This is a genomic window from Neobacillus sp. KR4-4 (genome assembly GCF_042136325.1).
Classification (GTDB): domain Bacteria; phylum Bacillota; class Bacilli; order Bacillales; family Cytobacillaceae; genus Neobacillus.
This window is the reverse complement of the sequence record NZ_JBHHJU010000030.1, coordinates 1-57671: the sequence shown is the minus strand read 5'-3', so window position 1 is coordinate 57671 and position 57671 is coordinate 1. Positions and strand designations below refer to the sequence as shown.

Sequence of the window (57671 nt, the reverse complement as noted above, 5' to 3'; positions counted from 1 at the left end):
TAAACTTCTATGGCTTGGCTGAAGTAATCTTTTTTAGCTATATTTCTTGTTGCGCTTCCCTCAACTTCTCTATAATGATACCCGGCATAATCTATAAATCTTACTGCCTTCGCAAAACTGAAACACTGCATATTAAATAGTCCATCTTCGCCTAACGCTAAATTCTGTGGAAAGAAGGCATGCGCATGTGTTATTAGATCTCTTTTATAAATCTTTGTGCAAACTGTATTCAAATCATCTTTTTTAAGAAAATAAGGAATAAGAGTTTGTTGAACATATTCAGCATTCAAATTAATATTTTTTGGAAAATGATAATTGCTAATGACATGATGTCCTTCCATCTTACTTTGAAAATTGGATATAACTATGTCGCAATTTCCTTGTATCGCCAAATCATACAATACTTTATACATTTCATTTTCAACAAAATCGTCAGCATCTACAAAACCAATATAATCTCCGACAGCTGCATTAAGTCCCGCATTTCTCGCAGCACTTACCCCTTGATTTTCTTGATTAAATAACTTGATCCGATTATCTGATTTTTTATATTCGTTTATAATAGCTACACTGTTATCAGAAGAACCATCGTTTATAAATATAAACTCACATGCCTCTAGTTTCTGGTTTATGAGTGATTCGATACAATGAGCAATATATTTCTCTGCATTATAAACTGGAACGATAATACTTACATTAATACCCATTACCAAATCACTCCTTTCTTAACCCACAATTTTGTAAAGCTTTTCTAATTCATAATTATTGCTAAAATCTCTTTCTTTAATATTACGAATGAATGAGTTTCTTAGCTCTTCGCTATGGTAAAATCCTTCTATTCCATTTACTATTCCATCTACACTCAAATCACAAATAATACCTTCTACACTATTTTCAATTTGACTACTTGCTGTTGGATAGCTGGTAATAAGAATGGGTTTTCCAAGTATCTTAGCTTCTGAAACGGTTACTGCCTTTCCTTCATACCTGGATGGCTGCACATATAAGTCACAATCTTTTATATATGGATATGGATTTGTCTGTTTTCCTAAAAGAATAAAGCTATCTTCTAAGTTATTTTTTGCAATTAATTCTTTCAAATCAGTTTCAAAGCCTCCATGCCCAATCACATGCCATTTAATATTCGTTAGACCTTTATCATGTAACATTCTCAGAGCACTAATTGCTAAATCAAAACCCTTTACATAGGATAATCTCCCAACAGAAACAATGTTAAAGGATTGATCCTTATTATTATTAAAAATTTTTATTTCTTCTGCCATTTTCTTAATAAAGCTTGGTGATGTTAAATTTTCTATAACTATCACTTTTTCTTCTAAAGAAGGATAGGTTGATAGGAATGATGCCGCACATGCATCAGAAACAGATGCAATAGCGTCAAATTTATTCCATACATTTAGGTCTAATCTATTATCAATTTCTAATTTACTATAGTCTGTATGAATCCATGCAATCTTTTTTTTAGCATTAACTTTGTTGGCTATAATGTCATGCGGCCAGGCATAACTTATAGCTACATCGTATTTTTTATCTATTTTAGGTATAAAATAAGAAGAATATTTTAATGAAAGCTGCATTTGAATATAGCCTGCGCCTTCTGTTAAATTCCTAGCTTTTGATTTTATGGCCGCAACATATTTAGCTATTATTCTCATAAGGGCTAAAGAGTAATGTCCCTCTTTCAAACATTGGATAACAGGTTTTCGGAATACGGTAAATTTTTTAACTTCAGGTAAAATATTTACTCTTTTCGGTATTAATTTCATAAAGTCACCAACATGATGGAAGATTAATAAATCTACATTGTATTTCTCATAATCGAAACTTTCTAACATGTTAATTAGGCTTCTTTCAATTCCACCTATTTCCATATTATAAACTGAAATTAAAATATTTTTTTTCATATCTTCCTCACATTAAGCTTTCATATTTTCTAAGTTTTTAATTTTAACTACTTTATTTGTTCGATTTAATGAAAGAGAAATGTTCTCTCTTTTGCTAAAAAATAATGTGTTTGCCGGTACAGTTCCTTTTACAACACTCCCAGCTCCAATTACTACATTATCCCCTATGTGTGTATCTCTTAAGATAACTACATTGGAACCGATCCATACATTGTCACCAATGGAAACCTCTCCTCTTAACAGATGGTCACCACCACTTTTTTTATAATTATGATCATGGTCATTAATACATACATTCGGAGCAATTTTTGTATTTTTTCCAATTGATATTCGTTTGACACAGTTTATATTACAATTATCATTTATGAATACATTCTCACCAATATTTAGTTCTCCATTAAAATCAATTCGGATGCTTGCGTTTTTTCTAATAAACACAAATTTTCCGATATTTATGATAGAACTTTTATTAAAAATCTCTATTCTGCTGTTTGCTTGTAATGAGAAAATGGATGATTTTATATTTCTGAAATAAATAATCTTATAAAAAAATCCCCTTAATACTCCTATTAAATGGGATAAATTCATAATAAATGTTAAATAAATTCCTCGGTTTTTACATTCAGAAACAAGGGCAGTAATTATCTTCTTAAGTACCATGGGAAATTCTCCTTAAGGAATAAATTTCAGCGATTAATTTTCCTTAACCTCGCAATATTATTTCCGCCAATTATTTTAGACAGATATAATTTTATTTGACCCTTTATTTTTGCCCTCAGTGGCAGCCAGCTTTTATAAAAGTGGTGCATCGCATAAGTATTCTCCGAGATAAAATTCCTGCAATTAATATAATCATATGGAGAAAAAAAGGTTTGAGGATAAAAGACACCAAGTCCTTTAATCTCTTGGTATTGACCATTTGGTTCCAAACCAACACTTTTTAAAATCTTTGTAATAACTGCTACATTGGTTAAATCATTATGAGTACCATCTGCTAGTATATATTCCTTATTTTTATATGATTCTAAAAATAACCTTATCAAGTTATTTCCTTTTGCAGCCCCAATTGTGCTAGTAGCTATAAAATTCTCTTGTTCAAACCCCCAAAATGAATCATGATGCAATAGATTGTCAAATGGTTTAAAAACTTCGACATCAGTATCTAAGTAAATTCCCCCAAAGTTATACAAAACAAATACTCTTACATAATCGCTTACGAAAGCAAACTTTCCAGATTTATATGCCTCTTTCACATAGGTATTTGAATTTATATCAAAGTTGGTTTCATTCCATTCTAAAATTTCATAATCTATTAAATTATTTTTCCAGCTTTCAATACATTTTCTGACTAATTCCGGTTTTTCTTTTCCTCCAAACCAACAGAAATGAATGATTTTAGGTATTTTATACATATAATTACCTCAATTTTTTTTAGAAACTTCATTTATTTTGTTTCCAAATTTTGATTCTGCCACTTGATAAACTCTATCAATGTTTTATATTCTTGTTTTTCAATTCCTGATTTTTTTAATTCATTTATAATTTCAATCCATTCTTTATCTTGTTGCTGTTGACCTTCATCAGTTGCTTCTGTTTTAAGTAGTAACTTCAGATCAACATTTAAAACATGGGCAATTTTTTTAACAACCTGGATTGAGGGATTTTGGTTTAGATTTCGCTCAATATTACTTAGGTAGGACTTTGAGATACTGGCACGTTCTGCAAGCTCTGATAATGTAAGACCTTTTTTCATACGGATTTCATATATATTTCTTCCTATCATTAGCAACTACCCCGTTTTATCTTCTAAGATTTTCTTCTGTATTAATACGTATCTTCATTTCATTTCGGATAGACAACATATTATTAATAGAATTAATAATTCTATTTTGGTCTTCTTCAGTCAAATTTGATCCAGAAGGTAGACATAGCCCATTATAAAAAAGACTCTCAGCGATATTCTCATTCTCACTGTGAGGATAATATTTAACACCTTTGAAAACCGGCTGGAGATGAAGTGGCTTCCATACTGGGCGAGCTTCAATATTCTCTTCTGCAAGGTTTTTTATCAAGTCTCCAACTGAAACACCTGCTTCTTCCTCGTTTACTGTAATAGCTGTCAGCCAACGATTAGAAAAAGTATTCTCTAATTCGGGCATGAAGTGAATTCCTTGAAGATGGGCTAATTCATGATAATATCGTTTAAAAACATTTCTTCTTGCTTCCACTCGTTCAGGTAATACCTCTAATTGAGCTCTTCCGACACCTGCTAAGATGTTACTCATTCGATAATTAAATCCGATATAGCTGTGCTGGTAATGAGGTGCAGGATCTCGGGCTTGAGTAGCCAAAAAGCGAGCTTTTTTTAATGCCGCATCGTCGTTTGAAACTAACATGCCTCCCCCTGAAGTAGTGATAATTTTGTTGCCATTAAAAGAATAGATTCCAAATTCCCCATATGTTCCACTTGCCTTACCTTTATATGTCGAACCAAGAGACTCTGCTGCATCTTCAATGATAGGAACATCGTAATGATTACATATAGAAACAATTTCATCCATTTTTGCACTTTGCCCATATAAGTTCACAACAATGACTGCTTTTGGGAGTTTTCCTTCATATGAAGCATCTATAAATGCCTTTTCTAAAGCAAGAGGAGACATATTCCATGTTTCTGGTTCCGAGTCAATAAAAACTGGTTCTGCACCTTGATAAATAATTGGGTTAGCACTAGCAACAAACGTTAAGCTTGAACAAAATACTTTGTCACCTTTTTGTACGTCCAATAAAGAAAGAGCCAAATGAATTGCTGCAGTTCCTGAACTAACGGCAACAGCTTCATTGGCTCCAACATATTCGGCTATTTCTTTTTCAAAGGCATCAACATTTGGTCCAAGTGGCGCAATCCAGTTAGTATCAAATGCTTCCTTTATATACTTAAACTCATTCCCACTCATATGGGGTGATGAAAGGTAAATTCTCTTTTTAAGTGTTGTATTTAACAATTAGTTCACCTCCGCACTCATTTGATTAACTTTTTTAACCCTTGCAGGTATACCAACAGCTGTAGAATAAGATGGAATATCCGTAATAACGGTTGCACCTGCACCGATAATACTCCAATTTCCAATCATCATATTGGGGATAATCGTTGATCCGGCACCAACATGTACTCCTTCAGCTATATGTACATTTCCGGTTAAGATGACACCTGGAGAAATGTGTGCAAAATCTCCAACAATACTATCATGCTCGATAATGGAACTTGTATTTATAATAGTATGATTGCCAATTATAGTATCGGAATTAAGTACTGAGTTAGGCATGATAACGGTCCCATGACCTATCTTTGCACTAGGACTGACCACAGCAGAACGGTGAATCAAGGTAGGAAAATATTCATCGGAAAGATTTAGTCTCTTAGCAATGGATTGGCGAATCTTATTATCTCCGATCGCTATAACGAACCTAACATCAATAAAGTAATCAAGTAATCTTTTAGCTGATGAAATAGGACCACAATAAGTATTGTCTATAAGACTTACATTGTCGTATTTGTCATCTAAGTATCCCACTATTTTATTTCCTTGATTAGATAAAATTGTATCGGATACCACATTACTGTGACCTCCACGGCCAACCACTACAATTTTCATCCATGTCCCCTTCCTATTGTCGAATTTGATCCTTTAAAACTTTCCATCGTGACTTGGCCCGGTTGGTTTATTCCTTCGGAAACAGCTACCTTATAGACTGTTAAAAATAATATTTTCATATCAAGTAGGAAGGATCGATTATTTACATACCAGACATCTAATTCAAATTTTTCTTCCCAAGTTATTGCATTGCGTCCATTTATTTGTGCCCATCCGGTAATACCAGGTTTTACTTGATGACGCTTAGATTGTTCCTTTGTATATAGGGGAAGATACTCCATTAATAAAGGTCTGGGACCTACTAAACTTATGTCACCTTTTATTACATTCAATAGTTGTGGATATTCATCCAAACTATATTTTCTAAGGAATTTCCCAAATGGAGTAATCCTTAGATAATCTGGAAGTACTTTTCCATTACTATCTCTTTGATTTGTCATTGAACGAAGTTTGTAAAGGTAAAAGGGCTTTGCATTCAATCCGGGACGCAGCTGTTTAAATATGATTGGAGATCCTAGCTTTAATTTAACCAAGAATGCAAACATCAGGAATACTGGGAAAAGACAAATAAATATAACCAATGAAACTATTAAATCAAATGATCGCTTCATAACTAGCCATCCCCTGCTATTTTTCTCTAATAAATAATTTATCTTTTTTCTGACACTACTTGCTGTTTTATTTCTTCGATTAATTCTATAAGATTAATATTTTCGGATGTTTGACCCTTTAAGTAGATATTTATTAGTAATTCCTGAAATTTCTGTTGTGTTAACGTTTCCGATATTTTCACTGTTCAAACCTCACTTAAAGATAAAAATCCTCTTAAATAATAAAGGCCCCTATAAATTTATATAATTACTTTTATAAATGATATTAAGTGATAATACATTCTCATAATAAAAGTAAATTAAGTAACAACCTAAAAGCCCATAATAAATTAATTTCCTATCACTTTTAGAAAATAATTTAATAATCCATGAGGTTAATATAAGGTTATAAAGGCCAAAGTATATATTAAATCTTGCAAATATCCAGTTTTGTGAAGAGATGACCATAAATACTAATCCTAGCGTAGTCAAATTAACAATATAATCACTTTTAGGCCATAATTCTCTTAGTCTCTCTTTTCCAAAATAGGAAATAATCAAAGGGGCACCAGTTACAGCTACTCGCATTGAACTCGCTCCACCTTCGGAAAAATTACTATAGTGACCGTACTGGGTATCTTCAAGTGCACTAAATAACAGTGTTGAGAACTGATTAAACCCCGCTGCAATTAAAACAGCTAAACCTAAAAGGGTAAAAGTTACCTTTGTCCATGCCTCCCTTCTTACAACGAAATAAATTGGAATAAAAATTAATGCTGTTTGGTGTATTGTTGATCCTAATAAAACAACAATCATAAACATCTTCCAATTACCATTTAGGATAAATCTTGTTGCGGCAAAAACAATGGCTGCAGCTAAGAATTGTCTAATTCCATTCATTGAAACTGTATACATCCCAGCTGCTATATAAGCAAATAAACTTAATTCAATCATTCTAGAGTATTTAAATAATACTTGTACTATCAATACATTTGTAAATAATGCTACAGTAAAAATTAATAATTGAGGATCATGAGAAATTTTTTGCAAAAGGGCTTGCAAAATATTAAATCCAAAATCACCTTTATAATTTATATTTTGTAGAGTGTAATCATTAATTTTGTAACTATACATATAAAAAAATGTGTCACCAATATTATTTCTAAGACCTGAAACGAGGACCAAAGAGATAATTGAGATAAAGATAAGTAGTTTATTTGGCTTAATGTATGGAGCATTAATGGCTAAAGGACTGGAAAAATATCTTGCAAAAAAAGAAGAAAAATATACGACAATAAGATTAATCCATAAGATCTCCATAGGCTTAATCCTTTCGTTAAAAATAATTCATTACTCTAACTACTTTTTAGAACCGTGGTTTTTCCAGTTTTTAATATATAAAAATATAAAGCAATTCCAAATGGTGTCGCGAGAAGTGTGGTAAATTTATTCGGTGACTCAAACAAAAATTTTGCATTTCTTAACATCAAATTAGTTGATACGTAATGGATGGATTCTCTAAATCTTTCTCTGAATGAAGGAGCATACCTCATTGCTACTTTTCTAAAAAAGGAAAAACTTTTTGGATTTTTTTTATACTGATTGATGATATTCATACTTGATCCATCTGGTAAATATTCCACAAAACAAAGGATTTCATTCAAAATAAGCAATGAATATTCTTGATCAATAAGAATGTATTTATAGCTTAGAGGACAGTATTTCTCACCTGGAAAGATAGGATATGGCGGTGTCTTTCGTGTTACTTCAGACCGGTAGACTAGCTTTTTATCACCCTTTACTTGTTGCTTGGCATATAAATTTGATAAAGTTGATTTGTTTAAATTCTCCGGCATTTTTGTGCCAATTACGCTACCATCAGGACTGGCATCTAGGCCAACTATTCCTGCACACCTTTCACTTCCAAATCTCTTCCAAAAATCAGTGATTTTTTCAACTGCATCATCAGGCATATAATCATCGGAGTCAATACATACATTAAGCTCTGTATCAACGAGTTCATATGCTGTATTATGTGCACCATGCATACCAAGGTTTTCTTGATAATGGTAACGGATTGGAACAATATTCTCTGTAATCCATCTTTTAACTAATTCTTTAGTATTGTCTGTAGAACCGTCGTCAATAATCAACCATATAAAATCTTTACTTGTTTGCCTTTTTAGACTTTCATAACATAAATGAAGCGTGTATGCTCGATTAAAGGTAGGAGTAAATACTGTAAGTATCGGTGTCATTTGATTCACCTCCATATATCTCTAATTATCTTGCTTCAAATGAATAATAATCCGTATAATAATTTGATAGCCATTTAGCCATCGTTATAGAATCATAACCACTTTCCTTCAACTTTTCTGAAGTATTAGCATGTTCGTATGTAGAGCTTAGAATTTGTTTTGTCCAATATTCCGGGGACTTATCTAGACTGATGTATTCTACTCTTCCTGTAACATCACTTTCAAAAGTAATTGCATCTGATACAACACATTTTAGGCCTGCAGCCTGTGCTTCAATTAAGACTACTGGTAACCCTTCAAATAAAGAAGGAAAAAGAAATAAATCCATTGCTTGCATTAATTTTGAAATATCGCTTCTAACTCCTAACAATTTAACACGGGAGGATAAACCTAGGTTCAAAATCTTCTTTTCAATTGTTGGTCTTAAATGCCCATCCCCAACCAAAAGCAATATAACATCCTGGCGTTGTTGAAGAATAGCTTTAAAAATTTCTATAAGAAATTCGTGGTTTTTTTGTTTATTGAATCTTCCAATATGACCAATTACCAATTCATTCCCAACACCAAGTTCTTTTCTAATATTGTTTCTAGTCGTTTCGTTATATTTAAACTCACTGACATTTACTGCATTGTTAAGAACCTTCATTTTTTTTGAATTCGCAATATCATTTCCAAAGAGCCATTGCCCTGCCTTTTTCGAACAAGCAAAGTAATTGGTTGGGTTATTCTTCATAGTTAACCTAGCATATAAACGGAATGGGAGTTTTATATCAATTTCCAAATCACTTAAATGAGAATGGGCGATTCGACAAGGAATTCTTACCTTCTTAGCTGCTCTTAAAACGAAGCTGCTATTTTCGTTAATATGAGAATGAACCACTTTATATTCCATATGTTCTTTAAAGAACTCATCAAGAAGCCTAAAATACAAGCGATAATTACCTGGTTTAATTTGCGGCATTCGGTAGATCTTACCGCCTAGCTCCAATATCTCTTTATCGTAGTGACCTTCTTCAGCGCGATGTACCATAAAATCAAATTGGACTTTTTTTCTATCCATTTGTCGATAGTAATTCATTAACATTGTTTCAAGACCTCCACGATTCATAATCGTGACCACCTGAAGAATTCTAATAGGTTTCAAGCATCTTACCCCTATCTAATGATTTTTCTAAGAAATTCAATACAAACCAATATAAAATAAAACCCTGCAGCAAAGCGAACTTTTGCAAAAAAATAAAACACTCTCCAAACAAACGAAAATTTAGATAAATCTAATTGTTTAAATGATTGTCTTATTCGTTTTTCTTTTAAGTACATTTGTATCCTTCTAATCTTCATAATGGAGGATGATAAATTGTCCTTACTAATTGTATTTAATCCAAGACCGAGTGTATTGAGACAAATGCGATTATTTAGAGCTAAAAAGTAATCATTGTTCAACTTTTTATCCTTTAAAAAATTTTCAATATACGTAAAAAGGTACATCCATTGGTCCATTAATTTTGGTTTGTACCCCGATGTAACTGATGTACTATTTGCACGCCAATAATGATAATAAGGGCAATTTAAAAATAAAAAAGATTTTGCATAGTAAGCTGCTTCAATATTAAATAATGTATCTTCATTGGTACCAATTTTATTAAGGTCCATAAATTCAATGTTATTTTCCATTATTATTTCTGCACGGTACAACTTTGACCAAACAGTTCCCCATGCATCCAGAAATTCCGGATTTGCAATTTCTTCATTTATTGGACCAATTAATCTCCTCAAAAAATTTATTTTTACTTCTTCATTTTGATAACGAACCATATTGGGAAGATTAAAATCTTTTATTTTTGAATGATTTTCAAATTCACGGATGTATGAGCACATGACAATATCGACATTTTCACTTGTTGCATTCTTGTACATTTCCTCATACATTTCTGGATTCACCCAATCATCAGGGTCAACAAAGCCAATATATTCACCGGTTGCAAAGCAAATCCCCTCATTTCTAGCAGAGGAAACACCACCATTTTGCTTATTAATGATTTTAATTCTCGAATCCCTTATTTCATATTTTCTTAGGATTTTTAAGCTTAAATCATTTGATCCATCATTAACGGCAATAATCTCTATTTCTTGTAAAGTTTGGACTAATAAACTATCTAAACATCTACTCAAATACTTTTCAACATTATATATAGGAACGATTATGCTTACTTTTGGTCTCATTTGCGTCCTCCACCATATAAATTGAGTAGATTTCTTTTAACTCCGTTATAACTTTGGATAATGAATATGTTTTCATTTTATTCGTTCCTGCTAAACCAAATTTTTTACATAGTTCTTTAGATTTATAAACATCTAAGATTTTCAAGGAAAAATTTTTAGAATCATCAGTACATAAAACATACCCATTTTTATCATTTTCAACTAATTCCGAGTGCCCTCTATTTATAGTTGCTATGACTGGCAAGCCACAAGACATTGCCTCCATAATATTTACTGGAAGTCCCTCTCTCAGACTAGATGCAACGGCTAGATCACTCATCTTTAGAAGGTTTTCAATATCATTTCTAAATCCAAGAAAATGAATCATGTCATCAACCTTTAATGATCGTGCAATTTCTATGCAATTATTTAAAAGAGGCCCCTCACCTGCTAATAAAAGCCTTGCATTTGGCACCTCGTCTCTTATAAGAGCTAAAGATTCAATTAACAATTTCTGGTTTTTATTTTTATTAAATTCCGCTGCATAAAACATTAAAAAATCATTTGGCTTATAGCCCAATGATTCTCTTAACTGATTTTTTTGTGACTCTTCTACTGGTTTAAAAATTTCAGTATTCACTCCAACACCATGTACTTGTTTAATTGATTTTGCCTTAAATCTGTGACTTTTAGCCAAAAGATAATCTTCTTGATTGATCGTAATGAGGCAATCTGTGAAGGATGACAAAACTTTTTCTATCGGATAATAAAGAAGCCAGTTTAGCAATGGTGCTCCATTACAGAAATGAAAGCCATGTGCTGTATAGATGACCTTTGTTCCATGCTTTCTTGTTATCCTTGCAGCTAACCTGGTAAGGACTCCGCCCATAGGGGTATGGCAGTGAATAATACTATATTGGTGATCCTCGATAATTTTTTTTAGCTCATGATAAGCTCTTAAATTCATTTTATGAAAAGGTGATCTTTGAACGGGAATAGTAAATTTCTTATCTACATATGGAAGCTTCATTTCACCAGATGCTGCAACATGTACTTCCCATCCCTGTTCTTTAAACCATTTTAAATATGGTAAATGAAAAGCTTTAAAGTGATAATCCACCGTTGCACAGAAAAGAACCCTCTTTTGCATTTTCTCTTCCACCCTTTTTTATCGAACTATTTAATACGTTCTTTTTCAAGAACAGATGAAAGGTAGTCTAATAACTGAGTCCTTAAATCATCACGCTGTAATGCAAAATCAATACTTGTTTGAATAAAGCCCATTTTTTCACCTACATCGTAGCGAACACCCTCAAAATCATAGGCAAATACTGCTTCATATCGGTTTAAAGTAGAAATGGCATCTGTAAGTTGTATCTCCCCACCAGCACCAGGATGTTGTCTACTTAATATTTCAAATATCTTTGGACTAAGAATATATCGGCCAAGAATAGCGAGATTTGATGGAGCTTCATCTTGTTTAGGTTTTTCTATTAAGTTATTTACACTGTAAATCCGATTGTGAATATTCATTCCATCCACCATTCCATATCTAGATACTTCATTATCATGAACTGTTTGAACTCCAAGAATGGATGCATTATATCTTTCATATTGGTCAATTAACTGTTTTAAACAAGGTGTTTGAGCTTGAACAATATCATCTCCAAGCAGTACAGCAAATGGTTCATCGCCGATAAATTTTCGCGCACACCAAATCGCATGACCTAATCCTTTTGGTTCTTTTTGACGTATATAATGAATATCTACCATTTTCGAAGACTTTTGCACTTCATTTAATAACTCAATCTTTCCTTTTTCCAACAAGTTTTGTTCTAATTCGAATGAGTTATCAAAATGGTCTTCAATTGCTCTTTTCCCTTTACCAGTTACGATAATAATGTCTTCAATCCCTGATTCAACGGCTTCTTCTACTATATATTGAATAGTTGGCTTATCAACGATAGGCAGCATTTCTTTTGGCATTGCTTTTGTCGCTGGAAGAAATCTTGTTCCAAGTCCAGCTGCTGGTATAATCGCCTTTCTAACTTTCATTTTATTAACTCCTTTAAACTGAGACTGATAATTTTGATTTTGGCTTTACTTTATAATTCGCAAGATCAATTAGCCTTTCCCTAATTTCGTCTTTATTTAGGCTAGAGTATGTTAGAACAATTTCCTCTATTTCTTGAATTAATAGGTCAGACGTTTTTCCAATATAAATCTTAGGATAAATTTGCTGCTCATGAACCTCATCTTCTTTTAGTAATTCTTCAAATAGCTTTTCTCCTGGTCTTATTCCTGAAAATTCAATGCCAATTTCCTCTATAGTATTACCTGAAAGTTTAATGAGGTTTTTAGCTAAATCAACAATTTTCACAGGGTCTCCCATGTCTAATATGAAAATTTCTCCTCCACTTGCTAAGGCCCCTGCTTGCAGTACTAACCTTGATGCTTCTGGGATCGTCATGAAGTAACGAACCATTTCAGGGTGAGTAACTGTCACAGGACCGCCTTTTTCAATTTGCTTTTTAAATAGCGGAATCACACTGCCTCTGCTTCCTAATACATTACCAAAACGAACGGCAACAAATTTGGTATTACTTTCATTGTCCATATGTTGGATAATCATTTCGGCAAGCTTTTTTGCTGCTCCCATTACACTGGTTGGATTCACAGCTTTATCTGTTGAGATCATTACGAAGGTCTTCACTCCAGTCCAGCTGGCAGCATTTGCAACATTCATAGTCCCAATGATGTTATTCTTGATAGCCTCTTCCGGGTTAGCCTCCATTAAAGGTACATGCTTATGAGCCGCCGCATGATAAACAATATCAGGTTGGTATGTACTCATAACCGACATCAATTTCTTCTCATCCTGTATATCCGCAATCACTGGAATAAATTCAATTTCAGTATGTTTATTCGCTTCTTTTAATTCTATTTCTATCGAATATATACTATTTTCACCATGTCCTAATAAAATAAGTTTCTTTGGATTAAAAATCGATATTTGCCTGCAAATTTCCGATCCAATCGACCCTCCTGCACCAGTAACTAAAACGACCTTATTCGTGATATTATCTGAAATACTATTCAAATCTAGTTCAACTGGTTCTCTTCCAAGTAAATCCTCTACCTGCACATCACGAAATTGACTTACTGACACTTTCCCTGTCATTAAGTCTTCCAGCATAGGTAAAATTTGTGTTTTAGCATTGGTTTTGGCACATTCCAGAAAAATAGTATTCAACTCTTTTTTACAAAGTGATGGAATGGCAATCACTATATTTTCAATATCATTTTTCGAAACTACCTTCTCGATTTTGGTGATGCCGCCAACCACGGGGATTCCTAAAATATCAAGCTTATGCTTTTTTACATCATCATCGATAAATGCAACTGGTAATAAATCTGCCTCATTATTTTTCAATAATTGCCTTGCAACCATGGTTCCTGCAGATCCGGCTCCTACGATGAGCGTTCGTTTTTTATTAACGATTCTATTAAGCTGTGAATCCCTTAGCATTCGCCAACAGAAACGTGAACCTCCAATGAAAGACATATTCAGTAACCACGTTACTGCCAAAAGCCGGACAAAAATTTCCTGAACAATTATTTGTTGGACAACCGCTGCAACAAAGATTGAAATTGACACTATTTTTAAAATGCTTAACAATTCTCCCACACTGGCATATTCCCAAGCTTTTTTATACAAATGAAACTTAAATGACAGCGAATAATGACTTAATAAAATGACAATTGAACTTAACACAATATGAAAGTTAATAACCTGGATGGTTCCATCCACTAAAAAACAACTACCAAAAATAGCCGTTAAAACGATACATGAATCAACAAAGATAAAGAAAGACATTCGTTGTCGATAAGTCATAATTTTTCTCCTTTCCAAATTTAATTGACTCTACGATGTCTTTGCTTGATCGCATTATCTATTAGTCTCTTAATATCTTCTAGTTGATCTTTGGTTGCCTCTTGCTTGATATACCTAACTGCTTTTTTAATTGATTTGGGGAAGCGATCAATATTCATGTCATAACTCCTTCAATTTAAAATGGTTAAGTAAATGTACTTTGTTCAAAAGAACACATACTTAACCATTTTATTTAATGTGAGGCATCTAACCCCTCCTCACATCATACTATCGACGACTAGCGTCTAAGGTTCGCTGACCCACAGTATGACCGAGTGCCTCCATTGATATTGGAAAGGAGACATCTCCATATTTCGCTCAACGATAAAAAATACAATTTGTTTCTAATAACGAACAATAACATTAAAAAAATTTCTAATTTAATAGGACTATTGATTTAAAATTGCTCCTACAACCTTTGCTTTGGCATACTTAAGTACTTTTTTTGCTTCGGCCGCTTTTTCTAATTTCGTTTTACCATTTTGAATTACTAGTATGACTCCATCACATTGGTTTGCCAGTAGCTTAGTATCTGTAACCTCTAGGACTGAATTAGAATCTATTATAATAACGTCATAATTTTGTTCTGCTTTTTTAAGGAGATCCTGCATCATCTGTGAACTGATTAATTCAACTGGATTAAATGGAACCACTCCGCTTGATAGGAGATCTAGCCTCCAAACTTCAGTATGATGAACAGCCTCAGAAAAGGATAATCTTCCTGTCAGAACATCCGTTAATCCCTCCGCATTGGCTGTTTTGAAGAAGGAATGTAAAGCCGGTCGTCTTAAATTAGCATCTATTAAGAGAACTTTTTTCTTCTGCTGTGCCATTGAGACAGCAAGGTTAGTTGCAACCATAGATTTCCCTTCTCCATCACTGGATGAAGTAATTAAAAAAGTTCTACTTTGCTGCTCGGACATCATAAACTTAATATTAGTATGAATCATTCTGAACTGTTCAGATATTATTGATTCGGGATGAGAGTATGTTATGATCGTTTTTTTCTGTATTGATGACTTTCTTCTAAATTTATTAAAGATCAATATTCTCACTCCTAGGTTCAAGTTCAAACTTCATACTTTTTGTTTTTTTCTTTACCATTCTTTTGTTTACTTTTGGGATTCTCCCTAATACAGGAAGACCAAGTAAAGATTCGATATCGTCTTCTTTTCTTATTTTGTCATCTAAAGACTCAAATAAAAATGCTATCCCGATGCCAATTGCTAAACCACCAATAATTAAAAATAGGATTTTATTATTATTTTTAGGATTAATAGATATTGTATTAACTTTAGCATTTGATAATAAGCGAATATAATCTTTACCAACTATTTTCGGTACCTCATCCCTGAAAATTTGAGCAGTCGTATCAGCTATTTTTGCTGCCTGACTTGGATCAGGATCTACCACACTAATACTCACTACCTGAGACGATTCAACGCTCGCAACAGTAATTTGTCCTGCTAGGGCTTCCGCAGATCTCGTTAGCCCTAGTTCTTTTACAACCTTTTCCAAAATAATCGAGTCTTTAACAATAACCTGTAGGGTTTTCCTTGATTCTTCATCTGCCCCGATGATAATTCTTGAAGAGGACATATACATTGGAGTTACGGAGGTATTATTTAATAGCACTCCCACTATTCCAGCTAAAACTGAAACCATTGCAATGATCCAAAAACGCCTTTTTATAACTACAAATAACTCTTTTAAATTAATTTCCTTTGCTTTTTTTCTGTCACCATTACTTTCATTTAAGCTATTCATTAAACCACCTTTTTTGTAGGACATGTTAATCGCGTTCTGAATATAGAACAGTAACACAAAAAAATATTTAATAACTCTTTACTTCATTAAATTAATATAAAAAAATCTAAATAATAACTCTATAGTCATTATTTTAGTTCTTTATTAAGAACATGTCAATTATAAATTTAATGGTAATCAATAACTTTGAAACGTATTAAGATGCCTAAATTAGCATCAAATACTTACTCCCATTTGTTTTTTTAGTAGGCTTCTAAACATTCCTCTTTTTTCATTTGCTAGTTGGTTAAATTGTCCTTGTTGTATGATTTCTCCTTGTTCTAATACAATTACCTGATCAGCATTTCTTATGGTTGAAAGTCGATGGGCGATGACTATAACAGTCATTGTTCCTTTGAGTCTATCTAGAGCCTCTTGTATCTTAGACTCGTTTTCAGTGTCTAAGGCACTTGTTGCCTCATCTAATACAAGAATAGATGGTTTACGTAATATGGCCCGAGCTAGAACTAACCTTTGTCGTTCTCCTCCCGAAATCCTTATCCCTCGATCACCGATGAGCGTATCAAGTCCATGAGGTAGATTTCTTACAAAATCAGCCGCTGCTGAGAATTCTAGTGCCTCCCAAATTTTTTCTTCACTTGTATTCTGATCAATAATCAATAAATTTTCTCGTATTGTAGCATTAAACAGAAAGGGATCCTGTGGTACATAGCTGATTGATTTCCTGAAGGAAAGTAAATTAGCACAAGTGAGAGCATTCCCATCGATTAAAACTTCGCCAGTCTCAGGGCGATTTAACCCCATAATTAGATCTATTAATGTACTCTTACCAGCACCTGACCTGCCTACAATCGCTGTCATTCTATTTACAGGTACTTGGAAATTAATATTTTGTAATGCATAGTTAGGCTCACTCTGATTATACCGAAAATTAACATTTCTGCACTCTAACCCTGTATTAATAAGAATTGGTTTTACATGATAAAAGTCTCCTACATCTAGTTCTTTTGCATCCTTAGATTGCTTTTGTAAATCTATCAATGCCTTAAAGGCAGGTGAGATTGATCCTAGTTGTTCTAAATTAGATTGAATTCCACTAAACCGTGGCCATAATCTTGAAAAAATCATAATTATTAAGATTAGCTCTGCTGGTTGAGCTTGTAACATTTTTATAGAAAAGAACATAAATATTGCTATAAGGAATGCTGAAACTACCTTATATGTAAATTGTGAAATGGTATTCAATTCAATTAACTTTACGATATTATGTTCCATTCTTTTACTAATGCTTCGGAACCACAATAAATGAGACTCCTCAAGCATATTACTTTTAATGTCCTTTATGCCATTAAATTGATCTGTAATACCTGCTAAAAACATTTGGGATATTTCGTAAGTTTCATTACCCAATGAATTTGATTTTTTTATAAATTTTTTAGTAAAAAGGAAAATTGCTACACCGAAGAACAGGACAAATATAGTCAATTTGGTTGATAACCAAAGGGCAATCCCTAACTGTATCAAGGTAAATACCAGTGAAGTTAAAAGCTGTAAGAACAAATTTGTTCCACCACTTACACGTGTAATTTCTGCCGTCATTAAATTGATAATATCAGATTTTCTTTTGTTCAAAAAAAATGTCCAATTTGATTGTAATAAAGATTTATAGGTTTCCTCACGTAAATAACGAATAAAGCCTTGTTGAATTTTAACATTTAAGACCGTTTGTTTTCTCTCTAAATAACTTTGAGTCAATATTATTAGGAAATAAAACACAAGTATTAAGGACAAACTTAATATTTTAGGGAAATTGTGAAGTACAGAAGATATCCAGGATAGTATTTCAGTAGACTGGGAGTTGACATCTAATACCCCTGTGAGATTTATCAAAGGGATTAGCATTAAAATTCCTACACCCTCAAATAAACTTATCAAGACCATGCCTGCTAGATTGATATAAAGAATTCGTCCAGAAAAAGAATGTATTTGTTTCGCAAAATATAGCACATGATTCATTTCCATATCCTCCTAAGATATCGCATGACTCTTTGTTTTCCTCCAAGCCCATAAAAAAGGCCGCAAAGGAAAATATAAAAAGTGAAGGTATTTGGGTAATGGTAGAGTCTCAGCATCCTCAGGGTAAGGATATAAAAAACTAATAAAAAAGAAAACCCTTTGCTGCCTTGACATTAAGAAAGTTAAATGACGTTTATGATACTTGGAAATATCCTCTGGAACAGGGTCAGTGTGTAAATTAACCATCTTTTCCAAATAAAATATTGCTGCCTGGGCTAACATTTTTGGTTGTTTCCCTTTTATTAAGGGTTTCATTTCATTTGTAATTGAAATGCTTAATAGTTGGGAACACAAAACAATTGCCTGACCGGCTACGTTAAGGAACTGATGCTTTTTCAATAATTTTGCTAAACTTACCCAGTTTATATTTTGTTTAACAAGTTGCTTTATATCAATTAACCAACGTAGGCGTGACCAACCATGTCGTGCACCATGGGAAACTAGAAATAAAAATAAATCCTCTCTTCCTAAATAATAGACAGGATAACTTGTTAATGAACTTACTCTTTTTCGTTTCCATAATTCTATAAAGGACGGTTCTTTTCCCGGGCCAGGATTTAGTCTCCAATGGATTTCTAATTTGATGTTCTTTTGAGGATGAAAATATGTTACATGATGATGCCTCCATGTCCAATCATTTAATACCGTTTGGATATAATCATCTTTTTCATATCCTAACTGAGGTAAAAGTTCCTCTATCTTAGCTAAATCATCTATTGGTATCAGAACATCCAAGTCACCTGAAGTCCGTTTGGAAACATCACCGTAAAGATCTTCTCCTAGGATGGGGCCTTTTAAAACTAGTAGTTTTATCTGATTGTCATTAAATATTTTACATATCTCCACCATTACACTGCTAAGATGTAGCATTTGTAATGTATTCTTTTTATATGTTAGATTTAAAATTTGTATGACATTTTGGGGAATTAAATTTACTTCAAATTTTTTTAATTTCAAAGATAGAATCGGATATACCCGATGATGTAAAGCAAATTCAAGAAATAGCTTCCAATCAATATCTTTAAACCAGTCGCTTGAGTTAGCCTGAAATCTCTCAACATCTTCTATCTTTATTATTTCTAGAATTAATTTTAATTCTTTAGGAATTAGAGCAAGATCCAGACTGAAATTATTTTCCATGACTTTCCCCTTTATTTCTTAATTACTTTTTTTGCAAATTTACTAACAACAACAAACCGTTCCATTTCTTCAGCTCCTGTTAAATACAATGGGCCACTGCGCAGCCATGCATGAGCAATCATTTTTCCTGTTTCATCCTTGGCTGTTCCTAAATAAATCGTACATTCTATATTACGTCTTTCCAACATCTTCATCGCTGCAATTGCCTTAACGAGACACATACTTTCCCACAAAGTATACCTACTCATAATATTAACTGCTTGTGAAATTTCCTTAAGAAGTTTTCTATTTAAATCATCTATATTTAATGGTGTTTCATTCATTTGCTCACCTAAAGAAGAAGCAACTTTTGAAAATGACATGCTTTTAAGAACGCGTGCCCAGCCAAGGAAAATAAATGCCTCCACCAAAAGTAGCTTTGTTTTTGTATCAAAAAACAAAAAGAGTCTTATCTTTTTAAATATTTTCATTTGAAAGTTCCCTGCTTATTTATAAATTATAGGTTATTAGATTAATTGTCTGACATTTCAATTAAACCCTCTTCAACTAAAAGGTCTAAAAATGAAATGACTTGTTCTTCACACTCGGTCTGGACAACATTATATTTTGACTTTAATAGTGAAATTAATTGATTAACAGGAATCTTCTCTTCAATTAAATCCCAAATCTCTCCACCAATTTCTCCTAAATTGTAGTACTTTCCATTTTCAACACTTAACATCACTTTTTCTCCACCCATATCACTAACGATATTTCCTCTAACTTGAACAACAAATTTATTTAATGAAATTCCTTTATTTTTAATCATTACTTAATCTCCTTTATTTACTGTATTTAATATTATCGATACTAATTGAGTTGCACTAAATCCATAAATAGGCCGTTGCAATTGATATATATCTATTTTATTAAGGATTCCTGCAGATGTATGGAAATGCCAGTCCATTAACCCTAGATCTCTAAGTAGGAAGTTTCGGAATGTATGAGTAAATAGTGTAGAAAATCTTTCGAGATTTTCAATTTTACGAAGTTTAATATCTTTATTTTCAGATATAACTAATTCAAAGATACCTGCAAGTGGTAGTTGGGTTGAAACGTATCTAGAGGTAACTGGAACGCTGTATTTCGTTTCTCTACCAAAAATCGAGCGAAAATTATTTGCTTCCATTCCAAAGTTATTTAGACTATCCTGCCATAGCTTTTGCTGTGGATAAGATGGAGTAACGATGGGAAAGCCATCTTTTGAAAATGATACAGCAATAATATCATCACTTAAAATTTTAAAACCCTCGCTTAAGAATGCGGAGGCCAGTGTAGATTTACCCGCACCTGAATCTCCAATAAAAGCATATGCCTTGCCATTAATGGCTATTGAACTGCCGTGTAACGGTACTATTTTTCTTTGCATTAAAATCGAACACATACAAGTGCCGAGTATAAGAAGTCGAATTTGATCCTCATCAGCGTCTTTCATAGGTGAAACAGTTATTATTTTTCCATCTTGTATACCAAATGTTGCAATATCCGAAATTTGGAACATAACTAAATTCTCATTGACCACAAACTTATTTGGTCCATCAGATAACTCAAAATATAAGTTAGTAATATCATCAATTTTTATCTCAATATCTATCAATTCCACTTGATCACTCATCATAACTAATTCAGGAAAATAAAGATCACTTGCTACTGTTAAGCCAAAAGCTTTATAAATTAGTTTTTGTTTAACTCCTAACATTATTTCCACTCCAATATTTCATGGTATTTAAAAGCCCTTATACTCTAATTCACGTATAAGGGCTTTTACATGTAAATCAATAATTACCACAATCTACGTGGTTCCATATGTACGAAATCCATGCAGATTTGAACAATAGGTAATCTATTTCAACTCCAGATTTTACCATCTTTTGTACCAGCCGGATAATCTCTATCCAGTTGAGTATGGTTGTTAGTATTAGCCATTGTCATACTTACATCAAGCACTTCTAATACAGGTTTTTGCCAATCCTTTTTCATATTTTTTCACCTCCTTTCAAGCAAATTGATTAAGATATCGATAAAGAATTAAACTATGCATCGAAATTCTATAGTTATAATCAGTAGCAAATTCTGGCCGGGCTCCTTCTTCAACTTTTAAAATAGCAGTCTTTATCACTTCACTATTTAAGTATTCTATAATTCTATTATCTGTACTAAGTTGTCGAAGCTCATCTTTAAAGTTGTCCCAGTATGGAACCATCCGATGAACCCAATCTGCCCCCTGTACACCTCGTATACTTTGATTTAGCCTAACATTATCAGGTAAATAATTCTCTGTGGAATTTCTGACAAGAGCTCGATCTAAACCATTCTGAACAAATTGTTCCTCTGGTACGGATAAACAAAAACGGACTACTCTTAAATCATTAGTGGGATCCCGTTCCTGTACTGCATAACGTAAAGATAATTTAGCAGATAGTGTATTAGTCGAATTCCAATGAAAAACATCTCCAAAGTGTCTAACTCTTTGTTCGTACACATTTTTTGTGGAGAACCATCCTGTTTGATCAATACCATAGTCTTTAAGTATTTTATAAACGTTCGTTCGGAGTGCAAACACTTTGTTTATTATTTGGGGTTCTGTATTTATTGTCTCTTCTGGAAAGACTCGATCAATAATCGGAAAAGCTATTCTGGTTAACTCAGGAAGCCTTCTTAACCTTGGTCCTCCCGTTTTTTTACTATATTGGTTTAGTTCATGGATAAGACGAATCCACTTCATTTTCTTTAAAAGGCTAGCGTAATATTCTAAGGCAGGTCCCCAAGATATGCTTAAGTTACCTCTCCCTCCAATTAACAATACTCCTATCCCTTCCTCTTGGGCCTTCTCATACATTCCTTTTCTCCAAAATGAATTATGAAAGAATTTATATGGCATCTCTAAAATATCTATAAAGTCATCGATATCAGAATAAGAATTTTTGCCTTCAAAATCTAAATAGTGATCCTTGATTCCACCTACGTAATTTACGGTTGACTGAATTAATGGTCTTTCGTCAGGCATTAAATACTTATGTGTATAATCTATAAAATCCTTGGCTGGGATATAACTGAAAGTATGTATTAGCTTTTCCCTTCCTAAAATTTTTTTAGCAAAGCTAACAACCGAACCAGAATCTAACCCTCCACTCAATTGTGATCCAACCCCAAGGTAAGTTCGCAAACATGATTTTACAGCTTTTTGAAATACCTCTTGAAAAGCTTCTATATACTCTCCGTTTGACTTTAGTTTTAGTGGTTCACTCAATGTTAATTTACAATATCTTTTAATATTTATCTTATCTCCAACTATAGTAATGCAATGTGAGGGAGGTAATTGTTCTATTTCTTTATATGGGGTAAGAGATGTATCTACTTCACCTACAGGTCCGGATATGGCCAGAAATTGTGCGAGCCATTGTTCGTTCATTACCTTTTCAATAAAAGGTAATGAACATAAAGGGTGTATGACAGTACAAAATGCAAATTTTTGTCGATTGCGTAAAAAGTATAGGGTTCGAACTCCAGAGAAATCCCTCGCCCCAAAAAGTTTTCGTTTCCTCTCATCCCAAATCATAAATGCAAAATCACCTACTAAATATTTCGGAGACTCTTCTCCCCATTTATGATAAGAAAGTAAGATTAGTTCACTATCAGTAATATCTTTTCTTTTCCTTTTATCAACTTGTAATCTCTCAAACAATTCATCTCGATTATCAATAATCGCATCAGCCGTAATAGCTAGCTTCCTCAGGTGATCATAATAAGGAAGTTTCTCACCTACAGACTCCGGTGTAATCCATTGAGCATGGCAACCAAGGAAGACTTTGTCGCTATGCCAAGTTTGAATATCATCCGCCGGATATTTTTCTAATTCTTTCATCATCCGGTTTCCGTGCTCTAGATTGATTGGTTCATCGTTTAAATGATATATTCCGGCTATAGCGCTCATCTTTACCTCCTGCCATACATTTCAACAGTATTACAATCTTTTAATCAAAATATTAGTTCACTAAATAGAACGTCGATCTCATAGTAAACTAAAAGAAATTTCCTTTAATTAAATTTCCCGAAAGTATGGTATAATTTTATCAACTTTATGTATCTCGACTAATAAATTAACACTACATAATACCTATATTAGTTCTTTATTAAGAACATTTTATAAACTTATCATAAATCCATAAACTAACTCTGTCAACAAGTTTTCTTTTAACTATTTATATATTTTTTCATAAAGAATTTCCTTCTAGTTTCCTCATTAATATGATTTACTTTAAAAACAAATTGACATAACAAGAATTTTGTAGTAAATTTTATAAATAATCTAAATAATTGTTTTCTTATCAAGAGAGGTTGAGGGAAGGGCCCTGTGACACCTCAGCAACCTTCAATGTTTATTCTCATTGAAAAGGTGCTAAGTCCTGCAAATTTATTAATTTGCTAGATAAGAAGAATGACAGTGCGTTGTGCATACAAAAGTCTTCTTCTTATAAGAAGACTTTTTTTATTTATCAAAAAGCTTTATTACTCAATCGCGTTAATGTGAAAAATTATATTCATTTTTTATTACTAAGGAGTGTCCATCATGTACAAAATCGATACGAAACTTGCCCAAATAGGTAACCGAAGTGAAACAACTACTGGAACGGTTAACCCACCTGTATACTTTTCAACGGCCTTCCGCCATGAGGGTATTGGCCAATCAACTGGCTTTGACTATACGCGAACAGGAAATCCAACACGCCAGCTCCTTGAGAAAACAATTGCTGATTTAGAGAATGCGGATCAAGGATATGCATGCAGTTCTGGTATGGCTGCCATTCAACTGATCCTTGCATTATTTGAATCTGGTGATGAATGGATTGTCAGTGAAGATTTATATGGAGGTACCTACCGCCTATTAGAACAGGGATATAAAAAATGGGGCTTAACGACTCAATATGTGAATACCTGTTGTCCGGACGAGATTGAAAAGAAAATTACCCCGCAAACAAAAGCTATTTTCTTAGAAACACCAACTAATCCGCTCATGCAGGAATCTGATATTGCGGCCGTTTCAAAAATTGCAAAGCAGCACGGATTATTATTAATCGTGGATAACACTTTCTATACTCCACTCCTGCAGCAGCCGATTACACTTGGTGCGGATATTGTTATCCACAGTGCAACGAAATACTTAGGTGGACATAATGACGTCCTTGCCGGCCTTGTTGTTGCAACTGGGAAAGAACTTTGTGAAGCATTGGCCTTCCACCATAACGGTGCTGGAGCGGTACTAAGTCCCTTTGATTCTTGGTTATTAATGCGCGGAATGAAAACATTGTCCCTTCGGTTGGAACGACATGAAAAAAATGCAAAAAACATCGTCGAATTTCTTTCGGAGCATGATGCGGTAACAGATGTCCTTTACCCTGGCCGAGGTGGAATGGTTTCCTTTAGGATCAAAGACGAAACTTGGGTTAATCCATTTTTACAAGGTTTAAAGCTTATTAGTTTTGCGGAAAGTTTAGGTGGGACAGAAAGCTTTATTACCTATCCGGCAACACAAACACATGCGGATATTCCAGAAGAAGTTCGAATTCAAGCAGGCGTTTGTAATCGGTTATTACGTTTTTCTGTAGGACTTGAGGATTCACAGGACATAATAGAAGATTTAGAAAAAGCATTTATCCATGTTCAAGAAGGAGTGATTGCCTAATGTCACACGATCAATATACCTTTGAAACCAGACTCCTTCATAATAAGCACAAAATTGATCCAGTAACTGGAGCGGTTAGTGTACCGATCCAACATGCATCAACCTTCCACCAATCGGACTTCGATCAGTTTGGCAAGTATGATTATGGCCGCAGTTTAAATCCGACAAGAGAAGCACTTGAAGATGTGATTGCAGAACTCGAAGGTGGAATTAAAGGATTTGCCTTTTCATCTGGGATGGCGGCCATTTCAACAGCATTCCTCTTGCTTTCTGCAGGTGATCATATTGTTATCACAGAGGATGTGTATGGTGGGACATTTCGGATGGTCACGCAAGTTCTCACCCGACTCGGAATTGACCATACCTTTGTTGATATGACAAATTTAGAGGAAGTAAAAGAAGCTATTCAGCCGAATACAAAAGCGTTTTATGTAGAAACACCATCAAATCCATTAATGAAAGTAACTGACATACGAGCAATAAGCAACCTTGCAAAGGAGACGGGTGCATTAACATTCGTTGATAACACGTTCCTTACCCCTTCACATCAAAAACCATTAGAGCTAGGTGCCGATGTTGTCCTGCACAGCGCGACGAAATTTTTATCTGGCCATAGTGATGTTGTTGCTGGCCTTGCCGTCGTCAATGACGCAGACCTGGCGAAAAGATTAGGCTTTTTACAGAATGGATTTGGGGCCATCTTAGGCGTTCAAGATGCATGGCTAGTATTAAGAGGAATCAAGACACTGCACGTACGCTTGGAACAATCTCAAAATTCAGCTATCAGACTAGCAGAGTTTTTAAATGCACACCCGCTTGTTGATAAGGTCCATTATCCGGGACTTGAAAGTCACCCGCAATATCACATTCAGAAGAATCAAGCCGCTGGACCTGGAGCAGTCCTATCTTTTGAATTGGCAAATGAAGATGCACTTCGAACCTTTTTAGCAAACGTGGAAATACCTGTTTTTGCTGTCAGTCTTGGAGCGGTAGAATCTATTCTTTCTTATCCGGCAAAAATGTCCCATGCTGCGATGCCTCAAGAAGATCGAGAAAAGCGCGGGATTACCAATAGTCTTGTTCGTTTATCGGTTGGACTAGAAAATCCTGATGATTTGATAAAGGATTTTTCACAGGCTCTAGAACATGTTCGTAAGAATCAGTTGGTATTACAACAAGGAGAATCATCATGAGCTTTTTAGAAAAATTAAAAAATCAAATCTTAATCGCCGATGGCGCCATGGGAACTCTATTGTATTCCTACGGTAAGGATAGTTGTTTGGAGGAATTGAATCTTTCCCAGTCAGACCACATTCAATCCATCCATAAAGCCTATATTGATGCCGGAGCTGATGTGATTCAAACCAACACCTATGCAGCAAACTACCTTAAGCTGCAAAGGTACGGTTTAGAGGATTCCGTCAAGGAAATTAACAGTGCTGCTGTCCAATTGGCAAAACAGGCTGCTTCCAAGTCCAATACGTTCGTTCTTGGAACGATTGGCGGCAACCGCGGAGTCAAACCAGATTCAGTTTCGATTGAAGAATTAAAACGAAGTTTCCGTGAACAATTGTATTGTCTTCTTCTAGAAGGAGTAGATGGCCTATTGCTCGAAACCTATTATAATCTGGAAGAGCTTGAGACAATCCTAACCATTGCTAGAAAGGAAACAAAACTGCCAATCATTGCCCAGGTTTCTCATCAAGAGCCGGGTTTTTTACAAGATCGGACGCCTGTCAATGACGCCCTGCAACGACTAGAGGCGCTGGGGGCAGATGTAGTCGGACTTAATTGCCGTCTTGGTCCCCATCATATGTTATTAGCCTTGGAGCAGATCGAACTACCTAAACACGCCTTCTTATCTGCCTATCCAAACGCTAGTCTCCCTGCCTATACAGATGGTAAATTTCATTACGAGGGAGATGCCGATTATTTTCGAAATTCAGCACGGGCTTTCCGCAGCCAAGGCGTCAGGTTGCTCGGAGGCTGCTGCGGTACAACGCCAGAACATATTAAAGCCTTTGCAGCTGAATTAAAGAATAGTGTCCCGATTACTGAAAAAATAGTAAAATTAAAACCAAAGAGAATTATCGTTGATCAACTTTCTCCACAAAGGGAGTTCACTCCCCTTCATGAAATCGTGAAAGAAAGGCCATCGGTGATTGTAGAATTAGATCCTCCAAGAAAACTAGATACAACTAAGTTCTTCGAAGGAGCCAAAGCCCTAAAAGAAGCAGGGATTGATTCGATTACTTTAGCTGATAATTCTCTTGCAACGGTTCGTATATCAAACGAATCTTTAGGATATTTGGTGAAAGAAAAATTAAGAATGCGTCCGCTGATCCATATTGCTTGCCGTGACCGCAATATTATTGGCTTGCAATCCCATTTAATGGGGCTTCATACGCTTGGGATGAATGATGTATTAGCGATTACAGGTGACCCTGCAAGAGTAGGCGATTTCCCTGGTGCTTCTTCTGTTTATGATGTTTCTTCTTTTGAATTGATCCAGATGATTAAACAATTAAATGAAGGCTTATCTTTTTCTGGAAAGGATTTGGGGCAAAAGACATCTTTTAGTATTGCTGCAGCCTTTAATCCAAATGTTCGCTCTGTTGAAAAAGCAGTAAAGAGATTAGAGAAGAAGATACAGTACGGTGCTGATTATTTTATCTCCCAGCCTGTTTTTTCGGAGGAAAAATTAATCGAAGTCTATGAGCAGACCAAACATCTTGATGCACCTATTTATATAGGCCTTATGCCGCTGACAAGCAGTAAAAATGCCGAATTCCTTCATAATGAAGTGCCGGGAATCAAAATTGCTGATTCAATCCGGAACCGAATGGCAATGTTCAACGATAATCCCGAACAGGCGGCGCGTGAAGGAATTGAAATAACTAAATCACTTATCGATACTGCACTCGATTTATTTAACGGAATTTATTTGATTACCCCATTTTTACGCTATGAATTAACTGCTGAATTGGCGTTATATACTCGTCAGCGTTCAAGTGAATTGAGGAGGAGCAACTATGCCGAAAACACCATTTACTGAACAACTCAAAAAACGAATCCTCGTCATGGACGGGGCGATGGGAACAATGATCCAAGAAGCAAATCTGACAGCGGAAGACTTCGGCGGCGAGCAGTACGAGGGATGTAACGAGAACCTTGTTCTAACTGCACCCTCAGTTATTGCTAATATTCACCGTGAATATTTAGAAGCTGGGGCAGACATCATCGAGACAAATACGTTCGGAGCGACAAGCTTGGTCCTCGATGAATATGAACTTGGTTTTAAAGCTTATGAGATCAATAAAATCGCTGCATTTCTCGCTGTGAAGGAAGCATACAAAGTATCAACAGATGAGTGGCCTCGATATGTGGCTGGATCGATGGGACCGACAACAAAAACATTAAGTGTCACGGGTGGAACTACCTTTGATGCCCTGGCAGCCTCCTATGAAGAGCAAGCGATTGGCTTAATCGATGGCGGGGTTGATCTCCTTCTTTTAGAAACAAGTCAAGACATGTTGAATGTAAAAGCAGGCTATGTTGGGATTGAGCGGGCGTTCGAAAAAACGGGGAAAACACTGCCGCTGTTTATTTCGGGAACAATTGAGCCAATGGGGACAACACTTGCAGGACAATCAATTGAATCGTTTTTTATCTCCGTTGAGCATATGAAACCTGTTGCTGTTGGACTTAACTGTGCTACAGGTCCTGAGTTCATGCAGGACCATGTCCGCTCACTTGCAGATTTGGCATCAACAGCTGTAAGCTGCTATCCAAATGCTGGTTTGCCTGATGAAGAAGGACATTATCACGAAACACCTGAGACGTTAGCGAAAAAGCTGGCTGATTTTGCTGCTCATGGCTGGCTGAATATTGTTGGCGGCTGTTGTGGAACGACTCCTGCCCATATAAGAGCCATCGCAGATGCGATGAAGGAATTCCAACCGAGAGAATTTAAGCCAAATGCCGTTCATATGGTCTCAGGTATTGAACCATTTATCTATGATGACCCTACACTAAGACCAATTATGGTCGGTGAACGGACCAATGTAATCGGCTCACGCAAATTCAAACGTTTAATCACGGAGGGGAAATTTGAGGAAGCAGCAGAGATTGCCCGTGCTCAAGTCAAAGGCGGTGCGCATGTCATTGACCTCTGCCTTGCCGACCCTGACCGTGAAGAAATGGTTGATATGGAAAACTTTATTAAAGAAGTGGTAAAGAAAGTAAAGGCTCCCCTTGTTATCGATTCTACTGATGAAAAGGTTATTGAGCGGGCGCTTAAATATTCACAAGGTAAAGCCATTATCAATTCCATTAATCTCGAAGATGGCGAAGAACGCTTTGAAGCGGTAGTTCCATTAATCCATCGCTACGGTGCAGCTGTGGTTGTCGGCACCATCGATGAGGAAGGCATGGGGGTAACGGCCGAGCAAAAACTGAAGATTGCGAAACGATCCCATGATCTTCTTGTCAATAAATATCGTCTAAAACCACAGGATCTCATTTTTGACCCGCTCGTGTTTCCTGTTGGGACTGGCGATGAACAATATATCGGTTCCGCCAAGGCTACGGTTGAGGGGATCCGGTTAATTAAGGAGCATTTACCAGAGGTACAAACAATCCTTGGCATTAGTAATGTTTCCTTCGGGCTTCCTCCAGTCGGAAGAGAAGTTCTCAATTCTGTATTCCTATACCACTGCACCCAAGCAGGACTAGATTATGCGATTGTTAATACGGAAAAACTAGAGAGATTTGCTTCCATTTCTAAAGAAGAAGTTCAATTAGCAGAAGCGCTTCTTTTTGATACAACCGATGAGTCGCTGGCTACCTTTACGGAATTTTATCGCGGTAAAAAGAAAGAATCGAAATCCACTGTTCCAAATATGACTCTTGACGAGCGGCTCGCCTATTATGTGGTGGAGGGAACAAAAGAAGGATTACTGCCAGATTTAGACCTAGCCCTTGAAACCTACCCTGCCCCACTGGATATTATTAATGGGCCACTAATGGAAGGGATGAAGGAAGTCGGCCGTCTCTTTAACGATAACCAGCTCATCGTTGCCGAGGTTCTTCAGAGTGCTGAAGTCATGAAAGCTGCCGTTTCGCATTTAGAGCCTCACATGGAAAAAGGCGATGTGTCTGCTTCTAAGGGAAAAATCATTTTAGCTACTGTCAAAGGTGACGTTCATGATATTGGGAAGAACCTCGTCGATATCATTCTTAGTAATAACGGCTATGAAGTCATCGATCTTGGGATCAAGGTCAATCCAACCGATTTAGTCCAGGCGATTCAGCGTGAAAAGCCAGACATGGTTGGCTTATCTGGCTTACTGGTAAAATCCGCACAGCAAATGGTGTTAACAGCACAGGATATGAAGGAATCCGGTATTGCCATCCCTATTCTGGTTGGAGGAGCAGCCCTTTCTCGGAAGTTCACTGATTCGAAGATTGCCAAGGAGTATGATGGACTTGTTCTTTATGCCAAAGATGCGATGACCGGTCTTTCGATTGCCAATCAATTGAATTCAGAAGAGGAAGTTCAGAAATTAATGCAAGAGAAAAATGAAAAATTAGAATCTCTAGCTATTCCTAGAGAGTTTGAGCGCCCTTCCTCTGTTTCCGTTGCTGTAAAACCGAAGCCAGCGGTGTCGACCCAGGTTCCTGTTTTTACGCCAATGGATACAAAGCGGCATGTCCTTAAATCATATTCCCTTTCTCATATTGAACCATATATCAATATGCAAATGTTGATTGGTCACCATCTTGGTGTTAAAGGGAAAATTGCCAGGTTATTAGCCGAAAAAGATGAAAAAGCGGTTAAGGTGAAAGAAGTCGTTGACCAATTATTGACTGATGCGCGGGTAAACGGCTGGATTTCTCCAGCTGCTGCTTATCAATTTTTCCCTGCACAAGCGGATGGTAATAAAGTGCTAATCTTTAATCCAGAAAATCCAGACGAGGTCATTGAAACATTTGACTTCCCGCGTCAGGAATCGGCACCACATCTTTGTTTAGCTGATTTCCTTAAGTCAGTGGACAGTGGGGAGAAAGATTATGTCGGCTTCTTTACGGTTACAGCTGGCAGAGGAATCCGTGAAAAAGCGGAGCAATTTAAGCAGGATGGACGCTTTTTAGAGTCCCATGCCCTCCAAGCGCTGGCATTAGAGACGGCGGAAGGTTTTGCCGAGTTAATTCACCGTCAAATGCGCGACCGTTGGGGCTTCCCAGATCCACTTGATTTCAGCATGCAGGATCGTTTTACGGCCAAATATCAAGGTCAGCGTTTTTCATTTGGCTATCCTGCTTGTCCAGAGTTGGAGGATCAAAAGAAGCTATTTAAGTTGATTCAACCGGAGGAAATCGGCATTCAGTTAACAGAGGGCTGTATGATGGAGCCAGAAGCTTCTGTTTCAGCCATCGTATTTGCCCATCCGGAAGCACGGTATTTTAATGTATTAAGATAAGTGTAGTATAAATTCCGCAAAATCCCTGTGATTTTGCGGAATTTTTGTTTTTCCATTAATTTCAAGAATTCTGTATAAAAATAACCTAAACTTAAGGACTTTTAGACTATAACCTCATTTACAAATTAGTAAAAACATAATATAATTCTTGTTAAGGAACAGTTATGAACACTATAGAGAATAATAAAAATTGGCTAAGGGGGGTGTCTAAATTTTGAAAGGAATCATCAGTTTGATCGGTACCCTACTAATAGTTTGTACATTAATGATCCCGACTTCTGCCTATGCCTCATCAGCCACAACTCAAACTAACTCCACGGGCGGATTTTTTCTTACCATCTCATATTCTGACCTTTTTTCATTCTTCAAGAATGAAAATAAAATTAAAGATTTTCAGTATAATAGTAGTTATAGTGGAGGCCATGAGAAGGATAATTGGTGGGACAGTTTTTGTATGTGGTGGAATAGCCGTGGCCATAATAGCGGCGGGACGGACGATGAATGTAAGAATGATAAGTACAGTTGGGGCAATGATGACGGTTGTCTAGACTCCGCGGAAATTTGGAAAAGATGGTATTGCAACTAATCATTTGTTATGTACATATTTGCCGCTAGATATATAAAAATAACTTGACTATCATCCTAAATAGGAATTGATGGTTCTTTTTTGTTTCTAGAGGTATCTATTCTTTCCGCGAAAATCTCTTGTGATGCGTTAGATTTTTAACGATAATGCCCGGAACTTTCACCATATTTCCAGCCGATTTATTAAAATTCTACTTATGGAACATAAGCCCTCAGTCTGTATACCTTCCTTGACAATTTTCAATAAATACACTATAGTTACCTAGGTAACTAATTAATCAAAAGAAGTTTGAGGTGTGCTACATAAATGAATAGCCACGAATTATTCCATACACTGCATCAGCTTTCACGGCACCTGACTAATACACTCAATGAATCACTGAAACCTTTAGGTTTATACGGATCACAATGGTCCGTCATTTTTGTTTTACAAACCAAAGGCTCCTTAACCCAAAAAGAACTTTGTGATTATTTATTCGTTGAAGCCCCACCGATGACACGCACCATTCAACGGCTTGTCAAACAAGGATACGTACGTCAGGTCCCAGGTAAGGACAAGCGCGAGAAACTGGTTCAATTAACAGATGCGGCATTGACACTGTACCCAGAGTGGGAAAAAGCCGTCATAGAAAATAATCAATCATTATTGAAGCATCTTCCAGAAGCCTCACAGGAGGAGCTTCTTCATTTACAAAAAAGCTGGTTACAAAAGCTTTTATAAAAAGGAGTGATCATATGAATAAACCCAAATTATGGACGAAAAGTTTTATAAGTATTTCGTTAAGTAACTTTTTTCTATTTTTAACCTTTTATGTTTTACTCGTTACACTTCCTATATATGCAATCCAGGAATTTGACAGTAACGCTTCACAAGCGGGATTGATGACAACTGTGTTTTTGATTTCGGCGATTATCTCTCGTCCGCTTGCTGGACAATGGCTTGAAAAAGCGGGTCATAAAAAAGTCCTGCTCACTGCACTGATTGTTTTCTCAGGTGCCTCGCTTTTATATTTCTTTCCAAAAACAATCCTTGGATTCTTGGCCATTCGATTGTTACATGGGGTTGGTTTTGGCATGGCGACAACCGCTGCAGGGGCAATCGTGGCAGACCTTATTCCGATTTCGCGCCGTGGTGAAGGAATGGGTTATTTTATTATGTCAACCAATATGGCCATGGTGTTAGGGCCATTTATCGGCTTAACCTCCATTCAGCAGTGGGGCCCGGAAACTCTGTTCATTATTAGTGTCATTGTTGCGGTCGGGGCCTTGGTCACTGGATTAAGTGTAAACGTTAAAGAAACAGAGGAAACTGTCCATCCGGTTGTACAGTCTGCCTTTTCAATCAAAAGCCTGTTTGAGCCTTCGGCCGTTCCGATCGCCATTGTAGGCTGCTTTCTTGCCATCGTTTATTCAGCCCTTCTATCTTTCGTATCTGTTTTTGCAACAGAAATACACCTTGCAGAAGTTTCCTCCCTTTTCTTTGTGGTGTATGCGATTGTTTTATTAATTTCACGACCTTTTACCGGAAAATGGCTAGACCTGTATGGACCAAATGTAATTGTCTTTCCATCCATCGTATTGTTTGCGATTGGAATGTTGGTCTTAAGTCAAAGCGGCAGTGCGGTTACCTTTCTCCTTTCTGCAGGAATGATTGGTTTAGGCTGGGGAACGCTGTTTCCAACCTTCCAAACAATCGCGATCCAAGACGCTGCTCCACGAAAAAGAGGACTAGCTACCGCCACTTTCCTATCAATCTATGATATCGGGATTGCCTTGGGCTCGTTTGTTGTCGGATTAGCAGCCGCAAAAATGGATTATAGCTCTCTTTATTTCTTTTGTTCTTTCTATGTTCTTTTGGGTATTGTTCTTTATTATTTCCTTCATACCCGAAAACATGCTTCGTTTAAAGAACATAGCCAAAGAGAGGTAAATAACCTAAACTCGTAATGTACATGACCATCTATACCGCTTCAAACCAAGAACCTTCATTTTCTAAACAGGGAATGATGGTTCTTTTTATTTTGCGAACAGTATATAGAGTTTTGTATATTAGAAAAATTCAAATATTTTATCGAAAGATAGGCAGTTGATTTTACATATCTTTCTATTTACGCTAATCTTATTTTGAAATCAATTTTTCAATATATGGGGAGGTAAATACTATGTTTGATGTATTAATTGTTGGTGCTGGACCTACTGGCGCAAGTGCGGCTCTTTTCACTGCAAAAGCTGGAAAGAAAACAGTGGTTATTGATAATGACAAGAGTGTAACAAAGAGAGCATGGATTGAAAACCATTATGGAGTGGCAGAAATTACTGGACCAGATCTTGTTGAAATTGGGAAAAAGCAAGCAAGCAAATTTGGTGCAGAAATTGTCCAAGCTACTGTCTCAAATATCAATAAAACAGAGGCTGGATTTAAAGTAGAAACTGATCAGGGGGAATATGAAGCAAAACATGTGATCCTTGCTACAGGAATGTCTGTTGATCTTGCGGAATCTGCCGGATTAACAACAAAGCCAGGAACTGAGCCCCGAATCAAAGCCATTTTTGATGTTGATGCTTCAGGTAAAACAAATATTGACGGGATTTGGGCAGCTGGCACAGTTGCGGGTGTGAGCATGCATACTATCATTACTGCTGGCGATGGGGCCAAAGTGGCGATCAATGTTATCAGTGAAATTAATGGTGAACGCTATGTTGACCATGATGTTCTCAAAGCTTAAATAGGGATACATAAAGGAGGAAGTCAAATGGCTGTTAAGAAAATGGACCATGTCGGTGTATATGTTAATCACCTAGATGCCTCCCTAACCTTTTATCAAGAAGTGGTTGGTTTGGAGATAAAGGACAGGTTTACAATTGAAGACGGTTCGATTACACTAGCATTCCTTGGATTTAATGGTTCGGATGAAACTGAAGTAGAATTAGTTCATGGCGGAAATCCTAATCTTCCAGCAGAAGGGAAAGTCAATCATATCGCCTTCCTGGTTGATGATATTGAAGAAGAATTCAACCGTTTACATGGTTTAAATGTAGTCTTTCTTAGTGATGAAATTGTGACACTTCCGAACGGGTATCGTAATTTCTTTGTACAAGGCCCCGATGGTGAAAAGGTCGAGTTATTCCAGAGATAAGATTATATTAAAAAAAGGGACTCAGTGCGGATGGGTCCCTTTCTTTTATTGGACGCGTTCGAGGCTTTTCACATAAAAATTGACAGGTTTAAACCTTCCTTTTAAAATTGGTTTAGCTTGATTATCAATAAAAAAGCGGAGCCTTTTATTTTTAATATTAAGGGGAAATTTTATGATCAAAAAAGACACAAATCTTAAACCCGTTGTCGCGGGTTTGCTGTTGGGGATTTTAATGGCAGCTATGGATAATACCATTGTGGCAACAGCGATGGCGACCATTGTAGCAGACCTCGGTGGTTTTGATAAATTTATTTGGGTCACCTCTGCTTATATGGTAGCAGTAATGGCAGGGATGCCTATTTTCGGTAAGCTTTCCGATATGTACGGACGGAAACGCTTTTTTATTTTTGGACTGATTGTCTTTCTGATTGGATCGGCTTTGTGTGGTGTCGCCCAGAATATTATTCAGCTTAGTATTTATCGAGCGATTCAGGGAATCGGCGGCGGGGCACTAATGCCAATCGCCTTTACCATCGTTTTCGATATCTTCCCACCCGAAAACCGTGGGAAAATGACTGGTTTGCTGGGAGCTGTTTTTGGAGCATCCAGTGTATTAGGACCATTACTCGGTGCGTACATTACAGATTATATTAGTTGGCATTGGGTATTTTACGTAAATGTACCTATTGGTATTGTTTCGATCTTTTTAATTGTTCGTTACTACCATGAATCATTGCAGCATTCGAAGCAAAAGGTTGATTGGCTTGGCGCGATTACCCTGGTTATTTCTGTGGTTAGCTTAATGTTCGCGCTTGAACTAGGAGGAAAAGAATATGCTTGGGATTCTACCCCAATCATCGGGTTGTTTGCAAGCTTCTTCGTCTTTTTTGTAGCTTTCTTTATTGCCGAAATAAAGGCTGCTGAACCAATTCTGCCGCTTTGGCTGTTCAAAAGACGATTATTTGCCACCTCGCAAATCTTATCGTTTTTATATGGCGGAACGTTTATTATCTTAACGGTTTTTATCCCTATCTTTGTTCAAGCGATCTACGGCGGGTCAGCTAAAAATGCAGGATTGATTTTGACGCCAATGATGCTTGGCTCTGTTGCGGGAAGTTCTGTCGGGGGGATTTTCTTAACGAAAACGTCCTACCGCAATTTGATGATTGTTTCGATTATTTCCTATGCTCTTGGCATGTATTCCCTTGGAACATTGACGGTTGATACAGCCCGCTGGCTGCTGACCATCTATATGATTTTGGTTGGCTTTGGGGTTGGTTTTTCATTCTCCTTGTTGCCGACGGCATCTATGCACAATTTAGAACCGCAAAATCGCGGCACAGCCAACTCTACGAACTCGTTTTTGCGGTCGTTTGGAATGACACTTGGCGTAACGGTTTATGGCACCCTGCAAAACAACTTGTTTGCTGATAAATTAAAAGAAGCATTCAAAGGTATGCAAGGGGCGGGAGATTTTAAAATGGGCGATCCACGCCAAATCTTCCAAGCGAGTGAACGCTCGAAAATCCCTGACTTTATCTTGGATAAAATTATTGCGGCGATGTCCGCTTCGATTACACATACCTTTTTACTAACACTAATTCCGATTGGGATTGCGGCGGTTACGATCTTTTTCATGGGCAATGCCCGAGTGGTTGTAAGTAAAAAAACTGGCAATGGATAATGAATAAGCACTTGGGCGATGTTCGGTTCGTGCCCCAAGTGCTTATTTTTGTTGCTATTCTGCAAACTTACCGGCGATTGGATAAAATAGGGATTCGCTCATTGAATTTGGAGGATTCGCTCATTGAAACCCGGGAATCGCTCATTAACTACTAAAATTCGCTCATTGAATTCCGACCACTCGCTGATAGAATTATATTAGAAAAATATTTTACAAGAATCGATAAAATTCGGCAGGAATTTCAATCCACATATTAGAATTTTATACTTAAAATGAGAGGAGTGATAATTTTGGTAATAAAAGAAAGGACAAAACCATTAATTTTGCTTATTTTAGAGGCTTTAATACGGCGTCTTCCCCCCAGCCACCCAAAGTATCAGCAAATTTTAGAAGAGCATGGGCGGAGGCAGGCTGGTTACATAGGAGAGAAATCACTCGATTACTATTACCGTGAACTGCCGCATCAAAAATATATGATCCTCCACGATTTAAACCTTCCTGATGGCGACTATAACTGCCAAATTGATACCCTTCTTTTAACACCTGAATTCGCCCTAGCAATTGACGTCAAAAATATGGCTGGAAAGTTAATCTTTGATACGGAAAATGAACAGTTTATTCAAATCAATAATGGGAATGAAAAAGGATACCCCTATCCGATTGCACAGGCGGAAAGGCATCAAAAGTACTTGCAGAAACTTCTAGCTGCAAATCATTTTCCTCCCCTTCCGGTCGAATATTTAGTAGTGATCAGTAATAGTTATACTTCCTATGCAGTTACAGGAAAAAATGCCCACAAAATAAAACCGCGAGTATGTAAGGCCGATGTCTTCTTAAACAAAATTACCCTTTTAGAAAAACAATATTCGAAACCGATACTGACCTCTAAGGAACTCAAGAAGCTTTGCCGCCTCCTAGTGAAAATGAATACCGTTCCGACAAGCTATGTACTAAATAAGTACGGTATTCAAAAATCAGACTTGTTAACAGGTGTCCACTGTCCTACCAACTCTAACCATTCCCTCATTCGTAAAAAACAAAATTGGTATTGCCCTTCCTGCGATGCTTTTTCAAAAGATTCACATATTAACGCACTGAAGGATTATTTTCTGCTGTTTGGTCCGACGATAACCAATAAGCAGTTTCGGGAATTTGCTCATATAAAATCACGTGATGTGGCAAAAAGGATACTTTTATCTTGTAATCTTCAATGCCTTGGAAAGTACAGAGCACGGTACTACGCCCCTAAGAAGTTCCCTTGGTGAGTTTTTAATTACTTTCTAACAAGATAAACTGCGATTCGCTCATAAAGTATTAAGATTCGCCCATTGAACATGGAAATCGCTCGATGATTGATGGAATTCGCTCATTAAACACCGAAATTCGCCCAAAAGCTAAAATATGCAACTCTTAGATTTCCCATTTCAGAGAAAAAACCAATAAAGGACACCTAATTTAGGTGTCCTCAATCAATAACTCACGATTTATACCTCAATATCTTTCCCTTCCTCAACAACATGGAACAATAAATGGGCTAAGTGATGAATCGGGCCGTATTCTTCCTGATCCTCGTCGTCTGGTTCTTCGTTAAATTCCATATCATTTAAGAACAGTGCCATGAATTCGTAAAAGTCCTTCAATTGGAAAGAATAGCAGCCGACTGGGTCTTCATTGTCTTCTTCATAATGCAATATCATGTAGGAGAGGTCCCCGTCCACATCTTCTGCATCAAAAAACACAAATAGACCAATGTTTGTGTCGAGCTCGAAAAGATGCCTTGTTCCACCTTCTGTTGCTTTCGTGAAATCGTCCTGGCTTAGTTTCTGAATTTGCATGCTATCTACATTATCTTCTTGATGGAATCCGACAACAAATGATTTCATGTTTTTCTCCTTCTTTCACTCCAAAAATAAAAAACACATATTATTAGCATGTCCTAATACAATAAAAAAATCCCTGATAGGTTCAGGGATTTACAATCAGCCAATCGGCGGTTGAATTGGATGGTTTAACACATTATCTTCTGCCGAAATGGCCACATCATATGTAGTTGAAACTTTTACATCTTTCGTGGTCGCGAAAAGTGCAATCAGTGAGATTGAAAACAATAGGACAACAAACTTTTTCATTGAAATTGCCTCCTAAACCTAAATTATTTTATTTAAATATTTTACGGCATCGATCGCCAGACCCTTTTGAGTATAATAGTTGGCAAGTATTTTATAAAAATGGGTTAAGTCTTCACTATGCTCATTTTCCTCTTCCAGGTAGGGAATGACCTTCCCTTCCAAATATTTAAATGCTTTTACAGGAGATGTTAGAAGAAGGAGATAATAGTCTGCTAAGATTCGGTATTTTTTTACGGATAGTTCTTTTGAGAGAAGGTTTACTTCTTGGAAACAAAGCTTTGCTTTCTCTAATGATTTAAGTGAATGGTGAAGTTCCCCAATCGCATATAACGTGACTAGGTAGTGCTGGTTTTTGTTTGGCTGCAGGGCCAAACTCTTTTCATAATAGTATAGTGCTTTCTTTGCATTATTCCTTTTAAATTGCAAATGGCCCATATTATGATAGATTTGGGGAAGTAATTTATCTTTTCGTAGTAATTCTGCATTGCGGATTAAGTGTTGAAAACACTCTTGTGCTTCTTCGTAAATATTGGAATGGGTATAATTAATACCTAACAGCATAAGTGTGTGGAGTATTCTGATGAAGTTGTGCTGATTCATGAATATTTGCAGTGCCATTTTTCCAAAATGGATGGCATGTCCTGAAAGCTCCAGTGAACTTTTTACAAGCGCTCGATGGTACAAAAATTCACCACTTGTTGTTTCTTTATTGTTTTCTGTATGTAAGGCATCGAGGATTTCATCCGCCGTTTGAAATTGACCCTTCCACATTAAGAATATCGCATTATAATAGCGAAATAAATAGTCTTCATGTTGGGAAAAATTTTTCTTTTGCTTATATAAAAGCGCTCGTTGACCATCTGCTTCATCCACTTGGCCTTTAAAAATTAAATAACGGAACTTATATAGTTCGTAGATATAAATATATTGAGAGAATGGAATTAGATGTTCAATCTCCTTAAGTTTTTGATAATATTCTTCTATTTCATCTCTAAGATAAAAGTTAATCTTCTCGTCAAGTCCTTTTAATAAGGATTTAATTTCTTCCTCTTGCTCCTCCATCTCTTCGAGTCCGATATTTAAACGCTTTAGTAATAGAGCAATCGTCCCTTCATTTGCTTCTTTTGAGTTGTTTTCAATTTTACTTAAATGCGGGACAGAACAAATTCCTTTAGAAAGCTCTGCCTGTGTTATTCCTCTTTGCGTTCGATAGAATTTAATCAGGGCTCCAAATTCCATATTGCCACCAGACTATGCCTTTCCCTTTTTTACTATTTTACAACAATATGAGATTTTCACATAGATACTTTTCAGATTATTAAAAAATATTACTTTTAGAGCCCCAAAAAACTTGGGAAAGTTTTTTAAAACGGTAAAAAACCAGCCCCTAAAGGGACTGGTCTCTAAAAATATTTCTTTTTCCAAAAAACAAAAGCTGTTAAACTCGTTAAAAATGCCGAGATTACTAGTGGTATGGCATACGAATGGGTAGCGTGCTGCAAAGGGATATCAACATTCATCCCATAAAAGCTTGCCACCATTGTTGGGAAGGATAGGATAATGGTAATTGAAGTTAAGAATTTCATGACGATGTTTAAGTTATTGGAAATAATGGATGCGAAGGCATTCATCATTCCGGTTAAAATGGATCGATAGGTTTCGGCCATCTCAATCGCCTGTGTTTTTTCAATAATCACGTCTTCTAATAAGTCCTTGTCTTCTTCATACATTTTTAGATAATTAAATCGCAGAATCTTATCGAGGACAACCTTATTTGACTTTAACGAAGTTGTAAAATAAACCAAACTTTTTTCTAATGCTAGGAAAGCGAACAGCTCTTTATTTTTTAATGACTGATGAACGACATGTTCAATTTCATTTGTTTTCTTGTTAATTTGTTTTAAGTAACGTAAATAGTACGAAGAAATAACGAACAGTATTTGCAGAGCAAAACGGGTCTTTTTAAACGTAAAAAACTCTTTTACTCTGTTTTTCCGAAATTCTTCTAAAATGGGGGTATCTTTTAAGGAAACCGTAATGATACAGTCATCTGTTAGAATAATGCCGATCGGGATCGTTTCATATCCAGCAAAGCCATTTTCATCATGAACGATATAGGGAAAATCGACAATGATATAGACTCGGCCATCGTCTCGTTCAATCCTCGGACGTTCCTCATCATCGAGAGCATCTTTAATGATATCTACATCGACTTGGGCTTCCATGGACACCTTATTGATTTCTTCTTGGGTTGGGGAATACATATTAACCCAGCACCCTTTTGATATAACATCAACCGTTTCTAAAACTTTTGTCTCTGTACTTTTAAAAATTTCCAGCATGACTTAACCTCCTCACTCACTTTGTTCGAGGAAGCCAACAACCTTTTCTAGAGTTGATATTCTTGCTATTCATTTCAATCCATTCAAAGATCACATTGACTTCCCCACACCTACTACTTGGGTCCGGGTCTACGGAATAACTCAAAAATATCAACTCCCTCTAACTTTTTATATTTCCTATCCTATCATAAACCCTATTCACTGAAAGTACAAAGGAGTTTTTCTGAATTTATTCATCTTCTGCAAAAAAAGGATTTAAATGGATCAAAACTTCCTGAATGTTATCGTTCTTATCCATCAGTTTTTGTTTGATCCCTTTTGCCAAATCATGTCCCTGCTTGATGGTTTTATAATGATCGATTGAGATACGTAAATCCACCAATACATAATGACCAAGTTCTCTCGCTCTAATTCGGTCAATTCGTTTTACTTCATTGAATTCCTCTACAACTGCAACGTATTCTTGCAGTGTCTCTGTATCAATGTTCCGCTCCAATAAAATATCAAATGCCTCGGTTAACATCTCCTTAGCGATTTTAAAGATTAAATAAGCGACAAAAATACTGGCCGCCTTATCCCCGTATAATAAAAAGTGAATATCAAAACGGCTGCCAGCAATTGAAAGCAGCACCCCGATTGCAGCCGCAATCGACGCCACAATATCGGCTTTGTGATCAAATGCAATGGCCTCAATGGCTTTACTCTTATTTTCTTTTGCTACTTTTAACGAACTTCGATACAAAATAATCTTAGTCACATAGGAAAAGAGGGCCACCCACATCGCCAGAAAACTCGGTGATTCCACTTCATGAAAGAAACCGCTAATTCCTTCATAAACCACATAAATGGCAACAAGAAAAAGCAAGATCCCGATAACCCCAGAAACTATGACTTCTGCCTTTCCATGTCCATATGGATGTTCGTCATCTGCTGGCTTATTAGCAATTTTTATGACTAACAAGACTATTACTGAAGCAAACACATCTGCAGCGGAATGAATCCCATCAGCGAAAACTGCGTCACTATTTCCAACCCACCCAATGATTATTTTTCCTAAAGTAAGAATAATGTTACTGATTACACTAATCCAGGCCACTTTTTTAGCCAAGGTTTCTCTCAATTCCATAAATACGTAAACCACCTTTAAAAATACCTCTAGAAAGCATAGTAAATGCCTCCATAATGGATCTAGAGAAAAAGTCTTGCCTGCTACAAGCTATGTTGTAGTCTAGCAAATTATGTAAGTAATTATCCTTCCTGGCCATCCATTTCTTCTTTCACCATTTCCACTTCTTCAACAACTGATATTTTGTTAATTTGGTCATGAAGAAAATGAAACGCCTGGTCTAATTCTTCACGTGTTGGAAACTCATTTTTTTTGTTCATTATAGTACCTCCATTGCAGATTTATTTTTTATTAGGAGTAATCCTGTTAAAAAAAGAAAAAAATACCCTTGTATCAAACATTGAAAGGGAGGAATACAGGATGGACAATAAGAATCAGAAAGCAAATCCAAAGAAAGAATTGGCAGGAAGTTTCTATCATCCAAGTTATTATCAAGAAACAGATGATCTATCTGCCGGAATAGCAACTACACATGAGCAAGCCAGTGACACATATACTGAAGGTGAAATTGGTGCGGTAATTGATGATGTAAACGGTAAGGATATACCAATACCGCAAAAAGGCTACGATAAATAATAAAACCAGAGAAAACAGCTCTCGCTCGAAAGCTGTTTTCTTTTTTGGTTGTCATTATTTATCATCATGGTCGACATAAGGGTCATGTTCATAAGCCGGTAAATCCCCGAATGCAGTCATGATGCCTTCCTCATCAAGGGCATCTTCGTAACTTTCATGCTGCGGGTTTGGATAAACCTTGATATTATTTCCATACATGTCATTTCCAACAAAATTTTCATAGTCCTCGACATAGCTAATGTTTTCGTCTGCTTCAGTATAGATATCACTATAACTATCCTGTGGAAAGGCTAAATCGGAAGGAGTCTCGGATGTGCCCCACGCGGCAACAGTCTGCCAAGAATCTTCTGCATCAAAAGCAACATTCTCATCTTTTTCGTCCATATCAAACTTACCAAAGGGCGGCATCAAAACGCCTTCCTCCACGGGGCGTTTGTGTGAAGTAACCTGATCGGGGCTGTGCTCAATACAATAGGTTGTATTAGGCAATGCCTGTAAACGTTCTAAGGGTATTTCCTTACCGCATACTTCACAGATTCCATAGGTGCCATTTTCCATCGCTTCTAATGCGTGATTTATATTCCTTAGCTCAAATTCATAATGTTCATTTAAAGCAATATCCTTCTCACGCTCATATAATTCTGTTCCCTCATCAGCAGGGTGGTTATCATAGCTGGATAACTCCCCCATTGACTCATGAAAATGACCTCTTTCTAAGCCAAAGTGATCATTTTGTTCGATATGTTCTTCTACCTCACTTTTTTCTTGTAACAACTGTAAACGTAACTCAGCTAATTGCTGTGTCGATAACATGTGCTAGACCCCTTTCAATGAAAAGCGCTAAGTATATTGTTCCATCTATTTCACCATTATATTTTTTGTTATTATCGTTCTCTTCTATTTTCATTTTTTTCGTGGTTGATTATGTAATGAAAATTTAATTCCATCAAAAACCTAACTACAGGATTGATTATTAACTGAATAAGAAATGGATAGGCGTGTATCTTAAGAAATATCAAAACTAGGAGAAATGAGGGGATTATGTGGTTAATGAAAACTTTGACAAATTCAGACAAGAGCAAAAGGAGCATCAATCAACCTATTTAGGCGGGAACAGGAAACAAAAGCCTGGGCTTAATGATGCCGAATATAATAATCAAGATAATACCGACAAATCACCAGGCGCGACGGGTAGAGATATTTAGAGAAACAGGAGGATGTCGATGAGTAAATCCAATTCCGTGGGAATGAGAAGAGCGACATGAAATGGTGGCAGCTTTCTTTATTTGGCGTGGGCTGTACGATTGGAACAGGGTTCTTCCTTGGCTCAGGCCTTGCAATTAAAATGACAGGTCCATCTATTTTGGTTGCCTTTATGATTGCTGCCCTAGGGACATATTTCGTCTATGATGCTTTATCCAAAATGACGTCCCAAGAACCCTTACAAGGCGGGTTTCGGTCGTATGCGAAGAAAGCATATGGCAGGTGGGCAGGATTCAGCAGCGGGTGGGTCTACTGGTCATCGGAAGTGTTAATCATGGGAAGCCAGATGACGGCTCTATCGATTTTTTCCCAATTTTGGCTTCCCAAAATCCCCTTATGGATATTTGCTACGATTTACGCAGTTTTAGGACTAGCAGTGATTTTAATCGGAGTAAAGGTTTTAAATAAGCTCGAAAATATTCTGGCAGTCTTAAAAATCTCAGCGATATTAATGTTTATAGTAATTGCTTTTCTGGCCATCTTTGGGGTAATCGATGGTGATCGCCCTATTCAGTATCCGAATACCCAAAAAGAAATTATGCCCCATGGATTGAAAGGCTTATGGTCAGCAGTGATTTTTGCCTTCTATGCTTTCGGTGGTATTGAAATTCTTGGATTAATGGCGACCAATTTAAAGGATCCGAAGGAAGCTCCCAAAGCTGGAAAAGTCATGTTGTTTACACTCATGATCATCTATGTGGTATCGATTGGTCTTGCAGTCATTATTGTTCCTTGGAATCAATTTAACACAAAGGAAAGTACTTTTGTTGTTGCCCTTAATGCATACCATCTTTCCTTTGTTCCTCATTTTTTTAATGCAACATTAATTATTGCAGGTTTTTCAACCATGACCGCTTCTCTTTATGGCGTAACCAGCGTGCTTGTCACGCTTGGTGAAGAGGGTGATGCACCTGCATGTTTTTCAAAGCCGGGGAAATTAAAAGTCCCGCTGGCATCCCTGCTTATTACCATGTTAGGAATTACTGCCTCGGTTGTTTCAGCCTTGGTTTTACCTAACAAAATTTATGAGTGGGTTACCACGGGTGCCGCCTTAATGCTCCTTTATAATTGGCTCTTTATCCTGGCATCCTCACGAAAAATTTTAGAGCTGCAGCTGAAGGAAAAAATTATGTATTCCATTGGCGCCTTATTTATTTTAATTGCCGTTAGCGGCACTCTTTTTCATGAAACAAGCAGACCGGGCTTTTTTATTAGCTTAGCCTTTCTTGGAATTATTGGAGTGATTACCTTATTCATGCAGTTAAAATGGAAAAAGTCGAAGAAAAAAGTGCTTAGCCCATGGCCGACTGCATAGAAAAACCAGCGAATTCTTTTTGCTGGTTTTTTTGTTATGCAAATAACACATTAAAGGCTTGCATTCCAAAATAAATCCCAAAGCCAATCAATGAAAGACCAGACAGGCAAGAAATGCCGACAAGTAATCGGGGAGTTAAGAAATTACGAAAACTGCTTGATACACTCGCCATGGCAATATCCCAAATCAGCAGCCCAATAAAAATTGCACAGCTGTAGAGGACTAATTGAGTCGGATTTGAGGATGCAGCTGTTTTCGCAAGGACGGACCCATAAATCCCTAACCAAAATAGAATCGTTAAGGGATTAGAGATCGACATAAGAAATCCTGAGAAGAATGATTTTATCAGTGGTTCCTTCCCTCTGGATTGCTCTAAATTAATTTTTCCCGCGTTCATGAAGGTTTCTATTCCTGTATACATAAGGACAAAACAGCCAAAAAACCAAAGAAACGTTTGCATAAATGCGGTTTCAAGAAACTGGACTACTCCTATATAAACAACAAGCATATACACGCCATCGGCAATAACAGCCCCGACTCCAATAAGCCACGAATTCATAAATCCGTTCCTAATGCCCCTGTCAATCTGAGCAGCATTAATTGGACCAATCGGAGCCGCCAGCGATAATCCTAAAAGTATATAGCTCAAAAATACATTCATCTATATCTCTCCTTAATAACTAAGTAGAAGCCTGTCTATAATTTTTATTCAAAGAAATAGGTTTGTACCACAAAAAAATAAAACCTTCCTGTCATCGGAAGGTTTTTCACTTACATTATTGTTTTGAACCTATTGTTAAAATTATCAAGCAGTCCTATTAGATTAATCTGTTTTCGTTAATAATAAAAATAACTGGTTCAGCACCTGCTCTACGAGATGGTGCTAAAAACACTAGAAAGAGGTGACAATCGTGCCAAACAGAGTGTATATCAGCTTCCTACGTTTGCCGCTCCTCGTCCGAATTCTATTAATGGCATTACTTGTGTTTCTCTTATTCGGAATCTCTATTCACTTTTTAGAACCAACCACCTTTCCCACAATTTTTGATGGTATCTGGTGGGCGATCATTACTGCATCAACGGTAGGATACGGTGATTATGTCCCGCACTCCTTCTTAGGCAGACTCACCGCATTGATTCTCATCCTATTCGGTGTTGCCTTTGTTTCATCCTATTTTGGAACATTGGCCGCAGCTGCCGTCACAAAACAAGATGCCCTGTCTGAAGGGAGAATCCCTTATAAAGGGGAGGGACATATCATCATTATCGGCTGGAATGAACGATCGAAGGAGTTAATTAATAAGCTTACCACCACAAAATATCAACAAATGATTGTTTTAATTGATGAATCGCTTGAAGCAAATCCCGTAAAATCAAGATTTGTGCACTTTATTCAAGGGAAGGGTCATGTAGATGATACTATCGTCAAAAGTGATATCAAGAATGCGGAGAAAGTGTTAATTACTGCAGATCGAGGAAATGATGAACTGCAAGCAGATATGAATAGCATTCTTACCTTGCTCACTATTAAAGGAATATGTGCACAAGTTAAATGCATCGTTGAGATTTTAACGAGAGAGCAAGTAATTAATGCCTATCGAGCCGGTGCTGATGAAGTAATTCAATCAAATAAATTGACCAGCGTCTTTATGGTAAACAGTTTGCACTCGAATGGAGATGGACTGTTGTCAAACGTTGTCCATGAATTACAGGAAAGCAGATTGTCATCCTACCCAGCTGAGGATCCTGAAATTGGTAAGCCCTTCAGCGATGTATGTCTCTTATTATTGAAAAAGGGTTTTCTCCTGATTGGCATTCAAAGAGGGGAGGAAACATTATTGAATCCATCCCACTCCTTGCCTATAGAGGAAAATGATCAATTATTAATTTTCAAATAAGTTAATCCTGGAGGAGAAGCATTTCCAATTCCTGTACCAGTGCTGTTCCAGAATCTCTATACCTCTCTGGAATGCTCGCATCCTTATCGACAGGTTCTTGAAATTGATTTAGGGTCCCTGAGAAGGTTCCTGTGCTTCCTTCGTCATCTAGCCCTGCTTCATATTTATGGGACAAGAGGAATGGTCTTCCCAGCCTTACTGTACAATTGTTATCATCTAGTTGCCCATCGACGGCTTGAAATGGGAGCCGTACGAATAGATAGCCGTCCTGATCATCTAGCTTATAATCAAAGGCCCCATGGTCATAATCCCAGTTTCCGCCAATCGAATAGCCGATTGGTTTTAATTTTTGTTCAAGTTCAAATAGGTCAAACTGTTTTCCTTCCACTTTCGATGGTAACTCAATCATCAACATTAACCCCCTAATTTTCAATACCATTAGTTTCTCCAAATCCAATCATTTCAATAAAAAAAAGAGAACTGAAAGATTTTCTCAGTTCTCTTTTCTATACTTTATAAACGTTTTTCTAATTCTGCTTTTTTCTCTTCGTATCCTGGTTTACCTAGAAGGGCAAACATATTTACTTTGTATGCCTCAACACCTGGCTGATCGAAAGGATTCACTCCAAGTAAGTAGCCGCTCATGGCACAGGCTTTTTCAAAGAAATAGACAAGGTATCCTAATGTATATTCATCCATGGCTGGAATGTTAACAATTAAGTTCGGCACACCGCCATCTGTATGAGCAAGCATCGTCCCTTGAAATGCCTTATTATTGACAAAGTCTACTGTTTGACCAGCAAGGTAATTCAAGCCATCTAAATCATTTTCTTCTGCTTCAATTTTCAGCTCGTGACGAGGTGTTTCCACTTTAATGATTGTTTCAAACAAATCACGACGACCTTCTTGAACGTATTGTCCAAGTGAATGGAGATCGGTTGAAAAATTGGCTGAGGAAGGATAAATTCCTTTTTGATCTTTGCCTTCACTTTCGCCAAATAACTGCTTCCACCACTCTGAAAAATATTGCAAACCTGGCTCATAATTAATCAGCATTTCGATGGTTTTACCCTTATTGTACAACACATTTCTAACTGCTGCATATTGGTAGGCAGGATTATTTTCCAGTTCGGATTGACCAAAGGCTGTTTGTGCCTCTGCAGCACCTTCCATGATTTTCTCGATGTTTGCCCCGCTTACTGCGATTGGAAGCAAACCAACTGCTGTTAGAACAGAATAACGTCCGCCAATATCATCAGCGATGACAAACGTTTCATAGCCTTCTTCTGTTGCTAAGGTCTTTAGAGCACCTCTTGCTTTATCTGTTGTAGCATAGATTCGTTTGCGAGCCTCATCTTGACCGTATTTTTCTTCAAGAAGTTTACGGAAAATGCGGAAAGCAATTGCTGGTTCAGTTGTAGTTCCAGATTTAGAAATGACATTAATAGAAAAGTCCTTTCCATCAAGGAGATCCATTAAATCTCTCATATAAGTGGAACTGATATTATTTCCAACAAAAATCACTAGAGGTGTATTTCGCTTATCCTTTGGAAGGACGTTATAGAAGCTGTGCTGGAGCATTTCAATCGCTGCTCTTGCCCCAAGATAAGATCCTCCAATTCCAATAACAAGAAGAATATCAGAATCAGCTTTAATTTTCTCAGCTGATTTTTGAATGCGTGAAAACTCTTCTTTGTCATAGTTGGTTGGGAGGTCAATCCACCCTAAAAAGTCATTACCCGCACCGGTCTGCTCATGTAGTGAGTGATGAGCAACTTTTACGGCATCACGTAAATATGTAAGTTCATGTTCTCCAAAAAAAGGTAAGGCTTTTGAGTAATCAAAATGAATATGTGTCATGCATGATCCTCCATAATTTTATTTACATAACCACTTTAACGAATGATGGGATGATTATCAAGGCAGGTCCACTATTGAAAGCGCACCCACTTTCGACAAATTTCTTAACTTTCGTAATTTTATAGTGATGCACGATAAATAGCTAAAACATCCTCACGGTTTAAACGGTTAAAATTCCCAAATTCACCGTTTTCCATCGCTCTGTCAGCCATTAAGTCTAGTTTCGAATCATCAATATCATAATCAATTAACCTTGATGGTGCATCAATACTATTCCAGAACTCACGTAATTTTTGAATTCCTTCAAGTCCTATTTGTTCTGCACTCTTGTCTGCTTCATTTACCCCAAACACCCGAATGGCAAGTTGCTTAAAGCGTTCAGGCTTCACCGCTAGATTATGCCTCATCCAGTGTGGGAACAAAATCGCCAGGCCTCCGCCATGAGGAATGTCATATACGGCCGACACAGCGTGCTCTAGATTATGTGTAGCCCAATCACCGCGATAACCCATATTTAAAATTCCATTAAGAGCCATCGTTCCACTGTAAAGAATGGTCGCCCTATGCTGATAATTTTCTAAGTCCGCAAGCAACTTAGGTGCCGTTTCCATCACAGTAATCAATAAAGATTCACACATACGGTCTTGAAAATCTGTATTTTCTTCTAAATGAAAATAATGTTCAAGCACATGTGACATCATATCAACTATGCCATAAATAGTTTGATTCCTTGGCACCGTAAACGTGTTAACGGGATCTAAGATCGAGAATTTCGGATAAGTAACGGGACTTCCCCAGCCATACTTTTCATTTGTTTCCCAATTTGTAATAACCGAACCTGAATTCATTTCTGAGCCCGTTGCTGCGAGCGTTAACACCGTACCAAACGGAAGTGCATCTTGTGGAATTGACTTTTTAATAACAAGATCCCAAGCATCCCCCTCATATTTTGCACCGGCGGCAATAAGTTTGGTACAATCAATGACACTTCCGCCCCCGACTGCTAACAAGAAATCAATTCCCTCTTGTTTACAAATTTCCACCCCTTTTCGTGCGGTAGTAATCCGTGGGTTCGGTTCCACTCCAGGGAGTTCAAAAACCTCTGCTCCAATTTCTGCTAATAAATTTATTACATTTTCATACAAGCCGCTCCGTTTAATACTGCCCCCGCCATAGACGAGCAATATCTTTTTCCCGTAATGAGGTACTTCTGTTTTTAGTTGTTCCAACTCACCTTTTCCAAAGATCAATTTGGTCGGATTTAAAAAAGTAAAATTTTCCATCATTATACACCATCCTTTTCCTTACTTATTATTAGTTATTATAGTTCTTTTTGCAAAAAAACTTCCTCGCATCATCTGATGCAAGGAAGTTTTTTATGCCCATCCCCTATACAAGGAGGCATCTGCCATTTTTTTGACGCCGATCATATACGCCGCCAAGCGCATATCCACGTTGTTAGTTTGGGACAGTTGATAAATATCCTCGAACGACTTGACCAGTTTATCGCGCAATTTCTCTTCTACTTCCTCTTCACTCCAATAATACCCCTGCTTGTTTTGAACCCATTCAAAATAGGAGACGGTCACACCACCTGCCCCAGCCAAAACATCTGGTACAAGCAAAATGCCACGTTCAGTAAGTATATTGGTAGCTTCAAGCGAGGTCGGCCCGTTTGCAGCTTCTACGACAATTTTAGCCTTGATGTTGTAGGCATTTTCAGCCGTAATCTGATCCGAAATCGCTGCAGGAACTAATACATCACATTCCTTCTCAAGCAGTTCTTTATTGGTGATGGTCCATTCGAAAAGAGTGCTAATCGTTCCAAAGCTGTCCCGACGATCCAACAGATAATTAATATTCAATCCATCAGGATTATAAAGTGCTCCATAAACATCAGAAATTCCAATTACAATCGCTCCTGCATCATGCATAAACTTAGCCACATAACTGCCTGCATTTCCAAACCCTTGAACAATGACACGGGATCCCTTAATGCGAATACCGCGTTTCTTGGCAGCCTCCTCAATACAAATGGTTACGCCCTTTGCTCCTGCCTTTTCCCGGCCCTCAGAGCCTCCAAGTACAAGGGGTTTGCCGGTAATAAAACCAGAAGAATCAAATTGGCGGAGACGGCTGAATTCATCCATCATCCACGCCATGATCTGAGAATTAGTGTACATATCGGGTGCAAGGATATCCTTCGTTGGACCGACAATTTGGCTGATAGCACGAACGTATCCACGGCTTAATCGTTCAAGTTCACCGAATGACATCGTCCGCGGGTTACAAAGAATCGCTCCTTTTCCTCCGCCAAATGGTAAGTCAGCGATGCCGCACTTCATACTCATCCACATCGATAATGCCTTCACTTCGGTTGCTGTGACCTTAGGGTGAAATCGAACCCCACCCATGGTCGGCCCAAGTGCATCATTATGCTGGGCCCTAAACCCGTTAAATATCTTGGTCGAACCATCGTCCATCCGCACGGGAATTCTAACATCCGACATTCTTAATGGCTCTTTCAATAATTCGAACATTTCTTCGTTATAGCCCATCTTTTTTAATGCATCATGAATAACAATCTGTGTTGAAGTGAGCAGGTCTAATGTCTCTATATCCTTATCACCGCCACTATTTGTTACATCATATATCCCCATTTTTGCACCCCTAGTATTTTATCCCTTTTATCCAAGTACGTTTTTAATCCTCTCCAAGGCCCAGTTCAGTTCATCTTTAGTAATAATCAGCGGCGGCGCAAAGCGAATCACCGTGTCATGGGTTTCCTTACACAATAGTCCTTGCTCTTTTAATTGCTCACAATATTTGCGAGCCGGCTGAGATAATTCAACTCCGATAAATAATCCACGTCCGCGAATTTCTTTTATGATTGGATTTTTAATTTCTTTTAATTTATTAATAAAATACTCGCCAAGTTCTAACGATTTTTCTGCTAGTTTTTCATCTACCAGCACATCAAGGGCCGCTATGGAAACTGCACATGCCATTGGATTTCCCCCGAAGGTAGAACCGTGTGATCCCGGATTAAAGACACCTAAAATATCTTTGTCAGCGACAACACATGAAATTGGAAACACACCGCCGCCCAATGCTTTACCTAGAATATACATATCAGGTTCGATTCCTTCCCACTCACAAGCAAACATTTTACCTGTCCGGGCCAAACCAGCTTGAATTTCATCCGCAATAAACAAAATATTGTTTTCTTTACAAAGATCATAGGCGGCCTTCATAAAGCCTTCAGGCGGAATGACAATCCCAGCCTCTCCCTGAATCGGTTCAATTAAAAATGCCGCTGTATTAGGGGTAATCGCAGCTTTTAATGCCTCTAAGTCACCGTAAGGGATTAGCTTGATCCCCGGGAGCATGGGCCCAAACCCGCGTTTATACTCGTCGTCAGATGAAAGGGAAACTGCCGTCATTGTTCTGCCGTGGAAATTCCCTATACAAGCAATAATTTCCGCTTGGTTCTCGGCCACACCTTTTACATCATAGCTCCAGCGTCGTGCCGTTTTCACAGCTGTTTCCACTGCTTCAGCCCCGGTATTCATGGGCAGCACCATCTCTTTTTTCGTTAATTGACAAACCTTTTCATACCACGGACCAAGTTGGTCATTGTGAAATGCACGGGAAGTTAATGTAACTTTATCAGCCTGGTCCTTTAACGCTTGAATAATTTTTGGGTGACGATGTCCTTGGTTCACAGCCGAATAAGCACTAAGCATATCCATATATTTATTGCCTTCTGGGTCCTCTACCCAAACACCTTCTGCCCTAGTAATGACAATTGGGAGCGGATGATAGTTGTTGGCTCCATATTTCTCTGTTTTAGCAATTAATTCATTCGTATTTACATTTGCTTTCATAAATAACCCCCCGTTTCATTGTTTCATTCTAATATTATGTACATATAGTACTATTGTAGCCGAGCATGAAAAAAGAATGAACACCCCAATATAATTTTATCCATGAAAAAGCTCTTTTTATGTAAAAAAAAAGCCTAGCACCATGCTAATATAGCATTGGGTCTAGGCTTTACATGAATTTATTTTTTTATTAAATCTTCACGTTGTGACTGGTCAATCCACTCTTGTAGTTTATCTTTTAATGTGTTAAAACCTTGTTGGCCATCCACTTCTGGAATAATCGCAGCAACTGGACGTTTACGAGGTTTCTTTGCCTTCGGAGCAGCCTGTTGAACAGGAGCTTCTTCCGTTGCACGAATCGAAAGTCCAATTTTACCTGCGCCTTCATCCACTGATAATACTTTCACCTTAATTTCGTCCCCAACTTTAAGGTGGTCATTAATATCTTTCACATAACCATGGGTAATTTCAGAAATATGGACAAGGCCTTGAGTATTATCGTCAAGCGCAACAAACGCTCCATATGGTTGAATTCCAGTTACTTTACCTGTTAAAATACTTCCAGTTTCGATCTTTTCTGACATGAAAACACTCCTAAGTAATTAATTATTTTATCCCTTATATACGCATTATAATATTATACCACAAAGAACGCTTTAAATCAAAAAAGATTGAAAAATAAACTGCAAATAATGCTTACCTTAGTGGGATTGTCGAAATTTCTTAACATAATATTCAAGGAAAGGGAAAGAAATAGTTACTAAACGTGATAAACTAATAGTGAGGAAATCTATTTTAAAGGGAAGGTGAACCAGTTTGAATACCATCGGCCAAACCATTAAAAATGCCCGTGAAATGCTCCATATGTCTCAGGAAGAGCTGGCACAAAAAGTAAGAGTTGGAATTCACACAATTGAGAAATACGAATCTGGAGAACAAATTCCTAGCACCCAAACCTTATTAAAGTTATCAACTGTATTAGATCTTCCTGCCACAGAATTGCTTGAACAATAATATGAATAATAACAAAGTTTTTCTATACTGCTGTATAAAAAAAGGAAATACTGGAAACCCTTATATCATAAGGCTTTCTAGTATTCCCCCTTTTTGAAGTGGACATCCATCATGGGATGTCCTTTTTTTTTGCCATGAAGTTTTAAATGGAACAAGCATCATTTGCTTTAATGACTAATAATTCTTTAGCTATTTTCAAGCACTTTTCCAAGGGAATTATTCTTTCAAAGGAAAAATCATAAATGCTTTGTATTCTTTTGGCCAACTCATCACAATCATCTAATTCATAGATAGCCTGAATCGTATCAGCGATTTCTGTGTCATATCCTCCATTAGTTAAGTTGAAGGGATTCCACTCATTTAATAGATCTACATATTGTAAATTTGTTTGCAGTTCTTTTCTCATTATTTTTAACTCCCAAATTTCGGCTTAAAAAAGCACTATTTTATTTCCTCATGGTCTCCAGTATACTTCTTAAAAAATGGAGTGTAAAAGATTGGTGCACCACACAAGTTATCTAACTTTTTCCAATAGATGCTGTAGCATTTGCTCTCCAGACACTAATGCCTCACCGCCACCCTGGGCAAATGAATCATTTCCTCCGCCTTTTCCGTTAATATGCGGAAGGGCACTAGCGATTACTTGCTTCATACTTACCGTTTCAGCTTGTCCACGTGCACAAACTACTTGCAATCGCTTATCATTTTCCGATACAAAGTAAACAATAGCCGTTTCTTCTTCAGTAATTATGATTCGTGCTAAATTCTGCAATTCTTGAATGGAGCGATTTTGAAACACCTCACTGACGAGGGGCTTCTCACGATGACTTCCTTTTTCAAGTAAGTCCTTTGCCTCAAAATGAAGGAGACTTTCCTGAGTTTGTTCAAGGTCTTTCTCTAATGTTTTGTTCGTTTCAAGGAGACGAAGGACAGCTTGTTCCATTTCCTTTTCAGGGGCATTGAGGATTTTTGTTAATTCCAGGAGTACCCTTTGTTTTTGTCCAAGCAGTGTAACTACTCGGTTCCCACCAACAAATTGGACCCGTACCTTCTTCTTTTGTCGTTCCCAATCCAATACTTTTACCGCTCGAACCTCACCAGTAGCTCTTGGATGTGTCCCCCCGCACCCGTTATCATCAAAATCAGGAATAATAACCAGGCGAATATCCTCTTTCACTTTTGTCTCTTTTCGGAGATTATATTGAGACAATTCTTCTTCTGTAACCCATTTCGTCTCAATTGGTCTGTTTTCAAGGATGACCTGATTTGCTAGTGCCTCAGCTCCTTGTACTTGTTGCTCGCTAAGATGATCCGTCTCTAAATCGATGGTAAGTATTTCTGCCCCTAAATGAAACCCAATTGTTTTGTATCCAAATAAGTGATCAAACGCCGCAGATAATAGATGCTGCCCGGCGTGTTGCTGCATATGATCCAAGCGTCTTTCCCAATCGATGGTCCCTATGACTTCCTTTCCAATATCATCGAATGGCCCATCAATGTAATGCCGAATTTCTCCATCGATTTCTTCCACGTTTATTACCGCTTTATTAGCAAGTGTTCCAAGGTCGTGCGGCTGCCCGCCGCCGGTTGGATAAAAGGCCGTTTGATTTAATACAACATACCAGCTGCCTGTTGGGTCTTGTTCTTGTTTTACCACTTTTGCATTGAAAGTTCGTATGTATGGATCTTGATAATACAGTTTGTTCTCCATATTTATGGTCACTCCAATTTATAATTATGAACTCATTGTCTAAAAAAAAGGAAAATAAATCAAGCAAACAAAAAACTGCTCCTCCTTTAAGTGAGGAACAGTTTTTTCTAACTCATCTGTGACTTAACTACTTCTTATTTTTACGCTGTCCAAAAGAAGTAGGCATCGTTGGTAGGTTTTGTCCACCTTGCTGGGAAGTGCCCATCATTTGAGGAAAACCAGTTTGCTGTTGGCCCCCCATCATTTGAGGGAACCCGCCCATGCTTTGAGGAGTTCCTGAATGCTGGCCTCCCATCATTTGAGGAAAACCTCCCATGCTTTGAGGAAAACCTGACTGATGGCCTCCCATCATTTGCGGAAAACCGCCCATGCCTTGAGGAAATCCTGATTGCTGACCGCCCATCATATGTGGGAATCCTCCCATTTGTGGATAACCCATTTGATGATATCCTCCCATTTGGGGGAAGCCTCCCATTTGATGATACCCACCCATTTGCGGATAGCCCATTTGCGGGTAACCAGATTGTCCTGGAAATCCGCCAAAGAATTGTCTTTTTCCCAAACTTATCGCCTCCTAAATCGTCTCCATGCTAGTGTATGTCCACCTTTAGGAAAAGCTGTAGATTTCTACCTATTTACAAGAAAAAAAGTCAATGTTAAAGGCTATCACACTTAACTGATTGCCTGCCAAAAAATAATATTCTCATTCTAGCCGTTTTATTTGTTCGCTTTTTTATCTTTTGTTATTTCACCACAGGCGATCCGTTTTCCAGAATCTCCTGAAGGCGGTGTCATACCATCATCTTTCCCTTCATCAATGACGATTGTGGTCCCGTCTTTTGTAAACAACGATGTTTTTCCATCTTTCAAAGTGACATTGGGTGCCGTTAAATCTACTTTTACAGACCCATCATCACCAACCATTAAATTAGGCAGATCGCCTGCATGAGCACCTTTGGGATGAAGAAGCCCATGTTCCTTATTATCGGGATTAAAATGGTTTCCTGCTGATTTAAAGTCTGGAGCTTTACATTTTCCCTTGTCATGGATATGAATCGCATGATCTCCGGCTGGAAGGCCATTTAAATCTACTGATAATTTTACGCCTTTGGCCTGCTCAGCTACCTTTATTTTTCCAAGGGAATCCCCGACCGCATTATACATCTCCACATCAATCTTTCTGATATTCTCTTCTGTACATCCTGTTAGAATGAGCAGTGGAATGATCATCCAGCTTTTCTTCATATGTATACCCCCACACTAGACAACGTATTGTCAAAACTTTTATATTAAAAAAGTTAATAATCCTTGATTTAAAGGGATTTAAATGCAAAAAACTTGCCACCCCCGTGAAATTAGGTTAAAAGTGAGGTTACCACACCGAACACCTAA

At 37.1% G+C, this 57671-nt stretch carries 59 protein-coding genes, 1 pseudogene and 1 riboswitch (1 of these 61 running past the window's edge); of the genes and pseudogenes, 16 read left to right on the top strand and 44 right to left on the bottom strand.

Annotation, left to right across the window (positions count from 1 at the left end; genetic code table 11):
* From ACE198_RS23425 to ACE198_RS23305, 26 genes are all read right to left on the bottom strand, one after another.
* Window positions 1-707: the 5' portion of a glycosyltransferase gene (locus ACE198_RS23425; protein WP_375377231.1), read on the bottom strand. The gene continues 346 nt to the left of window position 1, outside the view; 707 of the gene's 1053 nt are visible here — the first part of the coding sequence; it begins with the start codon at window positions 705-707; the stop codon falls past the left edge of the window.
* A gap of 18 nt (window positions 708-725) precedes the next feature.
* Entirely contained in the window at window positions 726-1925 is a 1200-nt protein-coding gene (locus ACE198_RS23420) for a glycosyltransferase (protein WP_375377230.1), read from the bottom strand.
* Window positions 1926-1937: 12 nt separating this feature from the next.
* The gene (locus ACE198_RS23415; protein WP_375377229.1) at window positions 1938-2585 is read right to left on the bottom strand and encodes an acyltransferase; all 648 of its coding nucleotides are present in this window, start codon (window positions 2583-2585) and stop codon (window positions 1938-1940) included.
* 26 nt (window positions 2586-2611) lie between these two features.
* Complete coding sequence (locus ACE198_RS23410; protein ID WP_375377228.1) at window positions 2612-3337, bottom strand: glycosyltransferase family 32 protein; 726 nt, start codon at window positions 3335-3337, stop codon at window positions 2612-2614.
* Between the two features lie 32 nt (window positions 3338-3369).
* Window positions 3370-3708 (bottom strand): helix-turn-helix domain-containing protein, encoded by a 339-nt coding sequence (locus ACE198_RS23405; protein ID WP_375377227.1) that lies wholly within the window; start codon window positions 3706-3708, stop codon window positions 3370-3372.
* Between the two features lie 16 nt (window positions 3709-3724).
* Window positions 3725-4882 (bottom strand): DegT/DnrJ/EryC1/StrS family aminotransferase, encoded by a 1158-nt coding sequence (locus ACE198_RS23400; protein WP_375377242.1) that lies wholly within the window; start codon window positions 4880-4882, stop codon window positions 3725-3727.
* Window positions 4883-4930: 48 nt separating this feature from the next.
* The gene (locus ACE198_RS23395; RefSeq protein WP_375377226.1) at window positions 4931-5581 is read right to left on the bottom strand and encodes an acetyltransferase; all 651 of its coding nucleotides are present in this window, start codon (window positions 5579-5581) and stop codon (window positions 4931-4933) included.
* On the bottom strand, window positions 5578-6192 hold the full coding sequence (locus ACE198_RS23390) for a sugar transferase (RefSeq protein WP_375377225.1): 615 nt from the start codon (window positions 6190-6192) through the stop codon (window positions 5578-5580). Before ACE198_RS23390 ends, ACE198_RS23395 begins: the two co-directional genes overlap by 4 nt.
* Window positions 6193-6230: 38 nt before the next feature.
* A complete protein-coding gene (locus tag ACE198_RS28045) occupies window positions 6231-6374 on the bottom strand; it encodes a YwzD family small protein (protein ID WP_483870639.1) in 144 nt (47 codons plus the stop codon).
* A 49-nt stretch (window positions 6375-6423) separates the two neighbouring features.
* Window positions 6424-7491 (bottom strand): EpsG family protein, encoded by a 1068-nt coding sequence (locus ACE198_RS23385; protein ID WP_375377224.1) that lies wholly within the window; start codon window positions 7489-7491, stop codon window positions 6424-6426.
* Between the two features lie 35 nt (window positions 7492-7526).
* Window positions 7527-8429, bottom strand: coding sequence for a glycosyltransferase family 2 protein (locus ACE198_RS23380; protein ID WP_375377223.1), 903 nt, complete (start codon window positions 8427-8429; stop codon window positions 7527-7529).
* Between the two features lie 25 nt (window positions 8430-8454).
* Entirely contained in the window at window positions 8455-9537 is a 1083-nt protein-coding gene (locus tag ACE198_RS23375; protein ID WP_375377241.1) for a glycosyltransferase family 1 protein, read from the bottom strand.
* A 47-nt stretch (window positions 9538-9584) separates the two neighbouring features.
* Window positions 9585-10652, bottom strand: coding sequence for a glycosyltransferase (locus tag ACE198_RS23370; protein ID WP_375377222.1), 1068 nt, complete (start codon window positions 10650-10652; stop codon window positions 9585-9587).
* Window positions 10615-11781, bottom strand: coding sequence for a glycosyltransferase family 4 protein (locus tag ACE198_RS23365; RefSeq protein ID WP_375377240.1), 1167 nt, complete (start codon window positions 11779-11781; stop codon window positions 10615-10617). Before ACE198_RS23365 ends, ACE198_RS23370 begins: the two co-directional genes overlap by 38 nt.
* 26 nt (window positions 11782-11807) lie before the next feature.
* Window positions 11808-12686, bottom strand: coding sequence for a UTP--glucose-1-phosphate uridylyltransferase GalU (gene galU, locus ACE198_RS23360; protein ID WP_375377221.1), 879 nt, complete (start codon window positions 12684-12686; stop codon window positions 11808-11810).
* Window positions 12687-12699: 13 nt separating this feature from the next.
* Window positions 12700-14526, bottom strand: a complete 1827-nt coding sequence (locus ACE198_RS23355) for a polysaccharide biosynthesis protein (RefSeq protein ID WP_375377220.1) — start codon at window positions 14524-14526, stop codon at window positions 12700-12702.
* Window positions 14527-14546: 20 nt separating this feature from the next.
* Window positions 14547-14684, bottom strand: a complete 138-nt coding sequence (locus tag ACE198_RS23350; protein ID WP_375377219.1) for a hypothetical protein — start codon at window positions 14682-14684, stop codon at window positions 14547-14549.
* A 270-nt stretch (window positions 14685-14954) separates the two neighbouring features.
* Entirely contained in the window at window positions 14955-15611 is a 657-nt protein-coding gene (locus ACE198_RS23345; protein WP_375377218.1) for a CpsD/CapB family tyrosine-protein kinase, read from the bottom strand.
* Window positions 15601-16332 carry a YveK family protein gene (locus ACE198_RS23340; RefSeq protein WP_375377217.1) on the bottom strand — a complete coding sequence of 244 codons (732 nt, stop codon included), beginning with the start codon at window positions 16330-16332 and terminating at the stop codon, window positions 15601-15603. The genes ACE198_RS23345 and ACE198_RS23340 overlap by 11 nt, the downstream gene beginning before the upstream one ends.
* Window positions 16333-16548: 216 nt before the next feature.
* A complete protein-coding gene (locus tag ACE198_RS23335) occupies window positions 16549-18348 on the bottom strand; it encodes an ABC transporter ATP-binding protein (RefSeq protein ID WP_375377216.1) in 1800 nt (599 codons plus the stop codon).
* 12 nt (window positions 18349-18360) lie between these two features.
* Window positions 18361-19548 carry a nucleotidyltransferase domain-containing protein gene (locus tag ACE198_RS23330; protein WP_375377215.1) on the bottom strand — a complete coding sequence of 396 codons (1188 nt, stop codon included), beginning with the start codon at window positions 19546-19548 and terminating at the stop codon, window positions 18361-18363.
* An 11-nt stretch (window positions 19549-19559) separates the two neighbouring features.
* Entirely contained in the window at window positions 19560-20018 is a 459-nt protein-coding gene (locus tag ACE198_RS23325) for a lasso peptide biosynthesis B2 protein (protein ID WP_375377214.1), read from the bottom strand.
* Window positions 20019-20059: 41 nt separating this feature from the next.
* A complete protein-coding gene (locus tag ACE198_RS23320) occupies window positions 20060-20356 on the bottom strand; it encodes a lasso peptide biosynthesis PqqD family chaperone (protein ID WP_375377213.1) in 297 nt (98 codons plus the stop codon).
* A gap of 3 nt (window positions 20357-20359) precedes the next feature.
* On the bottom strand, window positions 20360-21286 hold the full coding sequence (locus tag ACE198_RS23315) for an aldolase (RefSeq protein WP_375377212.1): 927 nt from the start codon (window positions 21284-21286) through the stop codon (window positions 20360-20362).
* A 149-nt stretch (window positions 21287-21435) separates the two neighbouring features.
* Window positions 21436-21567 carry a paeninodin family lasso peptide gene (locus ACE198_RS23310; RefSeq protein ID WP_375377211.1) on the bottom strand — a complete coding sequence of 44 codons (132 nt, stop codon included), beginning with the start codon at window positions 21565-21567 and terminating at the stop codon, window positions 21436-21438.
* Between the two features lie 16 nt (window positions 21568-21583).
* Complete coding sequence (locus ACE198_RS23305) at window positions 21584-23521, bottom strand: lasso peptide isopeptide bond-forming cyclase (RefSeq protein ID WP_375377210.1); 1938 nt, start codon at window positions 23519-23521, stop codon at window positions 21584-21586.
* A gap of 388 nt (window positions 23522-23909) precedes the next feature.
* Window positions 23910-24023, top strand: a riboswitch (SAM riboswitch).
* A gap of 134 nt (window positions 24024-24157) precedes the next feature.
* Between ACE198_RS23305 and ACE198_RS23300 the strand changes: the two genes are divergently transcribed.
* The 11 genes from ACE198_RS23300 to ACE198_RS23250 all read left to right on the top strand — a co-directional run bounded on the left by ACE198_RS23300 (window position 24158) and on the right by ACE198_RS23250 (window position 38423).
* Window positions 24158-25270, top strand: coding sequence for a methionine biosynthesis PLP-dependent protein (locus tag ACE198_RS23300; protein WP_098572806.1), 1113 nt, complete (start codon window positions 24158-24160; stop codon window positions 25268-25270).
* Complete coding sequence (metC, locus tag ACE198_RS23295; RefSeq protein WP_375377209.1) at window positions 25270-26463, top strand: cystathionine beta-lyase; 1194 nt, start codon at window positions 25270-25272, stop codon at window positions 26461-26463. Before ACE198_RS23300 ends, metC begins: the two co-directional genes overlap by 1 nt.
* Window positions 26460-28325, top strand: a complete 1866-nt coding sequence (locus ACE198_RS23290) for a bifunctional homocysteine S-methyltransferase/methylenetetrahydrofolate reductase (protein WP_375377208.1) — start codon at window positions 26460-26462, stop codon at window positions 28323-28325. Before metC ends, ACE198_RS23290 begins: the two co-directional genes overlap by 4 nt.
* Window positions 28303-31752, top strand: a complete 3450-nt coding sequence (gene metH, locus ACE198_RS23285; RefSeq protein WP_375377207.1) for a methionine synthase — start codon at window positions 28303-28305, stop codon at window positions 31750-31752. Before ACE198_RS23290 ends, metH begins: the two co-directional genes overlap by 23 nt.
* A 422-nt stretch (window positions 31753-32174) precedes the next feature.
* Complete coding sequence (locus ACE198_RS23280) at window positions 32175-32300, top strand: hypothetical protein (protein ID WP_257148477.1); 126 nt, start codon at window positions 32175-32177, stop codon at window positions 32298-32300.
* Window positions 32301-32644: 344 nt separating this feature from the next.
* Window positions 32645-33058, top strand: coding sequence for a MarR family winged helix-turn-helix transcriptional regulator (locus ACE198_RS23275; RefSeq protein ID WP_375377206.1), 414 nt, complete (start codon window positions 32645-32647; stop codon window positions 33056-33058).
* Window positions 33059-33072: 14 nt separating this feature from the next.
* Window positions 33073-34284: an MFS transporter gene (locus tag ACE198_RS23270; RefSeq protein ID WP_375377205.1), complete on the top strand. Its 1212-nt coding sequence runs from the start codon at window positions 33073-33075 to the stop codon at window positions 34282-34284.
* Between the two features lie 215 nt (window positions 34285-34499).
* Entirely contained in the window at window positions 34500-35063 is a 564-nt protein-coding gene (locus ACE198_RS23265; RefSeq protein WP_375377204.1) for an NAD(P)/FAD-dependent oxidoreductase, read from the top strand.
* A gap of 27 nt (window positions 35064-35090) precedes the next feature.
* Window positions 35091-35474 carry a VOC family protein gene (locus tag ACE198_RS23260; protein WP_375377203.1) on the top strand — a complete coding sequence of 128 codons (384 nt, stop codon included), beginning with the start codon at window positions 35091-35093 and terminating at the stop codon, window positions 35472-35474.
* 172 nt (window positions 35475-35646) lie between these two features.
* Window positions 35647-37158: an MDR family MFS transporter gene (locus ACE198_RS23255; protein ID WP_375377202.1), complete on the top strand. Its 1512-nt coding sequence runs from the start codon at window positions 35647-35649 to the stop codon at window positions 37156-37158.
* Between the two features lie 290 nt (window positions 37159-37448).
* A complete protein-coding gene (locus tag ACE198_RS23250; protein ID WP_375377201.1) occupies window positions 37449-38423 on the top strand; it encodes a nuclease-related domain-containing protein in 975 nt (324 codons plus the stop codon).
* A 219-nt stretch (window positions 38424-38642) separates the two neighbouring features.
* On the opposite strand, the gene ACE198_RS23245 is transcribed toward ACE198_RS23250, so the two are convergent.
* From ACE198_RS23245 to ACE198_RS23220, 6 genes are all read right to left on the bottom strand, one after another.
* A complete protein-coding gene (locus ACE198_RS23245) occupies window positions 38643-39041 on the bottom strand; it encodes a cytosolic protein (protein ID WP_098572794.1) in 399 nt (132 codons plus the stop codon).
* Window positions 39042-39137: 96 nt separating this feature from the next.
* Window positions 39138-39287, bottom strand: a complete 150-nt coding sequence (locus tag ACE198_RS23240; protein WP_251457894.1) for a hypothetical protein — start codon at window positions 39285-39287, stop codon at window positions 39138-39140.
* Window positions 39288-39305: 18 nt separating this feature from the next.
* On the bottom strand, window positions 39306-40526 hold the full coding sequence (locus tag ACE198_RS23235; RefSeq protein WP_375377200.1) for a tetratricopeptide repeat protein: 1221 nt from the start codon (window positions 40524-40526) through the stop codon (window positions 39306-39308).
* Window positions 40527-40690: 164 nt separating this feature from the next.
* Window positions 40691-41629 carry a magnesium transporter CorA family protein gene (locus ACE198_RS23230; protein ID WP_251457899.1) on the bottom strand — a complete coding sequence of 313 codons (939 nt, stop codon included), beginning with the start codon at window positions 41627-41629 and terminating at the stop codon, window positions 40691-40693.
* A 229-nt stretch (window positions 41630-41858) separates the two neighbouring features.
* On the bottom strand, window positions 41859-42755 hold the full coding sequence (locus tag ACE198_RS23225) for a cation diffusion facilitator family transporter (protein WP_375377199.1): 897 nt from the start codon (window positions 42753-42755) through the stop codon (window positions 41859-41861).
* Between the two features lie 122 nt (window positions 42756-42877).
* The gene (locus tag ACE198_RS23220; RefSeq protein ID WP_180230043.1) at window positions 42878-43015 is read right to left on the bottom strand and encodes a hypothetical protein; all 138 of its coding nucleotides are present in this window, start codon (window positions 43013-43015) and stop codon (window positions 42878-42880) included.
* 100 nt (window positions 43016-43115) lie between these two features.
* Between ACE198_RS23220 and ACE198_RS23215 the strand changes: the two genes are divergently transcribed.
* Window positions 43116-43331 carry a YozQ family protein gene (locus tag ACE198_RS23215; protein WP_098572791.1) on the top strand — a complete coding sequence of 72 codons (216 nt, stop codon included), beginning with the start codon at window positions 43116-43118 and terminating at the stop codon, window positions 43329-43331.
* Between the two features lie 54 nt (window positions 43332-43385).
* Here ACE198_RS23215 and ACE198_RS23210 read toward each other — a convergent pair whose 3' ends face one another.
* Window positions 43386-44144 (bottom strand): yteA family sporulation protein, encoded by a 759-nt coding sequence (locus tag ACE198_RS23210; protein WP_375377198.1) that lies wholly within the window; start codon window positions 44142-44144, stop codon window positions 43386-43388.
* 230 nt (window positions 44145-44374) lie between these two features.
* On the opposite strand from ACE198_RS23210, the gene ACE198_RS23205 reads away from it, so the two are divergent.
* Both ACE198_RS23205 and ACE198_RS23200 read left to right on the top strand, forming a co-directional pair.
* Entirely contained in the window at window positions 44375-44536 is a 162-nt protein-coding gene (locus tag ACE198_RS23205; RefSeq protein ID WP_283875634.1) for a hypothetical protein, read from the top strand.
* 56 nt (window positions 44537-44592) lie between these two features.
* Window positions 44593-45909 carry an amino acid permease gene (locus ACE198_RS23200; RefSeq protein WP_375377197.1) on the top strand — a complete coding sequence of 439 codons (1317 nt, stop codon included), beginning with the start codon at window positions 44593-44595 and terminating at the stop codon, window positions 45907-45909.
* Window positions 45910-45943: 34 nt separating this feature from the next.
* Here ACE198_RS23200 and ACE198_RS23195 read toward each other — a convergent pair whose 3' ends face one another.
* Window positions 45944-46570 (bottom strand): LysE family transporter, encoded by a 627-nt coding sequence (locus ACE198_RS23195; protein WP_098572788.1) that lies wholly within the window; start codon window positions 46568-46570, stop codon window positions 45944-45946.
* 250 nt (window positions 46571-46820) lie between these two features.
* On the opposite strand from ACE198_RS23195, the gene ACE198_RS23190 reads away from it, so the two are divergent.
* Window positions 46821-47807, top strand: a complete 987-nt coding sequence (locus tag ACE198_RS23190) for a potassium channel family protein (protein ID WP_375377196.1) — start codon at window positions 46821-46823, stop codon at window positions 47805-47807.
* A 1-nt stretch (window position 47808) separates the two neighbouring features.
* Here the strand turns inward: ACE198_RS23190 and ACE198_RS23185 are convergent, their stop codons facing one another.
* From ACE198_RS23185 to yugI, 6 genes are all read right to left on the bottom strand, one after another.
* Window positions 47809-48216 carry a YugN-like family protein gene (locus ACE198_RS23185; RefSeq protein ID WP_098572786.1) on the bottom strand — a complete coding sequence of 136 codons (408 nt, stop codon included), beginning with the start codon at window positions 48214-48216 and terminating at the stop codon, window positions 47809-47811.
* A 104-nt stretch (window positions 48217-48320) separates the two neighbouring features.
* Entirely contained in the window at window positions 48321-49667 is a 1347-nt protein-coding gene (locus ACE198_RS23180; RefSeq protein WP_375377195.1) for a glucose-6-phosphate isomerase, read from the bottom strand.
* Window positions 49668-49786: 119 nt separating this feature from the next.
* Window positions 49787-50950 (bottom strand): iron-containing alcohol dehydrogenase, encoded by a 1164-nt coding sequence (locus ACE198_RS23175; protein WP_098572914.1) that lies wholly within the window; start codon window positions 50948-50950, stop codon window positions 49787-49789.
* A 93-nt stretch (window positions 50951-51043) separates the two neighbouring features.
* Entirely contained in the window at window positions 51044-52327 is a 1284-nt protein-coding gene (locus ACE198_RS23170; RefSeq protein ID WP_375377194.1) for a Glu/Leu/Phe/Val family dehydrogenase, read from the bottom strand.
* 27 nt (window positions 52328-52354) lie between these two features.
* Window positions 52355-53554 (bottom strand): ornithine--oxo-acid transaminase, encoded by a 1200-nt coding sequence (locus ACE198_RS23165; RefSeq protein WP_375377193.1) that lies wholly within the window; start codon window positions 53552-53554, stop codon window positions 52355-52357.
* A 179-nt stretch (window positions 53555-53733) separates the two neighbouring features.
* Complete coding sequence (gene yugI, locus ACE198_RS23160) at window positions 53734-54138, bottom strand: S1 domain-containing post-transcriptional regulator GSP13 (protein WP_098572782.1); 405 nt, start codon at window positions 54136-54138, stop codon at window positions 53734-53736.
* 232 nt (window positions 54139-54370) lie between these two features.
* On the opposite strand from yugI, the pseudogene ACE198_RS23155 reads away from it, so the two are divergent.
* Window positions 54371-54565 (top strand): annotated as a pseudogene (locus ACE198_RS23155) (helix-turn-helix domain-containing protein); the annotation flags it as partial.
* A 145-nt stretch (window positions 54566-54710) separates the two neighbouring features.
* On the opposite strand, the gene ACE198_RS23150 reads toward ACE198_RS23155, so the two are convergent.
* The 4 genes from ACE198_RS23150 to ACE198_RS23135 form a co-directional block, all read right to left on the bottom strand.
* Window positions 54711-54974 carry a DUF1871 family protein gene (locus ACE198_RS23150; protein ID WP_098572780.1) on the bottom strand — a complete coding sequence of 88 codons (264 nt, stop codon included), beginning with the start codon at window positions 54972-54974 and terminating at the stop codon, window positions 54711-54713.
* A 108-nt stretch (window positions 54975-55082) separates the two neighbouring features.
* Window positions 55083-56279 carry an alanyl-tRNA editing protein gene (locus ACE198_RS23145; RefSeq protein WP_375377192.1) on the bottom strand — a complete coding sequence of 399 codons (1197 nt, stop codon included), beginning with the start codon at window positions 56277-56279 and terminating at the stop codon, window positions 55083-55085.
* A gap of 127 nt (window positions 56280-56406) precedes the next feature.
* A complete protein-coding gene (locus ACE198_RS23140) occupies window positions 56407-56841 on the bottom strand; it encodes a hypothetical protein (RefSeq protein ID WP_375377191.1) in 435 nt (144 codons plus the stop codon).
* Window positions 56842-56996: 155 nt separating this feature from the next.
* A complete protein-coding gene (locus ACE198_RS23135) occupies window positions 56997-57524 on the bottom strand; it encodes a superoxide dismutase family protein (protein ID WP_375377190.1) in 528 nt (175 codons plus the stop codon).
* Window positions 57525-57671: the final 147 nt, after the last annotated feature.

What these genes read in the sequence shown, in the direction of transcription:
- ACE198_RS23420 (WP_375377230.1), bottom strand. Translation starts at nt 1,925, where the DNA reads ATGAAAAAAAATATTTTAATTTCAGTTTATAATATGGAAATAGGTGGA.
- ACE198_RS23135 (WP_375377190.1), bottom strand. Translation starts at nt 57,524, where the DNA reads ATGAAGAAAAGCTGGATGATCATTCCACTGCTCATTCTAACAGGATGT.
- ACE198_RS23320 (WP_375377213.1), bottom strand. Translation starts at nt 20,356, where the DNA reads ATGATTAAAAATAAAGGAATTTCATTAAATAAATTTGTTGTTCAAGTT.
- ACE198_RS23175 (WP_098572914.1), bottom strand. Translation starts at nt 50,950, where the DNA reads ATGGAAAATTTTACTTTTTTAAATCCGACCAAATTGATCTTTGGAAAA.
- metH (WP_375377207.1), top strand. Translation starts at nt 28,303, where the DNA reads ATGCCGAAAACACCATTTACTGAACAACTCAAAAAACGAATCCTCGTC.
- ACE198_RS23290 (WP_375377208.1), top strand. Translation starts at nt 26,460, where the DNA reads ATGAGCTTTTTAGAAAAATTAAAAAATCAAATCTTAATCGCCGATGGC.
- ACE198_RS23305 (WP_375377210.1), bottom strand. Translation starts at nt 23,521, where the DNA reads ATGAGCGCTATAGCCGGAATATATCATTTAAACGATGAACCAATCAAT.
- ACE198_RS23265 (WP_375377204.1), top strand. Translation starts at nt 34,500, where the DNA reads ATGTTTGATGTATTAATTGTTGGTGCTGGACCTACTGGCGCAAGTGCG.
- ACE198_RS23185 (WP_098572786.1), bottom strand. Translation starts at nt 48,216, where the DNA reads ATGATTGAGTTACCATCGAAAGTGGAAGGAAAACAGTTTGACCTATTT.
- ACE198_RS23310 (WP_375377211.1), bottom strand. Translation starts at nt 21,567, where the DNA reads ATGAAAAAGGATTGGCAAAAACCTGTATTAGAAGTGCTTGATGTAAGT.
- ACE198_RS23235 (WP_375377200.1), bottom strand. Translation starts at nt 40,526, where the DNA reads ATGGAATTTGGAGCCCTGATTAAATTCTATCGAACGCAAAGAGGAATA.
- ACE198_RS23275 (WP_375377206.1), top strand. Translation starts at nt 32,645, where the DNA reads ATGAATAGCCACGAATTATTCCATACACTGCATCAGCTTTCACGGCAC.
- ACE198_RS23220 (WP_180230043.1), bottom strand. Translation starts at nt 43,015, where the DNA reads ATGAACAAAAAAAATGAGTTTCCAACACGTGAAGAATTAGACCAGGCG.
- ACE198_RS23315 (WP_375377212.1), bottom strand. Translation starts at nt 21,286, where the DNA reads ATGTTAGGAGTTAAACAAAAACTAATTTATAAAGCTTTTGGCTTAACA.
- ACE198_RS23280 (WP_257148477.1), top strand. Translation starts at nt 32,175, where the DNA reads ATGAGAAGGATAATTGGTGGGACAGTTTTTGTATGTGGTGGAATAGCC.
- ACE198_RS23375 (WP_375377241.1), bottom strand. Translation starts at nt 9,537, where the DNA reads ATGAATCGTGGAGGTCTTGAAACAATGTTAATGAATTACTATCGACAA.
- ACE198_RS23355 (WP_375377220.1), bottom strand. Translation starts at nt 14,526, where the DNA reads ATGACTTATCGACAACGAATGTCTTTCTTTATCTTTGTTGATTCATGT.
- ACE198_RS23350 (WP_375377219.1), bottom strand. Translation starts at nt 14,684, where the DNA reads ATGAATATTGATCGCTTCCCCAAATCAATTAAAAAAGCAGTTAGGTAT.
- ACE198_RS23405 (WP_375377227.1), bottom strand. Translation starts at nt 3,708, where the DNA reads ATGATAGGAAGAAATATATATGAAATCCGTATGAAAAAAGGTCTTACA.
- ACE198_RS23335 (WP_375377216.1), bottom strand. Translation starts at nt 18,348, where the DNA reads ATGAATCATGTGCTATATTTTGCGAAACAAATACATTCTTTTTCTGGA.
- ACE198_RS23215 (WP_098572791.1), top strand. Translation starts at nt 43,116, where the DNA reads ATGGACAATAAGAATCAGAAAGCAAATCCAAAGAAAGAATTGGCAGGA.
- ACE198_RS23240 (WP_251457894.1), bottom strand. Translation starts at nt 39,287, where the DNA reads ATGAAAAAGTTTGTTGTCCTATTGTTTTCAATCTCACTGATTGCACTT.
- ACE198_RS23230 (WP_251457899.1), bottom strand. Translation starts at nt 41,629, where the DNA reads ATGCTGGAAATTTTTAAAAGTACAGAGACAAAAGTTTTAGAAACGGTT.
- ACE198_RS23210 (WP_375377198.1), bottom strand. Translation starts at nt 44,144, where the DNA reads ATGTTATCGACACAGCAATTAGCTGAGTTACGTTTACAGTTGTTACAA.
- ACE198_RS23300 (WP_098572806.1), top strand. Translation starts at nt 24,158, where the DNA reads ATGTACAAAATCGATACGAAACTTGCCCAAATAGGTAACCGAAGTGAA.
- ACE198_RS23415 (WP_375377229.1), bottom strand. Translation starts at nt 2,585, where the DNA reads ATGGTACTTAAGAAGATAATTACTGCCCTTGTTTCTGAATGTAAAAAC.
- ACE198_RS23410 (WP_375377228.1), bottom strand. Translation starts at nt 3,337, where the DNA reads ATGTATAAAATACCTAAAATCATTCATTTCTGTTGGTTTGGAGGAAAA.
- ACE198_RS23170 (WP_375377194.1), bottom strand. Translation starts at nt 52,327, where the DNA reads ATGGGGATATATGATGTAACAAATAGTGGCGGTGATAAGGATATAGAG.
- ACE198_RS23195 (WP_098572788.1), bottom strand. Translation starts at nt 46,570, where the DNA reads ATGAATGTATTTTTGAGCTATATACTTTTAGGATTATCGCTGGCGGCT.
- ACE198_RS23325 (WP_375377214.1), bottom strand. Translation starts at nt 20,018, where the DNA reads ATGAAAATATTTAAAAAGATAAGACTCTTTTTGTTTTTTGATACAAAA.
- ACE198_RS23180 (WP_375377195.1), bottom strand. Translation starts at nt 49,667, where the DNA reads ATGACACATATTCATTTTGATTACTCAAAAGCCTTACCTTTTTTTGGA.
- galU (WP_375377221.1), bottom strand. Translation starts at nt 12,686, where the DNA reads ATGAAAGTTAGAAAGGCGATTATACCAGCAGCTGGACTTGGAACAAGA.
- ACE198_RS23395 (WP_375377226.1), bottom strand. Translation starts at nt 5,581, where the DNA reads ATGAAAATTGTAGTGGTTGGCCGTGGAGGTCACAGTAATGTGGTATCC.
- ACE198_RS23380 (WP_375377223.1), bottom strand. Translation starts at nt 8,429, where the DNA reads ATGACACCGATACTTACAGTATTTACTCCTACCTTTAATCGAGCATAC.
- ACE198_RS23330 (WP_375377215.1), bottom strand. Translation starts at nt 19,548, where the DNA reads ATGGAAAATAATTTCAGTCTGGATCTTGCTCTAATTCCTAAAGAATTA.
- ACE198_RS23365 (WP_375377240.1), bottom strand. Translation starts at nt 11,781, where the DNA reads ATGCAAAAGAGGGTTCTTTTCTGTGCAACGGTGGATTATCACTTTAAA.
- ACE198_RS23225 (WP_375377199.1), bottom strand. Translation starts at nt 42,755, where the DNA reads ATGGAATTGAGAGAAACCTTGGCTAAAAAAGTGGCCTGGATTAGTGTA.
- ACE198_RS23200 (WP_375377197.1), top strand. Translation starts at nt 44,593, where the DNA reads ATGAAATGGTGGCAGCTTTCTTTATTTGGCGTGGGCTGTACGATTGGA.
- ACE198_RS23145 (WP_375377192.1), bottom strand. Translation starts at nt 56,279, where the DNA reads ATGGAGAACAAACTGTATTATCAAGATCCATACATACGAACTTTCAAT.
- ACE198_RS23245 (WP_098572794.1), bottom strand. Translation starts at nt 39,041, where the DNA reads ATGAAATCATTTGTTGTCGGATTCCATCAAGAAGATAATGTAGATAGC.
- ACE198_RS23370 (WP_375377222.1), bottom strand. Translation starts at nt 10,652, where the DNA reads ATGAGACCAAAAGTAAGCATAATCGTTCCTATATATAATGTTGAAAAG.
- ACE198_RS23260 (WP_375377203.1), top strand. Translation starts at nt 35,091, where the DNA reads ATGGCTGTTAAGAAAATGGACCATGTCGGTGTATATGTTAATCACCTA.
- ACE198_RS23340 (WP_375377217.1), bottom strand. Translation starts at nt 16,332, where the DNA reads ATGAATAGCTTAAATGAAAGTAATGGTGACAGAAAAAAAGCAAAGGAA.
- ACE198_RS23150 (WP_098572780.1), bottom strand. Translation starts at nt 54,974, where the DNA reads ATGAGAAAAGAACTGCAAACAAATTTACAATATGTAGATCTATTAAAT.
- ACE198_RS23385 (WP_375377224.1), bottom strand. Translation starts at nt 7,491, where the DNA reads ATGGAGATCTTATGGATTAATCTTATTGTCGTATATTTTTCTTCTTTT.
- ACE198_RS23255 (WP_375377202.1), top strand. Translation starts at nt 35,647, where the DNA reads ATGATCAAAAAAGACACAAATCTTAAACCCGTTGTCGCGGGTTTGCTG.
- ACE198_RS23390 (WP_375377225.1), bottom strand. Translation starts at nt 6,192, where the DNA reads ATGAAGCGATCATTTGATTTAATAGTTTCATTGGTTATATTTATTTGT.
- metC (WP_375377209.1), top strand. Translation starts at nt 25,270, where the DNA reads ATGTCACACGATCAATATACCTTTGAAACCAGACTCCTTCATAATAAG.
- yugI (WP_098572782.1), bottom strand. Translation starts at nt 54,138, where the DNA reads ATGTCAGAAAAGATCGAAACTGGAAGTATTTTAACAGGTAAAGTAACT.
- ACE198_RS23270 (WP_375377205.1), top strand. Translation starts at nt 33,073, where the DNA reads ATGAATAAACCCAAATTATGGACGAAAAGTTTTATAAGTATTTCGTTA.
- ACE198_RS23165 (WP_375377193.1), bottom strand. Translation starts at nt 53,554, where the DNA reads ATGAAAGCAAATGTAAATACGAATGAATTAATTGCTAAAACAGAGAAA.
- ACE198_RS23400 (WP_375377242.1), bottom strand. Translation starts at nt 4,882, where the DNA reads ATGAGTGGGAATGAGTTTAAGTATATAAAGGAAGCATTTGATACTAAC.